The 57,671-nt window shown below is 59.7% G+C and carries 35 protein-coding genes and 1 pseudogene (1 of these 36 only partly in view); 22 read left to right on the top strand and 14 right to left on the bottom strand.

Annotated features, from left to right (window positions below):
- The first annotated feature begins 56 nt into the window (after positions 1-56).
- The 11 genes from alg8 to CWE01_RS17525 all read left to right on the top strand — a co-directional run bounded on the left by alg8 (position 57) and on the right by CWE01_RS17525 (position 15,135).
- Positions 57-1,538 carry a mannuronan synthase gene (gene alg8, locus CWE01_RS17575; protein ID WP_100941808.1) on the top strand — a complete coding sequence of 494 codons (1,482 nt, stop codon included), beginning with the start codon at positions 57-59 and terminating at the stop codon, positions 1,536-1,538.
- 36 nt (positions 1,539-1,574) lie between these two features.
- Positions 1,575-2,753: an alginate biosynthesis protein Alg44 gene (locus CWE01_RS17570; protein ID WP_100941807.1), complete on the top strand. Its 1,179-nt coding sequence runs from the start codon at positions 1,575-1,577 to the stop codon at positions 2,751-2,753.
- 9 nt (positions 2,754-2,762) lie between these two features.
- Positions 2,763-4,172 (top strand): alginate biosynthesis TPR repeat lipoprotein AlgK, encoded by a 1,410-nt coding sequence (algK, locus tag CWE01_RS17565; RefSeq protein WP_100941806.1) that lies wholly within the window; start codon positions 2,763-2,765, stop codon positions 4,170-4,172.
- Positions 4,169-5,653 (top strand): alginate export family protein, encoded by a 1,485-nt coding sequence (locus CWE01_RS17560; RefSeq protein WP_100941805.1) that lies wholly within the window; start codon positions 4,169-4,171, stop codon positions 5,651-5,653. The genes algK and CWE01_RS17560 overlap by 4 nt, the downstream gene beginning before the upstream one ends.
- Entirely contained in the window at positions 5,653-7,269 is a 1,617-nt protein-coding gene (algG, locus tag CWE01_RS17555) for a mannuronan 5-epimerase AlgG (RefSeq protein ID WP_256346812.1), read from the top strand. The genes CWE01_RS17560 and algG overlap by 1 nt, the downstream gene beginning before the upstream one ends.
- Positions 7,270-7,280: 11 nt before the next feature.
- Positions 7,281-8,714, top strand: a complete 1,434-nt coding sequence (locus tag CWE01_RS17550) for an alginate O-acetyltransferase (protein WP_100941804.1) — start codon at positions 7,281-7,283, stop codon at positions 8,712-8,714.
- Positions 8,715-8,725: 11 nt separating this feature from the next.
- Positions 8,726-9,835, top strand: coding sequence for a mannuronate-specific alginate lyase (locus tag CWE01_RS17545; protein ID WP_371917145.1), 1,110 nt, complete (start codon positions 8,726-8,728; stop codon positions 9,833-9,835).
- Positions 9,836-10,040: 205 nt separating this feature from the next.
- Positions 10,041-11,591 carry an MBOAT family protein gene (locus tag CWE01_RS17540; protein WP_100941802.1) on the top strand — a complete coding sequence of 517 codons (1,551 nt, stop codon included), beginning with the start codon at positions 10,041-10,043 and terminating at the stop codon, positions 11,589-11,591.
- A gap of 11 nt (positions 11,592-11,602) precedes the next feature.
- Positions 11,603-12,781: an alginate O-acetyltransferase gene (locus tag CWE01_RS17535; RefSeq protein WP_100941801.1), complete on the top strand. Its 1,179-nt coding sequence runs from the start codon at positions 11,603-11,605 to the stop codon at positions 12,779-12,781.
- A 14-nt stretch (positions 12,782-12,795) separates the two neighbouring features.
- Positions 12,796-13,464: an alginate O-acetyltransferase AlgF gene (locus CWE01_RS17530; protein WP_100941800.1), complete on the top strand. Its 669-nt coding sequence runs from the start codon at positions 12,796-12,798 to the stop codon at positions 13,462-13,464.
- 225 nt (positions 13,465-13,689) lie between these two features.
- A complete protein-coding gene (locus tag CWE01_RS17525) occupies positions 13,690-15,135 on the top strand; it encodes a mannose-1-phosphate guanylyltransferase/mannose-6-phosphate isomerase (protein WP_100941799.1) in 1,446 nt (481 codons plus the stop codon).
- A gap of 89 nt (positions 15,136-15,224) precedes the next feature.
- On the opposite strand, the gene CWE01_RS17520 is transcribed toward CWE01_RS17525, so the two are convergent.
- Together CWE01_RS17520 and CWE01_RS17515 are read right to left on the bottom strand one after the other, a co-directional pair.
- Positions 15,225-18,071 (bottom strand): RHS repeat-associated core domain-containing protein, encoded by a 2,847-nt coding sequence (locus CWE01_RS17520; protein WP_256579375.1) that lies wholly within the window; start codon positions 18,069-18,071, stop codon positions 15,225-15,227.
- A 167-nt stretch (positions 18,072-18,238) separates the two neighbouring features.
- Entirely contained in the window at positions 18,239-21,034 is a 2,796-nt protein-coding gene (locus CWE01_RS17515; protein WP_256579374.1) for an RHS repeat-associated core domain-containing protein, read from the bottom strand.
- Positions 21,035-21,204: 170 nt separating this feature from the next.
- On the opposite strand from CWE01_RS17515, the gene CWE01_RS17510 reads away from it, so the two are divergent.
- The gene (locus tag CWE01_RS17510; protein WP_100941798.1) at positions 21,205-22,077 is read left to right on the top strand and encodes a hypothetical protein; all 873 of its coding nucleotides are present in this window, start codon (positions 21,205-21,207) and stop codon (positions 22,075-22,077) included.
- Positions 22,078-22,112: 35 nt separating this feature from the next.
- Here CWE01_RS17510 and CWE01_RS17505 read toward each other — a convergent pair whose 3' ends face one another.
- On the bottom strand, positions 22,113-22,916 hold the full coding sequence (locus tag CWE01_RS17505; RefSeq protein WP_100941797.1) for a metallophosphoesterase: 804 nt from the start codon (positions 22,914-22,916) through the stop codon (positions 22,113-22,115).
- Between the two features lie 733 nt (positions 22,917-23,649).
- On the opposite strand from CWE01_RS17505, the gene CWE01_RS17500 reads away from it, so the two are divergent.
- Positions 23,650-23,970, top strand: a complete 321-nt coding sequence (locus CWE01_RS17500) for a DUF6124 family protein (protein ID WP_100941796.1) — start codon at positions 23,650-23,652, stop codon at positions 23,968-23,970.
- A 191-nt stretch (positions 23,971-24,161) separates the two neighbouring features.
- Here the strand turns inward: CWE01_RS17500 and CWE01_RS17495 are convergent, their stop codons facing one another.
- On the bottom strand, positions 24,162-27,074 hold the full coding sequence (locus tag CWE01_RS17495) for an RHS repeat-associated core domain-containing protein (protein ID WP_256579373.1): 2,913 nt from the start codon (positions 27,072-27,074) through the stop codon (positions 24,162-24,164).
- Positions 27,075-27,728: 654 nt separating this feature from the next.
- On the opposite strand from CWE01_RS17495, the gene CWE01_RS17490 reads away from it, so the two are divergent.
- Entirely contained in the window at positions 27,729-28,049 is a 321-nt protein-coding gene (locus CWE01_RS17490; protein WP_100941795.1) for a DUF6124 family protein, read from the top strand.
- A gap of 105 nt (positions 28,050-28,154) precedes the next feature.
- Here the strand turns inward: CWE01_RS17490 and CWE01_RS17485 are convergent, their stop codons facing one another.
- The 5 genes and pseudogenes from CWE01_RS17485 to CWE01_RS17460 all read right to left on the bottom strand — a co-directional run.
- Positions 28,155-30,905, bottom strand: coding sequence for an RHS repeat domain-containing protein (locus CWE01_RS17485; protein ID WP_256579372.1), 2,751 nt, complete (start codon positions 30,903-30,905; stop codon positions 28,155-28,157).
- Positions 30,886-35,664, bottom strand: a complete 4,779-nt coding sequence (locus CWE01_RS33325; RefSeq protein ID WP_157815242.1) for a neuraminidase-like domain-containing protein — start codon at positions 35,662-35,664, stop codon at positions 30,886-30,888. Before CWE01_RS33325 ends, CWE01_RS17485 begins: the two co-directional genes overlap by 20 nt.
- Before the next feature lie 35 nt (positions 35,665-35,699).
- Positions 35,700-40,517, bottom strand: coding sequence for a Tc toxin subunit A (locus CWE01_RS17465; RefSeq protein ID WP_157815241.1), 4,818 nt, complete (start codon positions 40,515-40,517; stop codon positions 35,700-35,702).
- A gap of 83 nt (positions 40,518-40,600) precedes the next feature.
- On the bottom strand, positions 40,601-41,593 hold the full coding sequence (locus CWE01_RS33890; RefSeq protein WP_371917146.1) for an Ig-like domain-containing protein: 993 nt from the start codon (positions 41,591-41,593) through the stop codon (positions 40,601-40,603).
- Between the two features lie 42 nt (positions 41,594-41,635).
- Positions 41,636-45,940 (bottom strand): annotated as a pseudogene (locus tag CWE01_RS17460) (SpvB/TcaC N-terminal domain-containing protein); the annotation flags it as partial.
- Positions 45,941-46,331: 391 nt separating this feature from the next.
- Between CWE01_RS17460 and CWE01_RS17455 the strand changes: the two are divergent.
- The 6 genes from CWE01_RS17455 to CWE01_RS17430 all read left to right on the top strand — a co-directional run bounded on the left by CWE01_RS17455 (position 46,332) and on the right by CWE01_RS17430 (position 50,377).
- Complete coding sequence (locus CWE01_RS17455; RefSeq protein WP_100941790.1) at positions 46,332-46,733, top strand: thioredoxin domain-containing protein; 402 nt, start codon at positions 46,332-46,334, stop codon at positions 46,731-46,733.
- 9 nt (positions 46,734-46,742) lie between these two features.
- Positions 46,743-47,567 (top strand): SDR family oxidoreductase, encoded by an 825-nt coding sequence (locus CWE01_RS17450; protein WP_100941789.1) that lies wholly within the window; start codon positions 46,743-46,745, stop codon positions 47,565-47,567.
- Positions 47,568-47,799: 232 nt separating this feature from the next.
- Complete coding sequence (locus CWE01_RS17445) at positions 47,800-48,768, top strand: hypothetical protein (protein WP_100941788.1); 969 nt, start codon at positions 47,800-47,802, stop codon at positions 48,766-48,768.
- Positions 48,768-49,133 (top strand): hypothetical protein, encoded by a 366-nt coding sequence (locus CWE01_RS17440; RefSeq protein WP_100941787.1) that lies wholly within the window; start codon positions 48,768-48,770, stop codon positions 49,131-49,133. Before CWE01_RS17445 ends, CWE01_RS17440 begins: the two co-directional genes overlap by 1 nt.
- A gap of 153 nt (positions 49,134-49,286) precedes the next feature.
- Positions 49,287-49,691, top strand: a complete 405-nt coding sequence (locus tag CWE01_RS17435) for an antitoxin Xre-like helix-turn-helix domain-containing protein (protein WP_100941786.1) — start codon at positions 49,287-49,289, stop codon at positions 49,689-49,691.
- The gene (locus CWE01_RS17430; RefSeq protein ID WP_100941785.1) at positions 49,685-50,377 is read left to right on the top strand and encodes an RES family NAD+ phosphorylase; all 693 of its coding nucleotides are present in this window, start codon (positions 49,685-49,687) and stop codon (positions 50,375-50,377) included. The genes CWE01_RS17435 and CWE01_RS17430 overlap by 7 nt, the downstream gene beginning before the upstream one ends.
- Before the next feature lie 141 nt (positions 50,378-50,518).
- Here CWE01_RS17430 and CWE01_RS17425 read toward each other — a convergent pair whose 3' ends face one another.
- The 5 genes from CWE01_RS17425 to CWE01_RS17405 form a co-directional block, all read right to left on the bottom strand.
- Positions 50,519-50,854 (bottom strand): DUF6124 family protein, encoded by a 336-nt coding sequence (locus CWE01_RS17425; protein WP_100941784.1) that lies wholly within the window; start codon positions 50,852-50,854, stop codon positions 50,519-50,521.
- A 341-nt stretch (positions 50,855-51,195) separates the two neighbouring features.
- Positions 51,196-52,056 (bottom strand): HlyD family secretion protein, encoded by an 861-nt coding sequence (locus CWE01_RS17420; RefSeq protein WP_100941783.1) that lies wholly within the window; start codon positions 52,054-52,056, stop codon positions 51,196-51,198.
- Between the two features lie 10 nt (positions 52,057-52,066).
- On the bottom strand, positions 52,067-52,267 hold the full coding sequence (locus tag CWE01_RS17415; protein ID WP_040064387.1) for a DUF1656 domain-containing protein: 201 nt from the start codon (positions 52,265-52,267) through the stop codon (positions 52,067-52,069).
- On the bottom strand, positions 52,257-54,443 hold the full coding sequence (locus tag CWE01_RS17410; RefSeq protein ID WP_100941782.1) for an FUSC family protein: 2,187 nt from the start codon (positions 54,441-54,443) through the stop codon (positions 52,257-52,259). The genes CWE01_RS17415 and CWE01_RS17410 overlap by 11 nt, the downstream gene beginning before the upstream one ends.
- A gap of 10 nt (positions 54,444-54,453) precedes the next feature.
- Positions 54,454-55,965 (bottom strand): efflux transporter outer membrane subunit, encoded by a 1,512-nt coding sequence (locus tag CWE01_RS17405; protein WP_100941781.1) that lies wholly within the window; start codon positions 55,963-55,965, stop codon positions 54,454-54,456.
- A 327-nt stretch (positions 55,966-56,292) separates the two neighbouring features.
- Here CWE01_RS17405 and CWE01_RS17400 point away from each other — a divergent pair, with 327 nt between their 5' ends.
- Complete coding sequence (locus CWE01_RS17400; RefSeq protein ID WP_100941780.1) at positions 56,293-57,249, top strand: LysR family transcriptional regulator; 957 nt, start codon at positions 56,293-56,295, stop codon at positions 57,247-57,249.
- A 183-nt stretch (positions 57,250-57,432) separates the two neighbouring features.
- On the top strand, positions 57,433-57,671 hold the 5' end (the start) of the coding sequence (locus tag CWE01_RS17390; RefSeq protein WP_100941778.1) for a D-glycerate dehydrogenase. 736 nt of this gene lie beyond the right edge of the window; 239 of the gene's 975 nt are visible here — the first part of the coding sequence; its start codon is at positions 57,433-57,435; the stop codon falls past the right edge of the window.

The raw sequence follows: 57,671 nt of genomic DNA, 5'->3' as shown, positions 1-57,671 counted from the left end.
CTTAACACCATCGGACCAGCCGACAGGCTCGCCCGAGACAGAGACGGATGCAGATTATGCACAGGCTAAAACACGGCCTTCTTCAGGCCGCCGGTTGGCTGTTCTACTTGAGTTTGCTGATGGGCCTGGCCTTGTTGCTGCCCACCTCGACCTTCGACGCCGACTCCAAGGACTTCATCTTCCTGATCGGCGCCGTGGGCATCTGGCGCTACTCCATGGGCGCCACCCATTTCGTGCGCGGGATGATTTTCCTCTACATCGTCTACCCGCACCTGCGCCGCAAAGTGCGCAAGCTGGGCAAGGCCGCGGACCCGTCGCAGGTGTTCCTGATGGTCACCAGCTTTCGCATCGACGCGCTGACCACCGCCCAGGTCTACAGCTCGGTGATCCGCGAAGCCATCGACTGCGGCTTCCCCACCACCGTGGTCTGCTCCCTGGTGGAAATGTCCGATGAACTGCTGGTCAAGAGTCTCTGGGCGAAAATGAATCCGCCCGATCGGGTCAAGCTCGACTTCGTGCGCATCGCCGGTACCGGCAAGCGCGACGGCCTGGCCTTCGGTTTCCGCGCCATCTCCCGCCACCTGCCGGACGACCGCGCGGTAGTCGCAGTGATCGACGGCGACACCGTGCTCAGCGAAGGCGTGGTGCGCAAGACCGTGCCCTGGTTCCAGCTGTTCGGCAATGTCGGCGGCCTGACCACCAACGAGTTCTGCGAAGTGCGCGGCGGCTACATCATGAGCGAATGGCACAAGCTGCGCTTCGCCCAGCGTCACATCAACATGTGCTCCATGGCCCTGTCCAAGCGCGTGCTGACCATGACCGGACGCATGTCGGTGTTCCGCGCCAGCGTGGTCACCGACCCGGCCTTTATCGCCGACGTCGAAAACGACTCGCTGCAACACTGGCGCCTGGGCCGTTTCAAGTTCCTCACCGGCGACGACAAGTCCAGCTGGTTCAGCCTGATGCGCCTGGGCTACGACACCTTCTACGTACCCGACGCGGCAATCCACACCGTGGAACACCCGCCGGAAAAGAGCTTTATCAAATCCAGCCGCAAGCTGATGTACCGCTGGTACGGCAACAACCTGCGGCAGAACTCCCGGGCCCTGGGCCTGGGGATCCGCCGCCTCGGCCTGTTCACCAGCGTGGTGCTGTTCGACCAGCGCGTGTCGATGTGGACCTCGCTGCTGGGGCTGACCGTGGCCCTGATCGCCAGCTTCAAGTACGGCATCGCCTTCATCCTCGCCTACCTGCTGTGGATCGGCCTGACCCGACTGATTCTGACCCTGCTGCTGGCCTGTTCCGGGCACAGCATCGGCCCGGCCTACCCGGTGATTCTCTATTACAACCAGATCGTCGGCGCCCTGATGAAGATCTACGTGTTCTTCCGCCTCGACCGCCAATCCTGGACCCGCCAGGACACCAAACTGAGCCGCGACCTCGCCAGCTTCCAAGGCTGGTTCAACACCTGGTCGTCCCGAACCATGACCTTCTCCGCCGGCAGCATTTTCGTCGCCGTGCTGATGACGATGGTTTGACCCGACCCGCCTGAATTAGCGAATGGAGCTATACCCATGAATTCCCAAGTCAATGCCAACGTCGTCCACGAATCCGAAGCCCAGCGCCAGCATGCGCGGGTGAAAATCCCGGCCAAGCTGCGCTTCCTCGGCAGCGAGAGCCAGCCCCTGGAAGTCCGGGTCCATGACCTGTCCGCCGGCGGCCTGAGCTTCAATGTCCCGCCGCAACAGGCCCTGGGCCTGAAGCTCGGCGAGGTGTACAAGGGCCGCCTGCAATTCGTCATCGACAACCTCGGCCTGGCCATGGACGTCGAACTGCAGGTGCGCTCCTACGACCGCCAGAACGGCCGGGTCGGTTGCCAGTTCCAGAACCTGGAGCAGCAGGACATCGGCACCCTGCGCCACCTGATCACCTCGCACCTGTCCGGTGACATCGTCAACATGGGCGACGTGCTCGCCACCCTGCAGCGCGACAACTTCACCAAGGCGCGCAAGAAAAAGGACGACGGCAGCGGCATGAGCCCGTTCGGTCGCCTGCGCGCCGTGACCTTCACCCTTGGTGTCTTCGTGGTGGGCCTCGCGGCCTTCGGCTTTGTCCTGAAATCGGTCTACGGCCTGTATTTCGTCAGCCATGCCCAGGCCGGCCTGGTCAGCGTACCGGGCATGAGCATCACCATGCCCCGCGACGGCACCGTGCAAAGCCTGATCAAGGAAGACGGCGTCGCCGCCAAGGGCGCGCCGCTGGCGACCTTCAGCACCAGCATGCTCGACGTGCTCAAGGGCCATCTGGACGACAACCAGTTGGAGCCGGCCAAGGTCGAGGAACTGTTCGGCAAGCAGATGACCGGCACCCTGACCTCGCCTTGCGATTGCACGGTGGCCCAGCAACTGGTCGCCAACGGCCAATACGCCAGCAAGGGCGATGTGATCTTCCAGCTGGTGCCTAAAGGGAGCGAAGCGAATGTCGAGGCGCGCTTCTCCTATCGCCAGTTCGGCGACGTGCGTCCAGGCACCCGGGTGAACTTCCAGATCGCCGGCGAAGACCAGATGCGCCAGGGCAGGATCGTCAGCAGCACCAGCCTGAAAAGCACCGACCTGTCCTCCGATATCCGCGTCCTGATCAAGCCGGACGAAAGCCTCGACAGCACCCTCGCCGGCCGTCCGGTGGAGGTCAGCAGCGACCGCGGGCCAAGCATGAACTGGCTGATCGACAAAGCCGTGGCCGCCGGTCTTTAAGCGGAGGACATGCCTGTGACGACCTTACGCACCCTGCCCCTACCGCTGGCACTGGCCATGGCGATCGGCCTCGCCGGTTGTGCCGGCCTGCCCGACCAGCGCCTGGCCAATGAAGCGCTCAAGCGCGGCGACACCGCCCTGGCCGAACAGAATTACCGCAAGCTGGCGGACCTGGGCTACAGCGACGCACAGGTCGGCCTGGCCGATATCCAGGTGGAAAGCCGCGACCCGGCCCAGCTCAAGCTGGCGGAAGCGACCTACCGCGCCGCCGCCGACACCTCGCCCCGGGCCCAGGCCCGTCTGGGCCGCCTGCTGGTGGCCAAGCCCGGTGCCAGCGAAGCCGAGCACCGCGAAGCCGAAGGCCTGCTGAAAAAGGCCTTCGCCAACGGGGAAGGCAACACCCTGATTGCCCTGGCGATGCTCTACCTGCAATTCCCGCAGAGCTTCCCCGAGGTCAACGCCCAGCAACAGATCAGCCAATGGCGCAGCGCCGGCTACCCGGAAGCGGGCCTGGCGCAAGTGCTGCTCTATCGGACCCAGGACACCTACGACCAGCATCTGGACGAGGTGGAAAAGATCTGCAGGACCGCGCTCAACAGCAGCGACATCTGCTACGTCGAGCTGGCCACCGTGTACCAGAAACGCGCCCAGCCGGACCAACAGGCCGCCTTGCTCAAGCAACTGCAGGCCGCCTACCGCCGTGGCACCGTCGGTGACCAACGGGTCGACAGCGTAGCCCGTGTGCTCAGCGATGCAAGCCTCGGCCAGCCGGATGAAAAGACCGCGCAGGCACTGCTGGAACAGATCGCCCCCGGCTACCCGGCGTCCTGGGTCAGCCTGGCGCAATTGCTCTACGACTTCCCCGCCCTGGGCGACGTCAAGCAGATGATGGAATACCTGGACAACGGCCGCGCCGCCGACCAGCCCCGCGCCGAACTGCTGCTGGGCAAGCTCTACTACGAAGGCAAATGGGTGCCGGCCGACGCCAAGCAGGCCGAGGCGCATTTCCAGAAAGCCGTCGGCAAGGAAGTCGCCGCCGATTACTACCTGGGGCAGATCTATCGCCGTGGCTACCTCGGCCAGGTCTACTCGCAAAAGGCCCTCGACCATCTGCTCAAGGCCGCCCGCAACGGCCAGAACAGCGCCGACTTCGCCATCGCCCAACTGTTTTCCCAGGGCCGTGGCACCCGACCCGATCCGCTCAACGCCTACGTCTTCAGCCAACTGGCCAAAGCCCAGGACACCCCCTTGGCCAATGACCTGGCCCAACAACTCGACGCCCAATTGCCGCCGGCCCAGCGCGCCGATGCCCAGCGCCTGCTGCAACAAGAGCAGCGCCTGCGCGGGACCCTGAGCCGCAATCCGCTGGACCTGCAACAAGTCCTGCAGGAAGGCGACCGCGAGGAAAAAACCTTATGACTCTCAATCCTTTCGTCAAGGCCGGTATCGGCCTGAGCGTCGCCCTGCTCTGGTCCTGCCCGAGCCTGGCGGCGATGACCGAGACCAAGAACTTCGGCCTCGAAGTGAAAATCACCGGCCAATCCGAAGACGACCGCGACCTCGGCACCCTCAAGGGCGGCGACGTCAACGGTATCGGCCTGGACCTGCGTCCGTGGGCCTACGGCGAGCGCGGCAACTGGAGCGCCTACGCCATGGGCCAGGCCGTGACCGCCAGCGACATCATTGAAACCGACACCTTGCAACAGGCCGATGCCAGCCAGGAAACCTCGAGCAACGACGCCCGCAAGCCGGAAAAAAGCTACCTGGCCCTGCGCGAATTCTGGGTCGGCTACAAGGGCCTGACGCCTTATCCGGGCGAGATGCTCAAACTCGGTCGCCAGCGCCTGCGCAATGACGACGGGCAATGGCGCGACACCAATATCGAGGCACTGAACTGGAGCTTCGACACCACCCTGTTGCGGGCCAACCTGGGCGCCGCCGAGCGTTTCAGCGAATACCGCACCGACCTCACCGAACTGGCGCCCCAGGACAAGGACCGCCTGCATGTCTACGGCGACGTCGCCTACCAGTGGACACCCGGCCAGTGGCTCGGCGTACGCGCCCACCACACCCATGACGACGGCAAGCTCGACTACCCGACACCCGGCGTCGTCGCCGACCCGCTGGACAAAAAGGCCAACGGCGACCTGACCTGGCTCGGCCTGGAAGCCGACAGCGATGCCTACAATTTCAAAAACACCAACACCGTCAACTACTGGGCCAGCCTGACCGGCATGAGCGGCCACCGCGACAGCGTCAACCCGCTCAATGCCGACGGCAGCCGCCCCGTGGACGCCAGCCAGGGCAGCCATATCAACGGCTGGGCCACCGACCTCGGCGTGCGCCTGCGCCTCGACCCGAACTGGCAGGTCGGTGCCGCCTATGCCCGCGCCAGCGGCGACTACGAACAGAACGGCCTGGAAAGCAATCGCTCGAACTTCACCGGCACCCGCTCGCGGACCCACCGTTTCGGCGAAGCCTTCCGTGGCGAAATGAACAACCTGCAGACCGCCACCCTGTTCGGCTCCTGGCAGCTGCGCGAAGACTACGACGCGAGCCTCATCTACCACAAGTTCTGGCGCGTCGACGGGCAAAAGGACGTCGGCAGCAACGGCATCAACGCCGTGCAGAACAACTACGACGACGCCACCGGCGCCCTGCTCTCCAGCGCCTCGCTGCCGTTGCAGGACGGCAAGAAAGACCTGGGCCAGGAAGTCGACCTGGTGGTGACCAAGTACTTCAAGCAAGGCCTGCTGCCGGCAGCGCTGAGCCAGTCCATCGACGAACCTTCGGCGCTGGTGCGTTTTCGCGGCGGCGTGTTCAAGCCCGGCGATGCCTACGGCAAGAGCGTCGATTCCTATATGCACCGCGCGTTTGTCGACGTGATCTGGCGCTTCTGATGCAGACCGCCAAGGGAGTGACCGAGATGAACCACAGCGCCCTGCAAGGCTCGCTCAGCGTATTGGCCGGCGCCCTGCTGCTGGCCAGTAGCGCGGCCTTTGCCAGCGTCGATGCGCCGCCGGTTAAAACCGAGCACGCACCGATCCTGGCCAAGGAACTGCAACAGGCCAAGACCTACACCGTCAGCAGCGCGCCGACCGCGCCGCTGCACCTGGAAAAACCCAAGCTGCCGGACCTGCGCGGCTACACCGCCGAGGCCGTCGCGGCGAAGATCGTGCGCGGCAAACCGGGCAAGATCAGCGTCCGCCAGATGATGCAGGAAGACGCCCTCAAGGACTTTATCGGCGGTGACAACAAGATGGCCGAATGGGTGGTCCGCCAACATGGCATTCCCCAGGCGATCTTCATCGACGACGGCTATATCAACCTCAAGGACCTGAGCAAAAAGCTGCCCAAGCAATACATCAGCGAAACCTCGCCGGGGGTGTTCCTGGCCAGGTTGCCGATCGTGGTCGGGCGCAAGGGCATCCTTGAAGTCGACAAGCAGACCCAGGAACTGCGCCTGTCCCAGGAAGGCGGCGCGTTCCTGATCAACGACGGCCAGCTGTTTATCCGTGACACCAGGGTCACCGGCTGGCGCGAAGCCGACAACAGCCCGGCGACCTTCCGTTCGCCCCAGGAATTCCGGCCTTTCCTGCTGGCCTGGGGTGGCACCGAGACCTATATCGTCAACAGCAAGATGGCCAGCTTCGGCTACGCCAACAGCAAGTCCTACGGCGTGAGTATTTCCCAGTACACGCCGAACATGGCCAAGGTGCTCAAGCGGCCCGAGCCGACCGGCTGGATCATCGGCTCCGAGTTCTCGGACATGTGGTACGGCTTCTACTGCTACGAGACCCGTGACTTCGTGCTCAAGGGCAACACCTACCGCGACAACATCGTCTACGGCATCGACCCCCACGACCGTTCCCACGGGCTGATCATCGCCGACAACACCGTCCACGGGACCAGGAAGAAACACGGCATCATCATTTCCCGGGAAGTGAACGACAGCTTCATCTTCAACAACCGCAGCTACGACAACCACCTCTCGGGCCTGGTGATCGACCGTAACAGCGTCAACAACCTGATCGCCTACAACCAGATCTACACGAACCACACCGACGGCATCACCCTCTACGAGAGTGCCGACAACCTGATCTACGCCAACAAGGTCATCGGCAACAAGCGCCACGGCATCCGCATCCGCAACAGCGTGAATATCCGCCTGTACGAAAACGTCGCCATGGCCAACGGCCTGACCGGGGTCTACGGCCACATCAAGGACCTGAGCGACACCGATCGCGACATCAAGCTCGACCCGTTCGATGCCGAGGTTTCACTGATCGTGGTCGGTGGCGAACTGGCCGGCAACGGCAGCGGCCCGCTGTCCATCGACTCGCCGTTGAGTGTCGAGCTGTACCGGGTGTCGATGCTCGCCCCGACGAAAACCAGCGGCATCAGCTTCACCGGGATTCTCGGCGAGCGCCAGGATGAAATTCTCGACCTGCTGGTGCGCCAGCAGAAAGCCGTGCTGATCGACCCCGTCGAACGCCAGACACCCCTGCGGGATTGAGGACGACCTTTATGAACCCACATCTGATCAAACTGCTCGGCCTGTCCGGCCTTGCCGCGGCGATCTTCGCCGCCAGCGGCAGCCTCAAGGCCGAGGAAGTCCAGGCGCCGAGCTTTACCGCCGAGCCCTGCTGCAGCCTGTGCCCGGCGGCCCATGACGCGAAGAACTACGTCAGCCGCTACCAGCAGAACTTCACCACCCTGGTCCAGGCCCAGGGCGACTGGCTGTTCCGCACCCAGGAAGACCTGCGCACCGAGTTCGACACCAGCCCCGCCGGTTACCGGCGCCTGCAACAACTGCACGATGCCTTCAAGAGCAAGGGCGTGGAGTTGGTGGTGGTCTATCAGCCGACCCGTGGCCTGGTGGATCGCAACAAACTGTTCCCGGCCGAGCGCGCCAGGTTCGACTATGAAAAAGCCCTGGGCAACTACCAGGCGATGCTCGGGCGCTTCGCCAAGATGGGCTACCACGTACCGGACCTGTCGCCGCTGACCAACGAGCAACAGGCCCACGATTTCTACTTCCGTGGCGACCAGCACTGGACCCCGTACGGCGCCGAGCGTACCGCGAAGATCGTCGCCGAGACGGTGAAAAAGATGCCGGGCTTTGCCGACATTCCCCACCGTGAATTCGAGACCAAGGTCTCCGGGCGCATGGGCAAGACCGGCACCCTGCACAACATGGCCGGCCAGCTCTGCGGCACCAGCTACGCGATCCAGTACATGGAACAGTTCAGCACCGAGCCCAAGGGCGAAGCCGCGGACGGCGACCTGTTCGGCGATGCCGGCAACCCGCAGATCACCCTGGTGGGCACCAGCCACAGTGGCAAGAACTACAACTTCGCCGGTTTCCTGCAACAGTACATCGGCGCCGACATCCTCAACGTCGCCTTCCCCGGCGGTGGCCTGGAAGGCTCGATGCTGCAGTACCTGGGCAGCGAGGCGTTCCAGAAGACCCCGCCGAAAGTGCTGATCTGGGAGTTCTCGCCGCTGTATCGCCTCGACCAGGAAACCATCTACCGGCAGATGATGTCCGTACTCGACAACGGTTGCGAAGGTAAAAGCGCTGATATGAGCGCCAGCACCACGGTCAAACCGGGCAAAAACGAACTGCTGGTCAACAGCAACAACCGCGACCTGCGCAACAGCGGACACCAGGTCGACATCCGCTTCGCCGACACCTCGGTGAAAACCCTGCACGCCACCCTCTGGTACATGAACGGTCGCCACGAGGACATCAAGATCGAGAAACCGCAAACCTCCGACACCGACGGACGTTTCGCCTTTGAGCTGCGCACCGACGAAGACTGGGCCAACCAGAACCTGCTGGCCGTCGAAGTCCAGGGCCCGGAAGCGGGCACCGCGCCGCAGCAAGTCGAGGCGAAGATCTGCAAACGCAACGTATTCCCCAGCGCCGAGCCCCATGTGGCACAGGCCGGGTTATGAGGAGCCTACCGATGAAACTGCGCACACTGCTTGCCCCTTCGCTGCTCGGCCTGGCGATCATTGCCAGTTCGGCCCAGGCCGCCGCGCCACTGCGTCCGCCCCAGGGTTACCTGGCCGCCATCGACAAGATCAAGACCGGCGACAACAGCGACGGCTGCGACACCATGCCCCCGCCCTACACCGGTTCGTTGCAGTTCCGCAGCAAATACGAGGGTTCCGACAAGGCCCGCTCGACGCTGAATGTGCAGTCGGAAAAATCCTTTCGCGACACCACCTCCGACATAACCAAGATGGAACGCGGCACCAGCAAGCGGGTGATGCAGTTCATGCGTGACGGTCGTCCGGAACAGCTGAGCTGCACCCTGAACTGGCTGACCGCCTGGGCCCAGGCCGATGCGCTGATGTCCAAGGACTTCAACCACACCGGCAAGTCCATGCGCAAATGGGCGTTGGGCAGCATGGCCTCGGCCTATATCCGCCTGAAGTTCTCCGACTCCCATCCGCTGGCGACCCACCAGAAGGAAGCGCAACTGATCGAGGCCTGGTTCAGCAAGATGGCCGACCAGGTGATCAGCGACTGGGACAACCTGCCACTGGAAAAAACCAACAACCACTCGTACTGGGCGGCCTGGTCGGTGATGGCGACCGCGATCGCCACCGACCGTCGCGACCTGTTCGACTGGTCGGTGAAGGAATACAAGATCGGCGCCAACCAGGTCGATGCGCAGGGGTTCCTGCCCAATGAACTGAAGCGTCAGCAACGGGCCTTGGCCTATCACAACTACGCGTTGCCGCCGCTGGCGATGATTGCCAGTTTTGCCTTGGCCAATGGTGTGGACCTGCGTCAGGAAAACAACGGTGCGCTGAAACGTCTGGGTGACCGGGTGCTGGCCGGCGTGAAAGATCCGCAGGAATTCCAGGCCAAGAACGGCAAGGAACAGGACATGACCGACCTCAAGGTCGATTCGAAATTCGCCTGGCTGGAACCCTACTGCAGCCTCTACACCTGCGCGCCGGACGTGCTTGAACACAAACATGCGATGCAACCGTTCAAGACCTTCCGCCTGGGCGGCGACCTGACCAAGGTCTATGACCCGACGCACGAGAAGGGCAACCACTAGCAACAGGCACACCGCCCTTTTGTAGGAGCCGGCTTGCTGGCGATAGCGGCCGAACAGGCGATGCAAGGCTCACGGGCCCCATCGCCAGCAAGCCGGCTCCTACAGGGATCGCGGTGGATTCGGATGTCATGTACCCCCCTGATTTCCATGGGGGGTTTGGGGGGGCTTCGGCCCTTGACCGTTGATGAAACAAGGAGAGCTCGGGATGGTCTTTTCATCCAACGTATTCCTGTTCCTGTTCCTGCCGATCTTTCTCGGCCTGTACTACTTGAGCGGGCAACGCTATCGCAACCTGCTGTTGCTGATCGCCAGCTACGTGTTCTACGCCTGGTGGCGGGTCGACTTCCTGGCGCTGTTCGCCGGCGTCACCCTGTGGAACTACTGGATCGGCCTCAAGGTCGGTGCCGCCGGCGTGCGCAGCAAACCGGCACAACGCTGGCTGCTGCTGGGCGTGGCCGTCGACCTGGGCATCCTCGGCTACTTCAAGTACGCCAACTTCGGCGTCGACAGCCTCAACGCGATCATGACCTCGTTCGGTCTCGAACCCTTCATCCTGACCCACGTGCTGCTGCCGATCGGCATCTCGTTCTACATCTTCGAGTCCATCAGCTACATCATCGACGTCTACCGCGGCGACACCCCGGCGACCCGCAACCTGATCGACTTCGCGGCCTTCGTGGCGATCTTCCCGCACCTGATCGCCGGCCCCGTGCTGCGTTTCCGCGACCTCGCCGAGCAGTTCAACAACCGCACCCACACCCTCGACAAATTCTCCGAGGGCGCCACGCGGTTCATGCAGGGTTTTATCAAGAAAGTCTTTATCGCCGACACCCTGGCGGTGGTCGCCGACCATTGCTTCGCCCTGCAACACCCGACTACGGGCGACGCCTGGCTCGGCGCCCTGGCCTACACCGCGCAGCTGTACTTCGACTTCTCCGGCTACAGCGACATGGCCATCGGCCTGGGCCTGATGATGGGCTTCCGCTTCATGGAGAACTTCAAGCAGCCCTATATCAGCCAGTCGATCACCGAGTTCTGGCGGCGCTGGCACATCAGCCTGTCGACCTGGCTGCGGGATTACCTCTACATCACCCTGGGCGGCAACCGCAAAGGCACGCTGACCACCTACCGCAACCTGTTCCTGACCATGCTGCTCGGCGGCCTGTGGCACGGCGCCAACCTCACCTACATCGTCTGGGGTGCCTGGCACGGCCTGTGGCTGGCGATTGAAAAAGCCCTGGGCATCGACACCTCGCCACGGCGTTTCAACCCGATCCGCTGGGCCCTGACCTTCCTGCTGGTGATCATGGGCTGGGTGATCTTCCGTTCCGAAAACCTCCACGTCGCCGCCCGTATGTACGGCGCCATGTTCAGCTTCGGCGAGTGGTCGCTGTCGGAACTCAACCGCGCCAGCCTCACCGGCCTGCAAGTCGCGACCCTGGTACTGGCCTACGCGACCCTGGCGTTCTTCGGCCTGCGGGACTTCTACAGCAACCCGCCCGCCACGAAAGCCAAACCCGCAGACGGCCCGGCCACCGCGCAACCCGGCCTGATCAAGGCCGTCCCCGGTGAAGCCGCCGGCAGCATTCACGAACCCGGCTACAGCGTCGGCACAAAGGCCCAGGTGCAACCGGCCTACTGGGTCGCCGACTGGCCGCGCTACCTGATGCGCACCCTGGTGCTGCTGCTGTTTATCGCCTCGATTCTCAAACTCTCGGCGCAAAGCTTCTCGCCGTTCCTTTACTTCCAGTTCTGAGGGAGCCGACCATGACCCGCTCATTACGCATCCTCTACATCGCCCTGTTCCTCGCCACCTTGCTGGCGCTGGGGTTGTGGTCGCTGCGCAGCTTTATCGGCTTCAGCACCAACGCCGACGCCACCCTGCTCGACGGGCGCTGGACCAAGGCCGTGGAAACCCGCTACGACGGCGAATTCCCGATCAAGCGCCTGGGCACCAACCTCTGGGCCGCGCTGGACTTCAAGCTGTTCAACGAAGGCCGTCCCGGCGTGGTGCTGGGCCGCGACCAGTGGCTCTACAGCGACGAGGAATTCAACCCCATCGCCGGCGAGCAGCAGAACCTGCAAGGCAACTACGCCCTGGTCGAAGGTGTGCGCCAGGCCCTCAAGGCCAAGGGCGTGAAGCTGGTGATGGCGATCGTTCCGGCCAAGGTCCGCCTGTACCCGGAACACCTGGGCGATGTCCGTCCGGCGAGCATCCACGCCAACCTCTACCAGGACTTCCACGCCCGGGTCGCCGCCGACCGGATCCTCGCCCCCGACCTGCTCGGTCCGTTGCAACAGGCCAAGGACCAAGGCCGGCAAGTGTTCCTGCGCACCGACACCCACTGGACCCCGGACGGCGCGCAAATCGCCGCGACCCAACTGGCCGACGCCATCGGCAAGCATGCCCCGCTCAGTGGCGAGCCGCAGCGCTTTGTCACCGAAGCCGAGAAGACCGAACAGCACAAGGGCGACCTGACCCTGTTCCTGCCGCTGGACCCGCTGTTCAGCAACCTGATGCCGCCCCAGGAGCCCCTGGAAAAACGCACCACCCGCGCGGTTGACGAGCAGCCGGCCGGCGGCGACGCACTGTTTGCCGACAACGAAGTCCCGGTGGCGCTGATCGGCACCAGCTACAGCGCCAACCCGAACTGGAACTTCGTCGGCGCACTGAAGCAGGCCCTGCACCGCGACGTGGTGAATTACGCCGAAGACGGCCACGGCCCGATCCTGCCGATGCTCGCCTACCTGGAAAGCGACGCCTTCAAGAACAGCCCACCGCAGCTGCTGATCTGGGAATTCCCGGAACGCTACCTGCCGGTCAACAACGAAATCGGCGATGCCGACCCGCAGTGGGTCGCGCAATTGAAAGCCGCAGGTCTGCACCAGCAGAACCTGGTCCTGAACACACCTAAATCCGAGTCGCCTGCACAGGCGCAAAACTGAAAGAGGTACTTACCATGACCTTCAACGTCACTCGTAAAAACGTCCAACAACGCACGGTCAAAACCCTGGCCCTGGCCGCCGGCCTGAGCCTGCTGTCCCTGCCGGTCTGGGCCGGCGGCGATGCCGCGCTGTACGGCCCGGTCGCGCCGAAAGGTTCGAGCTTCGTGCGTATCTACAACGCCAGCAACCAGGAAGTCAGCGCCACCGTCGGCGCCACCGCGATCAATGAAGTCGCGCCGCTGGCCAGCAGTGATTTCAGCTTTATGCCCGGCGGCGACTACAGCGCCAAGGTCGGCAGCCAGGCCCTGCCGCTGAAACTGGCCGCCGACCACTATTACACCCTGGTCAACAACGCCAGCGGCCAGCCGCAACTGATCGAAGAGCCGCCGTTCAAGAACAAGCAGAAATCCTTGGTGCGGGTGCAGAACCTGAGTGACAAGGCCCTGACCCTGAAAACCGCTGACGGCAAGACCGACGTGGTCCAGGCTGTGGCCGCCAAGGGCCGTGGCGAACGCGAGATCAACCCGGTGAAAGTCAGCTTTGCGCTGTACGACGGCACCACCAAGGTCAGCGATCTCAAGCCGGTGGCCCTGGAGCGCGGTGAAGCGGCGGTGCTCTACGTCACCGGCAACGGCAGCAACCTGTCGCCGGTGTGGGTCAAGCGCCCGGTTTCGACCCGCTGATCGATTCACCAGGGATGCAGGTCATTTATACATCTATCAAACCGGGTGAATTACCTGTGGCGAGGGGGCTTGCCCCCGTTGGGCTGCGAAGCAGCCCTGAAACCATACACCTTGGTGTATCAGGCAAACCTCGCTCTCAGGGTTTGCGACTGCTGCGCAGTCGAACGGGGGCAAGCCCCCTCGCCACATAGCTCTAACCCATAGATCGCTTAAAGGAGTAACACCATGATTCCAGTAATCCTCTCAGGTGGTAGCGGCTCACGTCTTTGGCCGCTTTCGCGCAAGCAGTTTCCCAAGCAGTTCCTCGCCCTCACCGGCAAGGAAACGCTGTTCCAGCAAACCCTGGAACGCCTGGTGTTCGACGGCATGGAAAGCCCCATCGTGGTCTGCAACCTGGACCACCGTTTTATCGTCAACGAACAACTGAGCAACCGCCAGCTCACCACCCAGCGCATCCTGATGGAGCCCTTCGGTCGCAACACCGCCCCGGCCGTGGCCCTGACCGCCATGCTGCTGGTCAACGAAGGCCGCGACGAGCTGATGCTCGTCCTCCCCGCCGACCACGTGCTCGAAGACCAGAAAGCCCTGCAACGCGCCCTGGCCCTGGCCACGGTAGCCGCCGAGCGCGGTGAAATGGTGCTGTTCGGCGTCCCGGCGACCAAGCCGGAAACCGGCTACGGCTACATCAAGTCGAGCAACGACGCGCTGCTGCCGGAGGGGGTCAGCCGGGTCTCGCAGTTCGTCGAGAAGCCCGATGAAAAACGCGCCATCGAGTTCGTCGAGGCCGGCGGTTACTTCTGGAACAGCGGCATGTTCCTGTTCCGCGCCAGCCGCTTCCTCGAAGAGCTGAAAAAACACGACCCGGACATCTACGACACCTGCCTGCTGACCCTGGAGCGCAGCACCCAGGACGGCGACGGCGTGATCCTCGACGAAGCCACCTTCGCCCAGTGCCCGGACAACTCCATCGACTACGCGGTGATGGAAAAAACCCAACGCGCCTGCGTGGTGCCATTGAGCGCCGGCTGGAGCGACGTGGGTTGCTGGTCGTCGTTGTGGGACGTGCATGAAAAGGACGAAAACGGCAACGTCAGCAAGGGCGACGTGGTGATCCAGGACAGCCGCAACTGCATGATCCACGGCAACGGCAAACTGGTCTCGGTGATCGGCCTGGAAGACATCGTCGTCGTCGAAACCAAGGACGCCATGATGATCGCCCACAAGGACAAGGTTCAGGGCGTGAAACAGATGGTCAACACCCTCAACGCCCAGGGCCGCAGCGAAACCCAGAACCACTGCGAGGTCTACCGGCCCTGGGGCTCCTATGACTCGGTGGACATGGGTGGGCGTTTCCAGGTCAAGCACATCTCGGTCAAGCCGGGGGCCTGCCTGTCGTTGCAGATGCACCACCACCGCGCCGAACACTGGATCGTGGTCAGCGGCACGGCCGAAGTGACCTGCGACGAGAAGGTGTTCCTGCTGTGCGAGAACCAGTCGACCTACATCCCGATTGCTTCGGTGCACCGCCTGCGTAATCCGGGGAAGATTCCGCTGGAGATTATCGAGGTGCAGTCCGGTAGTTATCTGGGTGAAGACGATATCGAGCGGTTTGAAGATGTGTATGGGCGTTCGACGGCGGCTGAGCAGGAGGTGAAAACCGTCGCCCAGTAATTAACAGGGTTCCACTCACCCCCGCCTCGCTGGCTGCGTCCCCCCTATCCGCAGTGGGTGGGGCGGGGGTGTTTTTTGAAGTACCTCGTCTATCGATAGTGATAAACACTATTAAAAGCGGTACTAAGTTCCATAGCTGCCACTGCAAGGCTGTCGGCATTACGAGCAGCGATATGAGCACGCAAGCCTGGAGTTATGTTATGAAAGAGCATAGAAATCTGTTCATCCCAGATAATATTCTCCGCATCACCTATTGCTTGCGCTTCCCACTCTTTGACGGCGGCTATAAAATTTACCGACGTATTTTCTAGATGATACGACTGCACGTTGCCATGCCTCACAATATCGGAAGCATACTGTCTGCCAGAAGCAGTATTGCTTAGCAAATAATAAAAATCTTGAGTACCAGGGCCTACACCCACAAACCGATCAACACGAGAAAGGTGGCTCACCTCATGAATTAAAGTTTCGACTTTGCGTTTCTTCGGCTCATGTATAAACCTATTACCAATAAATACATGCCCCTCAAAATCAGATTTATAGACATAAGCCCTAATTCTCGCATCCCCACCTCCGCCCCTGACAAACTTCCCCCTCCCGAGTCCACTATTGTGATACTGCCGCAAAAAATTCTCTGTACGCGCCCATGAATCGACAATGACTGAGTGCTCTTGAGTATGGTCGGGCCCAAAGATATCTCGCAAAACAGGCTCACTTAAATCCGGACGATTCTGTTGCATCCATTGGGCCTCCTGCAATACAAGCGGCGACTCGAACAGTGCATCTGCTACAGCTTCTCTCTCTAAAGGGAGAAATGCATCCAGGCCATGTGCAATGACACGCTGATTAACTCTTGCAGCACCGAACCCAATATCTTGGCCTCTGAGTATTGCCGGAGGTGGATTGGCTCTGAAATAGTTAAGCTTTTGATCCTCATCTCCCCACAACCCATTTTTATCCATTCGACTAATAGGGCCGCTCTGAACAAAGGCATACACATTCAACCCATCCACGCCCCCTGCGGGATCCGGGTTGATCCAACGTTGCAACCAGGGGGCGTAATACCTGAACCCATAATAATAAAGCCCCGTCGCGTCCCGCTCTTTCCCCGAGTAGCGCACCGTCTTGTAGCTCGCCTCCACTTCACTTCGCCCGGCAAACCAAGCCGTACTGCCATAGGGGTGATAGGTCTCCTGGCTGATCACCTCGCCCTCACTATCCAGCTCCAGGCTGCTGGAGCCCAGATGGTCGGTCAGGTTGTAGCGATATTGGTTATTTGCGATGCCGGAAGGTGGTGCCGTTTCCCAATGCAGCACCTGCATGGCGCTGCGACCGGCCTGGGCACAGATCACCTGCAACACTTCGCCAGTGCCTTCACGGGTGCGGATTTCCAGGCCCGGCAAGTAGCGGACTTCCGATATCAGTGAACGGGCGTTGGTCTGGGCAGACCTGACTTTGCGTTGCCGCATGCCATCACCGTCGTACAGGTACAGTTCGCGATCATCATCAGCACTTTCACGCTCAACCGGTCGTACCTCTCGCAACTGATTGCGTAGATCCCAACTCATCGCCTGTCCCGGTTGCAGATCCAGCAAATTGCCATTGCCATCAAAAGCCGCAGCGATCTCCTCTTCGGTGGGAGGCCGACCATTCTGCTCGGACAGGCAGCGATTGCTGTAGCGCGCCGCTGTCAGCTTGCGGCTGTGGTTTTGCGGACCGACATGAACCAGTTCCAGCAAATTGCCACCGGCGTCATAGCGGTAGGTTTGATGATAATTGGCGACGGCACCCGGATCGTCGAAACGATTGAATTCCGGTCCTCGACTCGCGGCGCCCGCTTCCCAGCCGGTCGCCTCAATCAGTTGGTAGAGACTGTCGTAGTCATAGTGCTTGGCCGGCTCAACCCGCTGGTTGGCGAAATAACGAATCGGCAAGGCAGCGTCTTCAATGCTCAGCACATTGCCCACCGGATCGTAGTCGTAACGCAGATCTTGCAGCGCGTCACTTCCACGTCGAGCCTGGAGCCGGGTCAGACGACCGTCTTCAGGGCGATAGGTCAGCGTACTGACCACACTGTTACCGGCGGTTTCCTGTTCAACCTGACCGTAGGCGCTGTAGCGGATGGCACTGACCAGAGTTTGCGGGGCCGGCCGACCAGTGAGTTGCAGATGAGTAGCTAACAATTGACCGTCGAAGGTGTAGTCGAACAGTTGCCGATTACCCTTGGCATCAACCTGTTCCAGCACATCGCCCAGCGGATTGAAACGTGACGAGGTGGTCGCGGCCAGTTCCGAGGACTCCAGAAGCGCATCTCGCTCCGCTAGCCCTGGCGGCCAATCCGGTGTTTCCAGCACATGCACGAATCGCTGAGTTTGCTCAAGGACCCCACCCGTCAAGGCATAGTTATCCACAGTCAATGTGCCTGCCGGATCATCATGTCGAATCAACTGCCCGCATTGGTTATGAGCGGCGAAATCGGCGCTGCCATCAGCATGCTCATAACGTTCGGTACAACGCGGCGCCTCGCCTTCGCCCTGCTCGAAAATGGCTAGCGGTCGCAGCAGATCGTCGTACTCGACCCGCCGTTCACTGCCCCGGCTATCCCAGGTTTGCACGAGTTGATCCCCGTCGCCGAACAAGCTGACTCGCCTACCCGCATCGACACTGATCGAACCCAGCACTTTCCCGGATAGTGAATAAGCATTGGTGAGATTGGCAGGGGTTTTATCAACCTCCGCACTGAGCGCCCAAAGCCGCGGGTCCCATTGCTCGGTCAAGCGCCCCATCGCGTCATAGGCGCTGCGGTTGATCCGCTCTTCAGGCTCCACCGTCTCGATGGAACGGCAATAAGCAACCACCCGCACCGCCAGCCCACGGGGATCAACAACTGCCAGCGTTGGTGTGTGACTGTGAATGCCACCCGTCAATCTAGACATGGCTCTGGCTCTCGGAGGATACGTAAGCCTAGTAACTACCCAATCCACGCTTATCGACTACTGTCATAAATGACAGGGCCGACAAATGGTTACCCCCACTGGCTGCGTCCCCTATCCACGGCGAGCAGGGACGAGGATGTGTTTTTGTCCGTGCGCTTCTACCCGTTCTAGAAAATCCCAGCCCGTTGCGTCTGTCGTAAACTCAACGTTGTTGCAGTCAGGTCCACGTATTCCACTGATCGTCCATGAGAAATAATGCGATTCACAAGCACAGCATCAGATGCTCGATATTTCAAAGGCACGTCAAAAGCAGTATCAAGATAGAAAATATTATTATTCTCCGGACTTTGAACAAGATTCAAACCTGATGTATTGATTTCGAAGACATGAGTCATCTTATCCAGAGCGTTACCATAAGTTCGCTTTCCAAAAATTCTTTCAGATATAGCTTCCAGTGATTTGCTGGACGGTGAAAGATCTGTGAAATAGTGCCGCGCTTGCTTCCCAGGCAGCCCCTCCCCTCTGATGGTTTTCCGTGATGGTTGTAAAGAGGATTCTGCACGAATCGCAGCATAGGATAATTTATTAGTGTAATGATAATAAATATTATGTCCTGCTAGCGGAGAAGACAGCATACTTTTTTCACCTGGAAACGCCTCGGCTATCTTGGGTCGCTTCGGCGCACCGGTAATTTGGGGAGTCGAAACGCTTGTAAAGGTGGCCCTCTGAGTACCAGAGGGTCCAGGGACCGCACGTGCTGTTAAGGTGTTTGTCGTCGTTGATTTAGCCGTAGGCGCTGAACGTTTGACGACACGCGTTGAATCATTAGAGGCTGGAACAATGTGACCCCGCAATGACTCTACGGGTGTACGGACTTGATCGGGAACGCTTCGTACAGCCGGTAACGGATTCTTCGGGACGTGGGCAATGCGACGTCGAGGTTGTGAGGAGCTTTGTTGTTCTTCCGCGACAAGCCCAGTTCTATCGACAAACACCATAGGATTATTAAGTACCATCCTATAAGCATTCAGTCCATCCACCTCTTCGGCCGGATCCGGGTTTATCCAACGCTGTAACCAGGGCGCGTAATACCTGAACCCATAGTAATAAAGCCCCGTCGCATCCCGTTCCTTGCCCGAGTAACGCACGGTCTTGTAACCGGCCTCCACTTCACTGCGTCCGGCAAACCAGGCTGTGCCGCCGTAGGGGTAATAAGCTTCCTGGCTGATGACCTCAGCTTCACTATCCAACTCCAGGCTGCTGGAACCCAGGTGGTCGGTCAGGTTGTAGCGATATTGATCGTTGGTAATACCGGAAGGCGGTGCGGTTTCCCAGTGCAGAACCTGCATGGCGCTGCGTCCGGCTTGGACGCAGATCACTTGCAGCACTTCGCCAGTGCCTTCACGGGTACGGATTTCCAGGCCCGGCAAGTAGCGGACTTCGGATATCAGTGAGCGGGCATTGGTTTGGGTAGTGCGGACCTTGCGCCGCCGCATCCCATCGCCGCCATACAGGTACAGCTCGCGATCATCGTCAGCACTTTCACGCTCAACCGGTCGTACCTCGCGCAACTGATTGCGTAGATCCCAACTCATCGCCTGTCCCGGTTGCAGATCCAGCAAGTTGCCATTGCCATCAAAAGCGGCAGCGATTTCCTCTTCGGTGGGAGGCCGGCCATTCTGCTCAGGCAGGCAGCGATTGCTGTAGCGCGCCGCCGTCAGTTTGCGGCTGTGGCTTTGCGGACCGACATGGACCAGTTCCAGCAAGTTGCCACCGGCGTCATAGTGGTAAGTCTGATGGTAGTTGGCGACGGCACCCGGGTCGTCGAAGCGATTGAATTCCGGTCCTCGGCCAGCGCTGCCCGCCTCCCAGCCGGTCGCCTCGGTCAACTGGTAGAGGCTGTCGTAGGTATAACGTTTGACCGGCTCCACCCGCTGATTGGCGAAATAGCGGATCGGCAACGCGGCGTCTTCGATGCTCAGCACATTGCCCACCGGATCGTAGTCGTAACGCAGATCTTGCAGCGCGTCACTTCCACGTCGAGCCTGGAGCCGGGTCAGACGACCGTCTTCAGGGCGATAGGTCAGTGTGCTGACCACGCCGTTACCAGCGGTTTCCTGTTCAACCTGGACGTAGGCGCTGTAGGCAATGGCACTGACCAGGGTTTGAGGTGTGACCTGCCCGCTCAGTTGAAGATGGCTCGCCAATAGCTGGCCATCAACGGTGTAGTCGAACAGTTGCCGATTGCCCTTGGCGTCGGTCTGTTCCAGCACATCGCCCAGCGGGTTGAAACGTGACGCGGTGGTCGCGGCCAGTTCCGAGGGCTCCAGAAGCACATCCCGCTCCGACAGCCCTTGCGGCCAATCCGGTGGTTCCAGGCCACGCAGGAATCGCTGGTTCTGCTCAAGGGCCCCACCCGTCAAGGCGTAGTCATCCACCGTCAACGTGCCCGCCGGATCATCGTGTCGGATCAACTGTCCGCATTGATTGTGAGAGGCGAATTCAGCGCCGCCATCCGCGTATTCATAGCGCTCGGTACAGCGCAGCAGTTCGCCTTCGCCCTGCTCGAAAATGGCCAGCGGTCGCAGCAGATCGTCATACTCAACCCGCCGCTCAGTGTCCCGGCTGTCCCAGGTCTGGATCAACTGATCCCCATCGCCGAACAAGCTGATCCGCTTGCCCGCATCGACGCTGATCGAACCCAGCACCTTGCCTGACAGCGAATAACGATTGACGAGGTTGGCTGGGGTTTCGTGATCCTTCGTACTGAGCGCCCAAAGCCTGGGATCCCATTGCTCGATCAAGCGCCCCATCGCGTCATAGGCGTTGCGGTTGATCCGCTCTTGAGCCTCCGCCGTTTCGACGGAGCGACAATAAGCGACCGAACGAACCGCCAGCCCACGCGGGTCAATCACCGCCAGCGTCGGTGTATGAGTGTGAATACCACCCGTCAATCTCGACATGACCCAGGCCCATCGTAGGATGCGTCAATCCAGTAACTGCCTGATCCACGCCACCGACTACTGTCAGAAATGACAGTACCGACAAGTGGTAGATGCCCAATCTTTCGTGCTAGCGTGCCGATTATTCAATTTCAGCCCACAGCGGTTTGCCCACAGGGAAGGAAGGCTTTATGACGTTGGCAGTCGGCAGCGTGCAGCAGAGGCAGTGGGATGACGACAACGATGCCCTGGCGAAGTTGTGCCGCGACCTGCCGCCCCTGCGGGTACGGGCCAAGGCGGTGCACGCTCGCGCCCTGACGCTGACGGCGCTGCTGAAGGGATCGGGCGCGGTGGAACTGGCTCAGCTTGTGCTCGACGTGACGGCGCTGGATCAGATCGTCTCGCGCTGCCAAACGAATCTCCAGGACGCCGAAACCAAGCTGCGGCATCTGCGGACCGTGCCGATCCGCCAGATCGAGCCGGTGACCCGCATTGCCCTCCTCGCCCTTCAGCCAGCGATTGCGGCCTGCCTGGCCGATGGCCTGACGGTGACCGCCTGCGACACGCGCGCGACGACGGCTGAAGCCACCTATCTGGCGGCCCGCACCCTGAGGGCTACCTATCCCAATCTGGGCCTGACGGTACCGGTGATCAACGATGCCAGAGGGCCGACCCACAAGCTCAGCGGCCCCGAACTCGTCAAGCTGAACACCAAGCTTCAGGGACGAGAAGTGACCGCCTGGGTCCTCGGCCGCCTGCCGGCAACGCGCGCCCATCGAACAGGCGAGCAGATGCTCGTCCCCCAGACCTTGACGTACTTTCCCTATCAGCCCAGCGCCGAGGTCTTCCATGACTGGGTGTGGGAGACCAAGGCCGGCCATGGCCAGACGGCGTCGGCCATGAATGAGACCCTGAACAAAATCTTCACGGGCGGCTCGCTGCTCGGCACCCCTTTCGTCACGACGGCGAGCGGACCAAACTGGGTGGTCACTCATCCCAACGTTGTTCTGAACATCATCCTGGATAGCGCCAAGAAGGTGCTGATCACCTTTTACAAAACATAAACCGCATTGCCTCGCGGTGAATGGCATCCGCTTGCTCAGATCTCGACGAGCTTGTCCCATGTGAACAACGGATTTTCAGGCGCCCTCAAACGTTGATAGCTATATCCACGCGGATTGCAGATCACACGTGTTCCCTCTGCGAAATAATCGAATGCAGTATGGGTGTGACCATGGACCCACAGCGCAACCGGCGCACGCACGAGGGAAGGCAGATCGCTCACATAACCCGCCGAGGCTCGATCCGTCGCGAACTTTTCCGCCAGGCTTGGCCTGAGCGGCGCATGGTGCGTGACCACAATCGTCTTGCCATCGAAGGGCTTTACCAGCTCGTCTTCCAGCCACGCCCGCGCTTGCTTGTGGAGCGCCAGCGAGTCGCGGGGAGTAAACGAACGTAGCGGGGCTTCGAGCTCGGGCGATAAGACCTGGATCACGCCCTGGTAGTCGAGTATGACCCGCTCGGCCTCTGCAATGGACTCACGCAGCGCCGCATCGCCAGCACCGAACAACGAGAAGTCTGTCCACAACGTGGTACCGAGCACGCGCCATTGGCCATTTCGCTCAGTGAAGGTTGTGTTGTTCAGGAAATGCACGTTGGGCAAGCTGCGTGCGGCGGCTTGCATCGCGCTTTCGAGTGCAGCGAATTCACCACCGTAATACTCGTGGTTGCCCGGCACATAAATAATCGGCACCTGTGAACCGAAGTTCTCCGCCGCCCAACGCAGGCCTTTCGCATGGTTATGGATATCACCGGCCAGCACGACGAGATCGGCCTCCACGTACGGGATGGCCAGCGGTTCGTCGTACTCAAGGTGCAGGTCGGACAGAACGCGAATCTTCACGACGCGGATCTCCTCAATGCGGTTCCCGGTGTATCTGAGTATGAACGCCACTGATCAAAGCGACATGACTCAGGTGATGCCTGGAATACCTGGTTCTAGTAATCACCTGATCCACGCTGCCGGCTACTGTCAGAAATGACAGGGCCGATAAGTGGTATTGAGCTGCCCACGGTCCAATATCAGCCAGTTAGGAAAATGGGATATTGAAAACGCTACGCCACTTGTAGGAGCGGCCGGTCGACGCTCGATTGCCCGCGAAGCTTTTAGCGGTCTCACGGGCCTCTTCGCTGACAAGCCAGGCTCCTACAGGGACCGTGTTTGCCTTAGCGGACAGGTTTTGTGCTCATAACCGGAAGCCTTCCGAAAATGAGTTCGGATCTGAGCCGACAGGGTATCCGCGAAGACTATTCCCTTTCACTTGACTGAAATTTCCTAGAAAATCCCAACCCGTTGCTTCTGCCCATTTCGATGACTAGTCTGCATACCATCACCGCAAACTCGGTGATACGGACGTGCAAGTCCGGACTGGTGAATGAGCAATGACACCTGACCAAAATCTCAGAGACTTGTCTCCGAGATGCCGCGTTATGGTGGCTGTGCGTGGGAGATCTTCGGATCTGCCGGGATTTTGCTCCGATAACCACCGGTCTTGCACACCTGCGTACAGCTGCCACCCTACTTCGCGTGCAAGCGAAGCGTGGTGGCTCCCCATAACGGTTAACGGAGTCTCACCATGTTCAAGATCACCCCCAATCCGCCTATCACGGAAGACCTCGCCTCCCCAGCCTTCCGGCTCGCCGCCGAGCGTGCCTTCGCTCACTACGAATTACCCGCGACTCGTACCTCACCCCGGAAACGGCAATCACGCAACACCGAAGAAACCCTGCTCCATATCTACGAAATTCTCCAAAGCGCCTCGGCGACCGCCTACGAATCGGCGGACAATCTCCAGGGCTCGCAGCGCAAACTCGCCTTGGGTGCCGTGCACCTGATCGATATGGCGCAACAGGAGATGGATGGGCTGTTCGATGAACCACAAGCAGTGACCATCTGATGGTGTGAAACCGCTCCCCGCGCACAATCGTGCGGGGGCGGCGTATCCATATTCATGCCCTCTATTCGAGGCGAATTCAAAAAATCAATTCGCCCCAGAAATGCCGATTTTATTTCCAATTTACTGTCTAAATCCGCTAAAAACTCACGTAGATCTTAATAGACTTACCCTATATTTCCGTCCCACAAGCCCTATTGCTTTCTCATTGAAAAAGCAATGAAACTCCCAACTTTCCTTTGGGGGCTCCCTCGCGCCTGTGCATCCATTAACGCGACTTTCGGACTGAGGACACCAAGCGCACTTGAGTCACCACCATCCAAATTTATCGAGCGTCCAGGTGTGGTATTCAAACGGTCGAGTCTATTTGTTACTTCGGCCCACTCCGCGAGAGTGAATCCCGGAGAACTATCGCCTCGTCCAACACCCAGACCAATCACAAGCCGAGTACGAGCATCCTTGCCTCCCGATTCAGCAGGCAAACTAATAGCCGATCTGTTATTTGGTCTGTTTGCGTGCACCAAATATCCTGGTATATTCTTCTCTTCAGAGAATTGAAATTTTGGATCATCTAGCTTATCTGAAGTAAATGCTACCGACCCACCTTCAGCCAATACAGGTCCTGTATGAATAAATGAACTATCATCCATTGTCAGCTGCACATAATCATCTTTATATTGGTCCGGCAAAGCCACTGACCTTTTGAGCTCCCCACCCACTGAAATAGGCCCGATCGACGCCCAAGCAGGTGCATTCTCGTCGGCTCGCCGACCTGCATTATAGAATCCTGAATTAATGTAAGCCGTAAACTCTGAATGCGGACTCCCAATCGCAGCGTTCAAACTATCGGCTGTGCTTGACTTTAATGAAATAGGCCCATCCCCTCCTACGATCTTGCCTTCATACCTTGAGTCTATGGACAAATAAAAAAGTGAGCGCGCCCCTACAAAATCGCGAGCAAGGGAAATCCCTATTCGCTCAAATACTTCCGCACCTCCCATCATCACCACACCAATGATACCGGGAGCAAGCGTAATTATATCTCGCGTATCACGCTCCTGAACAACACTCTCAATTGCAAACTTCCAAAGCGCCCGTGCCCGTTGAGGGTCCATCCCATCAGGATCAATATTGGCAATAGGATTATTGTTCAGCATTCGATAAAAGTTCAGCCCATTGACAGATCCACCTGGATCCGGATTTATCCACCGGCATAACCAAGGTGCATAATACCTGAATCCATAATAATAAAGTCCTGTCGTATCCCGTTCCTTGCCCGAGTAACGCACTGTCTTGTAACTCGCTTCCACTTCACTTCGCCCGGCAAACCAGGCCGTACTACCGTAGGGATGATAGGTTTCCTGGGTGATCACCTGCGCCTCGCTGTCCAGTTCCAGGCTGCTGGAGCCCAGGTGATTGGTCAGGTTGTAGCGATATTGATCGTTGGTAATACCGGAAGGCGGTGCCGTTTCCCAGTGCAACACCTGCATGGCACTGCGTCCGGCCTGGACACCGATTACCTGCAACACTTCGCCAGTGCCTGCATGGGTGCGGATTTCCAGGCCTGGTAGATAACGCACTTCCGAGATCAGAGCACGGGCCTTGGTCTGGGTAGAACGGATTTTGCGTCGCCGCAGGCCATCGCCGCCGTACAGGTAGAGCTCAAGATCATCGTCGGCCCCTTCACGCTCAACCGGTCGCACCTCGCGCAACTGATTGCGTAGATCCCAGTTCATCGCCTGCCCCGGTTGCAGGTCCCGCAAATTGCCATTGTTGTCAAAAGCGGCGGCAATCTCGTCTTCGCTGGGCGGCCGATCATTCTGTTCAAGCAGACAGCGATTGCTGTGGCGAGCGGCCGTCAGTTTGCGGCTGTGACTTTGTGGGCCGACATGGATCAGTTCCAGCAAGTTGCCACTGGCGTCATAACGGTAGGTCTGATGGTAGTTGGCGACTGCGCTCGGATTGTCAAAGCGATTGAACTCAGGTCCTCGACTGGCGCTGCCGGTTTCCCAGCCGGTCGCATCAATCAGTTGGTAGAGGCTGTCGTAGATATACCGATTAATCGGCTCCACTCGCTGGTTGGCGAAATAACGGGTCGGTAGCGCCGCCTCTTCGATGCTCAGCACATTACCTACCGGGTCATAGTCGTAGTACAGATCTTGCAGAGGGTCATGATTGCCATACAGGGCCTGAAGATGAAGTAAACGACCGTCTTCCGGTCGATACCTCAGTGTGCTGACCACACCGTTGCCGGCGGTTTCCTGTTCAACCTGGCCGTAGGCGTTGTAGCGGATGAGACTGACCAGGGTTTGAGTCGTTGGCTGATCGCTGAGTTGCAGATAGCTCGCGAACAGTTGACCGTCCAAGGTGTGATCGAACCGTTGCCGATTACCCTTGGCATCGGTCTGCACCAGCACATCACCCAGCGGATTGAAGCGCGTCGACGTGGTTGCCGCCTGCTCCGAGGACTCCAGAAGTACATCTCGCGCCGGCAGTTCTTGCGGCCAATCAGGCATTTCCAGCGAACGCAGAAATCGTTGGGTCTGCTCAAGCACTCCACCTGTCAAGGCGTACTCGTCCAGTATCAAAGTGCCCGCTGTATCGTCGTGTCGAATCAATTGCCCGCATTGGTTGTGAACGATGAAATCGGCGCTGAAATCAGCGTATCCATAACGTTCGACGCATCGCGCTACATCATCTTCACCCTGCTCGAAAACTGCCAGCTGCCGTAGCAGGTCGTCGTACTCAACCCTCCGCTCACTGCCCCGGCTATCCCACGCTTGAACAATCTGATCCCCATCGCCGAACAAGCTGACTCGCCTACCCGCATCGCCGCTGATCGAACTCAATACCTTCCCGGACAGTGAGTAACGATTGACCAGGTTGGCTGGGGTTTCATCATCTTCTGCACTGAGCGCCCAAAGCCTGGGATCCCATTGTTCGATCAGTCGTCCCATGGCGTCATAGGTACTGCGGTTGATCCGCTCTTCAGGCTCCGCTGTCTCGACGGAACGGCAATAAGCAACTGAACGCACCGTGAGTCCGCGGGGGTCAATAACCGTCAGCGTCGGTGTGTGAGTGTGAATGCCACCCGTCAGTCTCGACATGGCTCAGGCCTTCGCAGGGTAGGTCAATCCAGTAACTACCCAATCCACAGCGCCGGCTACTGTCAGAAATAACAGTGCCGACAAGCGGTATTGAGCTGACCACGACCAATGTCAGTCAGTTAAGAAAATGGGATATTGAAAACGCTACGCAACTTGTAGGAGCAGGGATTGCCCGCGAAGCTTTTAGCGATCTCACGGGCCTCTTCGCTGGCAAGCCAGGCTCCTACAGGGACTGTGTTTGCCTTGGCTGACAGGTATTGTGCTCATAACCGGGAGCCTTCCGAAAATGAATTCGGATCTGAGCCGGCAGGGTATCCGCGAAGACTATTCCCTTTCACTTGACTGAAATTTCCTAGAAAATCCCAACCCGTTGCTTCTGCCCATTTCGATGACTAGTCTGCATCCATCACCGCAAATTCGGTGATACGGACGTGCAAGTCCGGACTGGTGAATGAAACAACGACGCCTGATCAAAGTTTCAGAGGACGTGTCTCTGAGATTCGATGTCATGGTGGCTGTGCGTGGGAGATCTTCGGGATCTGCCGGGACTTTGTTTCCTTAACCACCGGTCTTGCACACCTGCGTACAGCTGCCACCCTACTTCGCGTGCAAGCGAAGCGTGGTAGCTCCCAATCACGGTTAAGGAATCTCACCATGTTCAAGATCACCCCCAATCCGCCTGTCGCGGAAGACCTCGCCTCCCCAGCATTTCGGCTCGCCGCCGAGCGTGCCTTCGCTCACTACGAGCTACCCGCGACTCGTACCCCGCCCCGGAAACGGCAATCACGCAGCACAGAAGAAACCCTGCTCCATATCTACGAAGTCCTCCAAAGCGCCTCGGCGACCGCCTACGAATCGGCGGACAATCTCCAGGGCGCGCAGCGCAAACTCGCCTTGGGGGCCGTGCATCTGATCGATATGGCGCAACAGGAAATGGATGGGCTACTCGACGAGCAACACATGGCAACCGCCTGATGAATTGAGTGTGTAACTTGCTCCCGCACAGTTGTGCGGGAGCGAACACTGGCCAAAAACGCCCGATTTTAGTCTGAGCCATTACATTTCAAACTCTCACTCAGATTAAGTACGATAAATTCGCTCATGTCGTCTATTGAAGACTGGACGACAATGGACCGCGTGAACTTCTGCGATTCCAGGACGATAGACTTCGATCGCTTGGAAGACTTCCTCAGTGTAAGAGCTGACTCCAGGCGGAACATAGATAATGTCGTATTGTTGAGTGGGTAAAGACGCTGCCCCCTCATCGGCAAAGGTCAGTCGGTACCGTTCGGTGCTCTCGACGTGTGTAATAGTCTCTATAGGATCAGGCAGGCTTCCTTGCGCTACACCCTTGCTATGTTCAAGGAGTCGGCGAGCAACACCTGATGACGTATCCTCACCATGCAATCCGTAGTAGTGCAACTTTTTACCTTCGGGAATATTAATCGGCTCCTTAAATTTTTTCATATGATTTGAGAATCCCCCGTGGGAAATCAGAATGGCCTCTGTTGCCCCTTTCATCAGGGACTTTATGATCACTCCGTTGTGATTGAAAATCGTGCCGGATCGGGTTTCCAGAAAGTGCGATGCTACTTCGTGCGCTATCCCGGCAAACGGCTCATGCCACTGTTCCCCAGCGACCCTGGCAATCAGCTCATCTGCGCCAACAAGCTCCGCGTCCAAAGATTGGCCCTTGAATTCATCGTCCTCACTGGCTAATTGTGTTCCGGACGCGATCTCCGTAAATCTCAACTCCAGAGGGAGCAGGTCAATCGTTCCGGCGACCATGTTCGTTGCAATTTCAAAGGCCTCATCCGCGTTTCGGGGTGGCCTCAAACCCAAAATATCGGTTTGCGTCGATGGATTTCCTCCCACAAACCCATACAAATTCAGCCCATCGATATCCCCAGCAGGATCCGGATTAATCCACCGCTGCACCCACGGCGCGTAATACCTGAAACCATAGTAGTAAAGCCCAGTCGCATCCCGTTCCTGGCCCGAATAACGGACCGTCTTGTAACTGGCCTCCACCTCACTTCGGCCGGCAAACCAGGCCGTACCGCCGTAGGGATGATAGGTTTCATGGCTGATCACTTCAGCCTCGCTATCCAGCTCCAGGCTGCTGGAGCCCAGATGGTCGGTCAGGTTGTAGCGATATTGATCGTTGGTGATTCCGGAAGGCGGGGTGGTCTCCCAGTGCAGCACCTGCATGGCGCTGCGTCCGGCCTGACAACAGAGCACCTGCAACACTTCCCCGGGGCCTTCACGGGTGCGGATTTCCAGGCCCGGCAAGTAGCGCACTTCCGATATCAGTGAACGGGCGTTGGTCTGGGTGGAACGGACCTTGCGCCGCCGCATCCCATCGCCACCGTATAGATACAATTCAAGATCATCGTCAGAGCTCTCACGCTCTACCGGTCGTACCTCGCGCAATTGATTACGCAAATCCCAACTCATTGCCTGTCCCGGTTGCAGCTCCAGCAGATTGCCGTTGCCGTCAAAAGCGGCGGCAATTTCATCTTCGGTCGGAGGGCGATCATTTTGTTCAGGCAGGCAGCGATTGCTATAGCGCGCCGCTGTCAGCTTGCGGCTGTGGTTTTGCGGGCCGACATGGACCAACTCCAGTAAGTTGCCACCAGCGTCATAGCGATAAGTTTGGTGGTAGTTGGCAACTGCACCCGGATCGTCAAAGCGATTGAAACCCGGTCCTCGACTGGCGGTGCCCGCTTCCCAGCCGGTCGCGTCGATCAGTTGGTAGAGACTGTCGTAGTCATAGTGCTTGATCGGCTCAACCCGCTGGTTGGCGAAATAACGAATCGGCAAGGCGGCGTCTTCAATGCTCAGCACATTGCCCACCGGATCGTACTCGTAACGCAGGTCTTGCAGCGCCGCTTCAGTTCCGTGTCGAGCCTGAAGCCGAATCAGACGCCCGCTTTCAGGACGATAGGTCAGTGTGCTGACCACGCCATTGCCGGCCGTTTCCTGCTCAACCTGGCCGTAGGCGCTATAGGCAATGGCGCTGACCAGGGTCTGCGGGGTTGCCTGACCACTGAGTTGCAGGTGACTGGCCAACAATTGACCGTCGAAGGTGTAGTCGAACAATTGCCGATTGCCCTTGGCATCGGTCTGTTCCAGCACATCGCCCAGAGGGTTGAAGCGCGTCGCGCTGGTTGCCGCTTGCGCCACGGGCTCCAGCAGCGCATCCCGCTCCAGCAGCCCTTGCGGCCAATCCGGTAATTCCAGCGAGCTCAGAAAGCGCTGGGTCTGCTCAAGCACTCCGCCCGTCAGCGCGTAGTCATCCACGGTCAACGTGCCCGCCGGATCATCGTGCCGGATCAACTGCCCACATTGATTGTGAGCGGCGAAATCGGCGCTGGCATCGGCGTATTCATAACGCTCGGTGTATCGCGCGGCGTCACCTTCGCCCTGTTCGAAAATGGCCAGTGGCCGCAGCAAATCGTCGTACTCGACCCGCCGCGCAGTACCTCGACTGTCCCAGGTTTGAACAAGCTGATCCCCATCGCCGAACAAGCTGATTCGCCTACCCGCATCGACGCTGATCGAACTCAATACCTTCCCGGACAGTGAGTAACGATTGATCAGGTTGGCTGGGGTTTCATCATCTTCTGCACTCAGCGCCCAAAGCCTGGGATCCCATTGCTCGGTCAAGCGCCCCATCGCGTCATAGGCACTGCGGTTGATCCGCTCTTCAGGCTCCGTCGCCTCGACGGAACGGCAATAAGCAACCACCCGCACCGCCAGCCCACGGGGATCCACCACCGCCAGCGTCGGTGTGTGAGTGTGAATATGCTCAGCCCCTGTCCTGCTCATAACCCTCCTCCTGCAGTAACAGCGGCGTTGAAAGCACGGTCCGCACCGACTCTTGTTGCTCCACATACACAACCAACGGCTCGACCTGGGCAGCAAACGCTTTACCGCCATCCACCGCCAGGTAACGCACCTGCAGAATGATGTCGGTCAACGAGTCGAAGACCGCTTGTTGATGCGCCGAGGGGTGCCGGGGAAAACTCAGCGCCCAGCTCGACACGGCGCCCGTTCCTTCGAAAGGCAGGTAGCGCTCATCGTCGAAGTTCAGGGTGAACAGGCCGTAATCATCCAGGCCACTGGACAAGCCGACCTGCTGGCTGAGCCTTGGATTGAACACGATGTACCTTGGATCGAGTTCGATATCGTTGTCGGCAGCCAATTCCCCGGCCTCGCTGTAGAGGCTCGCCACACCGCCCAACGAGGGTTTCAACAAGGTGCTGCTGCGCGTTTGCACAAGGGTGGCATGGATGTCCTGGTACGGCCCCTGCACCACCGGGAACGACAGGCTCACACCCACCACCTGGCGCAGGTAATGACCGGGATAATCCTTGTCGAACAGCGAGCTGTTCAGCTGGAACGCTATCTCACCATGGTCCCTGAGCTGGTCCAATACCGCATCCCAACCGATGGCCCTGGGTGTAGCACCCTCGCGCATGGCATCGGGATCGTAATCCTTGAGCAAGTCTCTCAAGGAAATCGTCTTGGTCAGTTCCAGGCGGCGTTCATGGCGGTTGAGGAATGCCGTCTCCATGCGCAGCAAACCCAGTTTCAAGGCTTCGCCAGCATTCAGACCGTGACGATTGTCGGCCCAGGCATCATGGGGAATAAAGCGCGTGTCATGATCGCCAAGCTCATATTGCCAACCGGCTTCGGTGGCCAGGCACATCGACAACACGGCGTCATAGGCCTGGAAGTACAGCGTCGACATCTGGCTGAGCAACCACTGGTACAGCCCCGGGCCGGTGGAACGGTGCTTGAGGAAGTCATAGTAGATCTCGGCCTGTTCGCGGGCTTTTTCGGCTTGCCTCAAACCGGTGTCGGCGGAAGCGATAACAATGCGCTGAGCGTCTATCTGTTTGTCGATCACTTCGATTTCAGCCTTGGCCTGCTCGATCATGAAGTCCCATTCTTCACGGCGGCGGCGGTACTGGTCTTTCAAAGCCGTAATCTCAGCGTAATTGACAAAGCCTTTTGCAGTGATGTCGAGAGCCGATACCAGCGCGAAGGCAAGAGCCGCGGGTTTACGTATGCCAAAGGACATCCCCCCTTCATTTGGAGTCGCCGCATCCATGATATGCCCGGCAGCCGTTGCCGCGGACATGCCCATGGAGAGGCTGGTCGCCATCAGGCGAGCAGTCATGGCGCCCTTCTCGTCGGCGGAAACGTCTTCTTTACGCAACCGTTCGTAATAACCCTGACGAGAAAGCACCATCGCCTTGCTGGCCGTCAAGGCATCCTTGCTGCTGCGGGCTTGTTCAATGGCCCGCTCCTGCAAGGTCACGCCAAAATCGGAGAGTTCCTGCACATGGGATTGCAACAGCTCTTCCTGTTGGCTGCGGTCACGCAGTTCCATATAGGTGCGCACCTGTTCGCCAAAGCGGATCAAGGTGTCAACGGCGTTCTGCACACGGGGCAGCATGGCGCGGAAACGGTAAGGCGGGATGATCGCCAGGGACCCCAGACGCCGAGCGCCGCCGCCCTCGCCGGCCAACTGCGCGCGCAGCAGGTCGAACGGATTGACCGGCGCCTCGTACAGCGCCAGCAGCAAGGGTTTGCCATCCAGGGTGAGGTTGTTGCGCAGGTTGCCCAGGCGTAAGTCGAGGTTGTCCCACAGGTCGAGCAGTTGCGTGTTCACCGGCAAGCGGAACCAGGGTGCGTCGATCAAACGCAACCAGGGGTCACCCTGGATATGCTGGGGAATATCCTCGGCGAACAGCGTCTGGATCGACGATTCGAAGGCGCTGAACAAAGCGCTGTCATAGGCCGCCGCATCCACCAGCGGCATAGGCTCCCAGCGGCTGATGCTGCGGCCCTTGGACAAGGGGCCGAGCAAGGACAAGGCGCGGACATACAGAAGCTTGGCTTCGTTGAGCGCATCGCGGGTCAGTTGCCGGTAGAGCATGTCGCCGCGGGCAATCAGGTTTTTCACGTAGTCGGTAAAGATCGCCTTGCGATAGTGCGAAGGCACGCTATAGGCAATCGCATCCGGGTCACGCAAGCCGCCCAGGCCGAAAAACTGCTCGGCGGGACTATCAGGCTGGGCCAGGGGCCTGACACACCAATAGGGATAGTCCACGGAAGGCGCGGGAGAGAGCGGCTGAATACGCGCCAGTGGATTGAAAATGGCGTGATACCAGGTTTCCGCGCCCAGGTAATCGAACTCGCTGTGCAAGCGCCGTGCGACCAGGTGCGGGGCATGGAAAAACAATTCCCAGAAGTAACGACCGTTGGCACCGTTGAAATCCAGGGGAGTCGGTTGCGAAGTACCGGGAACGGGGGGTTCCTCCGTATGCTGGGTCTCCCAACTCAGGGCCGCGCCCACGGAGAAGGCCGCCTTGGCGACCAACTCAGCGGCGAACAAGCTGTTCAGCCGAACGTAACGCAGGTTGTTCAACGCCAGAGCCTGCAGATCAAGAAACTGCGCGCCCGCCGAGGTGGTCGTGACTTTGGGGACGTCACGGAGCATTGGGCTGAGCCTCACCAGAAATCTATTCCAACCTATTCCCGGATCGACACTTTTCGTCACACCAAAAGCAAATGCATAGGACGTACTGGTTGCGCCGGTCCAGCTTTTTGTACGCAGAGGGGTTTTAGCAGCACCATTTAACGTGAGCACCGATGAGCCCAAATTTTCCTCATGATAGTCATCGACACTCTCATCATCTTCATCCTCATAAGCGTACCAGACGCCAAATTTTCTCGAGAGCGGACCAAAAACCTCAGAGAACACATTTGATTTATTAATAAATTTCAACGTTGTTTGGCTTTCTTCGTTCCCCTCCCACCATACAGGCTCAACCCTCGACTCAACCTCAAAAGAAGCCCCTCCCTGAACCGCTTCAGGTGAGAAAGATGGAAACGATTCCAGGCTCAGCGCCGGAAGAGGAATCTTGTAACGCATTCTTATCATGGGCCAACCATGAGTAGGGTTGGTCCAACTCCCTCCGACTTGCGTACCCAGGGTATTTTTGTCTATTGACCCAATCCTTTCCCCACCAAAACTAACAAAATGATCGTGATTCTTTCTTTCCTGAAAAAACAGTACAAGATTAGCAAGCTCACACACCGCAAAAAATTGTCCACCCTCAAAAATAATATTGAAACAAACCTCAACGCGGTACCTTGTAACCCACAAACCAAGCAACTCAATAGTATACCGATCCTCAAGAAACAACTTCATATCCAGTCGCCCGATACGCACAGTCTGGCAAGCGCCCTGCACCTCAAGCTTGCCTCCAATCAGTTGCTGCTGAGAGTTTTTATTCATGTGCAAAGTTGCACTAAATTCCAGATAGGCATTTAACGCATCCGGATACTCTCCTGAAGCCGGAATATAATTATTGGCATTATCATGATCCCACACCACCGATTCGACGGCCCAGTCAACGTTCGTAGAACCGCTATCGATACCCACATAAGGAAACTGCAAGCGTGTTCGGTCACTCCCAAACATCGAGCCCGCCACGCGAGACAGCTCATCACGCTCGGCCACATTCAATATAATCTCACTGAACGACTCATTATAAACGCACAGATCCGAATTCGCGCCCAGTTTAAAGGCTACGATTAACCGAGGGGCCGAGGCGATACGAAGGTCCATGGCCACCGAAAACGCCCCACCGTTGATATAGAATTCCGCCGTCGACTTGTCTGCCAAGTTGTTAATTGCGGTGAGCCCCGTATACAGCACCGTTGCCGGAGACCATTGATCGTTAAGTTGCTTATAAGCCATCTTTATTAAATACAAGTACTTTCCGGTTTTACTGCCATCATCGCTGACCTCCGGCTGGCCGACTTCGACCCAGACCAGGTGCAGTCGGTCGCGAATCACCACGGGGCGAACCTGGGTAACACCGGCCTCAATAGCGACATCGATGGTTTTCCATTCACTCCAGGACGAGGGCGAAACGTGGGTACTGGAATCATTCAGGTCAATCGCCGCCTTACGCCAATAGAGCGCAAAAGGTTCGACATTTTGCCGACCGACAAAATAATAATTGGCCTGTCTGAAGTCCGTGCCGTCGATATAACCCGAGATCATCTTCAGGTTACTCACCAACTCAAACTGACTGAGGTAGTTTTTTAGCGCGGTCTGCACGCTGTCCTCAGTCAGGCGACTTTGCCCCAGATCATTCTCCAATGCCTTGAACTGGCTGCTCTTACCCAGGCGCAAGGCCGGGTCGATGTAGTTTTCCGGGTAGTCTTCGATCATCTGGTAGCCGGCCCAGATGCTGTACTGACTCATGCTCTCGCGCCACAGGCGCAGTTCCTCGGCACTGAACCCATAGGGGTAACCAGGCTCCATGCCGTTGTAGATGGCGTGAATATATTGTTGGAGGCTGGCGATGCCCTGGGCGACGCGGCTGGTTTCCACCTGCCCACTGACCTGGTTGTCGATCAGCAGGTATTCGTAGAGGTCCTCGGGGGTGGTCAGACGTAAGGGTGCCGCCGTACTCGATGAAGGCACGATCTGCCCCAGGTAATAGGCGACCAGGGCGTCACGGCGTTGTTCTTCAAGCTCGCTGATAATTCCACTTTTCATTATAAATACCTCGGGTTCCAGAGCTCACGTGCTATTCACGAATAAGTAGCAGGTGTCGAAAAACTGGTAGCCTGCACCAGCACATATCCATCAGCACTGACCACCTCATCCACGATACATTGCCAAACTGGGCCACTGTCGCCGGGGTTGGGGCCTGGACTGAAACTGCTATAAACTGCAGCTCGGACCTCTTGTGCATTAGTGTGCGTCGTAATGATAGGGCTACTGTCGCTCCACGGTTTATCCGGGCACCTCGCCGTGATGCTCAGCGGCGCATCTATTATCGGCTTGTAATTACCACTTACCGACCCATAAAAAATCATCAAAGCCCTCGAGAGAGCCGACAACTTTACGGCATTACGAACCAGGACCAAACCCACTTTATATTCATATTCTCTCGACACCCCCATGCCCTCAATCCTTAACTTAAGGAGATCCCTCACAGGCTCATTCACCGGCGTCACCCTCACTTCGAAGTCATGCCCCTCGCTTGATGACTCAATCACTTTTTCGGCATCTGGAATGACCACTTTCAAAATATTCAGGTCTATCCCTGAATTCCTCAGCGAAAACTCCACACCTTCAACCGGCTGCCCCGAATCATCAACAGCCTTGACATTAAGTGTGTAACCCGACCCTCTAGATAACAACTTATGCTCAACGCCAAAAGGCCCAAAAAGCTCCGCCACAAAATAAAATACGGGGTAAGCAAAAACCGAAAACTCGACAGCATCATCTTGTCCTGCCACTCTGGCGGTTACGGTGTGGGACCCTGCTGAAAATTTCGAAGTAAAACTCGCCATTCCATCTTTATCGGAAAGAGTCGGCAGCCAAATACCATCGTTGACCCTCCACTCTACAGAGATACCTCGCCCCTCCTCTTCCCCCACCTGGAGCCAGACAAAAAACTTGATACCATTCGGATTGCCCACCATATACTGACTGTCCAATGGTTCATGCCTGATAATCCTGGCTTTAGGATAAATCGTCGTGACGGCACTCGACTTGCTCTGGATCGGTGCAGACGCACTGACCGTAACGGTGACCGTCCCCGTTACAACAGATTTGAATCGTGACCGAGCAATCCCGTCGCCATCGGTTTCACTGGTCAGTTCAAGCAAGCCGTCGGCATCCGCCGCCCAAGTCACCACCGTTCCAACCGGTACCGGATCGCCATTGAGTTCAACCAGCCGACAACTGAGGCCCACCTCGATATTCTCGACCACCGTGCTATCAAACCGAACATATTGAAAATACGGTGTGCTGATAAATACCACGACTGGAAACGTCCACTGACTGTCGTCTCCGTATCGTGCAATTACCGTTGCTTCGCCCAATGGCCCGCTGCGCAGACTCGAATGGCTGATGCCCTCGTGGTTGGTCATCGTCTGGTAGCGCTGGAATTCGCCCAGGGTCGTTCCCCAGTCCACCAGACGATCAATACCCAGGTTGGTAAAGTTATCCACCAAGGTGACGCTGAAATTGATGGCTTCGAGTTTGTTGGACAAGGCTTCGGAACGGTCATAGGTCGGTGCTGAAAAGTGCAACGAGGCTTCATCACAACCAATGGTCACCACCGGTGCAAGCACCTTGTCGCCCAGTCCATACTCGGCCACCACATGGACTATCCCCATAGTGTCGCCGCTCGCCAGCGTGACGCTGCTCTCGCCGTTCTTGTCGGTGACGGTCGAAAGCTGCTCCAACTCCCCGAGCTTATTGGTACTCCAGTTAATGGTGACGTCTTCGAACGGCTCATCCATGAAGTCGCGCAGGGTGATGTTGTAAGTCGCGATTTCGCCGGGTTTGTTGGCCACCAGATAGTCCGGTGTCACCGTGATCACGCTGCTGTGGCTTTGCCCGACTTCACCGGCCGGTGTTCCCGGCACGGGTTCGGTGAGGCTGGCCAATGCCAGCTCCGCGGCATACCGAAAGTCCGCCACGTCACTGGTCGGTGTCAGGGAGCCCAGCGCCAACAACGCTTCGGCATCCAGATCGATATGCCGCGCCAAGCGGCAGGTGCGCACCAGCAGATCCAGTTCGGCGAGGGTAAAGATCACCCCCTCCTCCGGGTTCAGATGCGAGGCCACCACCAGCACCTGGCGCACGCCCCAGTCGAGAAAACCGGCCAACCTGTTCGCCGCGCTGTCGCGGATCAGCCGTTTGTCACCTTCCAACGCCTTGTCCCACAGGGTGTTGATCAGTTGCAGATAGTCCAGCAACCGCTCTTCCGGTTGTGCGCTCAGGCGTACCGTCGAGGCATATTGGGAGAAAAAGTACAGGGTCTGCAGCGACAACCCGACATCGTCAAGGCCGAACCACTGCGGCTGTTGCACACACTGATCGACAAATGCCGGGCTCAGGTCCAGGTGCGTGGTGACGGCGGCTCGCTTGACCAGGCTGTCAAGCACCAGCAGGACTTCGTCGCCAATGGCCAACTGCAAGGGGGCACTGCTGTTACCCGTTTGCCCATAAACCCGCAGCACCTCTATCAACAGCTGATAGCGATTGCCCTCGGCCCAGAACAGCAGCACCTTGACCAGATCGACGGAACAGTCCAGATAGCCGGCCAGCCCTTCCATCAGCAAGGCTTCCTGGGCGCCGCGAGCACGCATGATCATATTGCAGATCTGGGCGTGCTGGCCTTCGATCGGCAGATCGAATCGTTCCAACACCTCCGCCACAGTGCCGCTCAAGGCCGCTTCATAGTTCTCTTCGGTTTCCCCTTCCAGGTATTTGGCCAGGCCCCTGGCCGCCCGAATGGTTTCTCCCGCCTCGATAAACTCTTTCAGTTCCTCGAACCAATCGATGGCGACCGAGGAGAACACCTCTTGGCCTCGCTCATCGATATTCACGACCACGCGGCTTTGCGGCGCACCGACTTCGGCAAAGCTGCTGTCGCTGATCAGTGCCGCCGCCAGGCGCGAGTGCATCTGCTTGAGCAGGTTGAGCTCGGCCTCGCTGGCCACCGGTTTGGTCAGGGCCGGCAGCACGATCCGACAGACCTGGCCGACCGTCCATTTGTGCTCGTCCAGCCAGGCACTGGCGTCGACCAGGGCATGGATCACGCTCAAGGTGTCGGTGTTACCCGAAGTCTGGTAGGAGGCGATATGGGTCGGCCCGGCCAGTTTCGCGACCAATTGGCTGCCGCCGTTGTCCAGCAGTTCGAGCAATGCCAGGGCCTCGATGGTGGTCAACCCCAGATAATGGGGCAGCCGGACCAACCGGTAGAACGCCGACACTACCGCCGTGTTCCAGCGCAAGGGCTCACCGGCGTAGGCCTGTTCGATGACCTTGGCGGTAAAACGGTACATCTCGAAGGTCATGCCCAGGGCAGCGCACAAATGATCGATTTTCTGGCGTTCGGCCTCATTGCCGGGGGTAATCTCGAAGACCTCCCCATCCAGGATCAGCGGGCCGGGAAACAGCGCCTGGCTGTTGAACACCAGGTCAAACTGCGTCGACTGCTTGCCCCGGGCGTGCACGGCCAGCCCCCGGAGCAAGGCGGCAAAGTCGTCCGCGCTGACCTTGTAGCGTGTGCGCAAACTCTGGAACAGGCCAAGGGCGCGCAGCGTATCGGTAGTGATCCGATAGTCCGACGTTTTCCCTTCGGCGCCAATCGAGGCCACCAGCAGGCGATCAACCTGATCGAACGGCAGCTTGAGCCAGCGTGCCAGGCGAATCATGCGGTTGAGACGATCGAAGCGATCATGGGACCAATTGACGATCTGGTGACTGGGACCACTTCCATCGTCCCCCGTCGTTTCAATGGCCATGGCCGGGCTGATACCCGCGTTGACGTACACCGAACCGAACACCGCGCCATCCACCGGTACATCATCTGACGCGATGAAATTGGCCGACGAATAGGGCGCATAGGCCCCCACGGACAACAGCGATTCGAGTTCATCGGTTTTCAGCCCGGTGTGCAGGCAGAAGGCTTGGGTATCGAGCAACCTGAACACATCGCCCTCGCCAAAGTTGTCCCTGAAGAAACTCTCGGGATCGGCGCTGGCTGTTTCGAGCAGATGGGTTCTGGGGTTGATACGGGCCAAGGCCAGGTTTAGCTCGGGGTCGGGTTCCAGCTCGGGGTCGAATTCAGGGAAATACGGCGCCTCCAGCAAAATCCCCTGCTGCACCGGGCCGAAGCCGGTGTCCTGCACCAGAGCGATATCCGACAGCAGCGAATGCACGCCGGGTTCCTTGAAATAGGGATAGGCCCGATCGGTGCAGCGGATAACGTCGCCGGGCAGGCGCTCCTTGCGCTGCAAGGTGTAATTGATCTGTTGCTGATAGCGCTCATACGGCAAGGTCGTGGGGTAACGAACCTCCAGCAGCACATCATCCAGCGAACGTTCGTCGCCGAAGCTTTCCAGATAGCGGTACGCCGAGGTTTCCAGTATTTCGTTGACCAACACCAGGGTCGGTTCGACACGCTCGAGGGCACTGTGATCCAGCAACAGGTCCGCCAGGTCCGGACGTCGATCCTCCAACAGAATACGGCCGCCCTGCCCATCCCTCGTCCTGCCGCTCTGCTCGATCTTCTGTACTTCGCGGTAGAGATCGGCCAGGTAGGCGATGGGCGAGGTCGTGGCTTCAATCGCATCCGTCGGGCAATGGTTGGCCCAGTCCGGCCGGAACAGGTCGTTGTAGGTCGGGGCATCCACCAGCCCGCGAATGCCGGAACCGGGCTCGAAGGCACGGTGTATCGCCGTGGTCAGGCGCTGCTCGCGAAACTGCCGTGCCGTGACGACGCTGATGGCCCTGGCTTGCTCATGCAAGGCCCGCGCTTCGGTGATGTGCAAGGTTTTGTCGGTGCTCATCAACTGCTCGAGCGACCCCTTGGCGATCTCCAATACCGAGTCGTAATGCTCCAGCAGCTGGCTGCGACTGCGCGCGTTCTTGTTCAACAACTGCAACAGTGAACTGGGGTTTTCGTTCATTGCCCGTCTCCGGTTGAGGACTTTTCACCTGTTGAGGTGTCCTTACCCGCTGAGGTCTCCTTACCCTCGCTGATACTGAAAGTTGAGCGGCTCTCGTCACCTCCAATACCGACAAACCTTGCAAGCTGTGGCTGTCCTATAGGGACACCGTCGCCGAAGGTCGCCGTAATGGAGTAGTCGCCCTCAAGCTCTGAAGTGATATGGGTGCTGGTGGTTGCACCCTCCTCTCCAAAATGACATCTAAGAGGATCAATGGTGAGGCCGGGCACCTCGGGGAAAAGTATGAAGCCGGTCGGCCCCACCCTCGTCACGGGGTTGCCGTAGACATCACGAAACGTCACGGTCGCACGGTGCGCATCCACACCATTGGCCAACCGGGTTCCCTCGATCGGTTCCAGTGTGCAGGTGCCAGGGCTATACCCCCGGGGAAGGAATGTCGCGTCGACCTGCGCCGGTGAAAGTGCGCCCGCGACGCTGGCGCTGATGCGGTGCGTCTTCGCCACGGTGCTGCCGATAATCAAAACGCACCGGCCGGTACTTCCCGAGGTCTGGCAAGAAGTCGCGTTAAAAACAACGTCATCGACCGGGTCAAACGTTACCCGGGTGCCCTGAGGAGCCGGGGAGCCATCGCTCAGACGTACCGTCGCCACGACCATGTTGTTTTTTTCCGTATCGCTGACGAGCCCATGGTCAGGGGCCATCTCCAACACCAGTTGAGCTGAACCGAATTCGACGGTCTTCGGAACCCCCTCCACAATGCCATCAATCCGCGTGGCGCTGACCCTCTTGGTACCGGGCACGGTCGAGGTGATGCGGGTTTCGAACACCCCCTGCGGATTGGTGCGGCCGGAGGGCGGATTGCGGGAGGCGTCCGGGATATCGAGAAACAGCACCGTAACGCCCTCGACCGGACGGTTATTAGCATCCTTGACGGTGACGGTTGCCGTATGGGCATCCGAGCCATTGGCCGTTTTCACACCAGCGCTCACAGTCAAGGTAGCGACCACCGGAAGCGTTGGGGACTCCTCCTCCACCTCCTCCCAAGTGTCGTTTTCGTCCTCGGCGATCCCGTACCACCCCAGGTACCGCTGGCGGCGCTTGTAGCCCATGGCGGTGAGGGTCAGGGTCGGGCGCCCGAGCGGATCGTAGAATTGCTGGTCGCAATACCCGAAGACGCGAAAGGACTCGTCCTTGATATAGCGGTAGCCGTCGGCGAAGTAAGGTCGGTAGACCCGTACCGCCAGGCCCTTGTTGTTGTATTCGACCCGCTCGCTGACCCGCCAGCGCTCGGCGGCCGGGGCGGTGACAGGCTGGTCGCCGTCCAGCACCAGGGTGCCGTCGGCCGCGATCTGGTAGGCGTCCCCGGGTTCGACTTTCTGTTTGGTCTGCAAGATCCGGCCGAAGCCGTCCCAGCACTGGACCCCGATACGGATTTTTCGCCCGGGATTGTCCGGGGGCTGTGGATAGCGGTCGGCCTGCAGGACCGCCGCGTTGACCGGCTCACGCTGCTGCATCCAACTGAAGGCATCGCGAAAACACGCGCTGGCCGCTCCTTGCAACGCCGCGTCCGGATCGGCGATGGCCTCGGCGGGTAAGCGGGCAACGGGCTGATACTCGTCCAGCGGGTCGAAACCGAGCGCGACACCGGCCTCGGTGCCATGGAAGCTGCTGGCCGACAGCTCGCCAAAACCGTCATAGCGGGCCTCCTGGATATTCTGGTTCGGATCGACGATGCGACGCGGCAACAGGAACCGATAGTCCGTATCGGCCACGCGGGTGACACAACCATCGGCCGTGGTGACACTGAGCGGCAGGCAGTAATACGGGTCGAACTCGATGTCCGTCGGCCCCTGGCTTTCGGTGGGCCGGGCACTGATCAGCCGATAGAAACCGTCCAGCCCGGCGTAGGTCATAAAACCCTTGCGGGTCGACCACAATACCCTGTCCGACTCCGTCGGCAGCATGGCATCAATGGGCCGATAACCGAGCCCGGGCAGTTTGCCCGCCAGCTCCTCGGGACTGAGCACAGACGCGTAGGCCTGCAGCGCCACCTCATCCAGCTCGGCGGACTCCAGGAAGTCAGCCAGCGCCTCGAAGCTGGCCTGCCCCGCCGGCAAGGTCAGGCCGGCCTCTTGATAACGCTGCACGGAAAACTGCGTCAGCACCCGCTGGTAGTCACCCGTTGCCGGCGCATTGAGACGGTCGAGCATCGCCTCATGGGAAATATCCTCCGGCCCCAGCACCGCCTTCGACAGCACCAGCGCGTTGCCCCGGGACAGGTAGGGCAAGCCCAGACGGCAGCCTTGGGGATCATCCAGGTGAATAAACTGGGCACGGCTTTCATTCAGGTAGTAAAAGCGCTGCGCGTCATCGTGGGCGGCACGCCACCAGGTTTGTTCATGGGCCTCGCTGAAGGGCGGCTCGTCGCCGACGCTCTTGCGCCGGGCATAGTCGACCGTGACCTCATGGATCAGCCCGCCATAGGGATCCCAGGCCAGGCTGATATGGTGCTGGCACAGCGGATCGTCAGGTTGACGCTCGTAGGTATAAGCGATCGACTCCAGTTCCAGCGGCTGCATCCGGCAGTACGGCTGGTACTCGTCGCGCCGTTGCAACAGACGCACGGCATACCGCGATTGCTGCACCGAGTAAGGCAGGGCCTGCAACAGGTCGTCGGCGTCGAGACCGAACACCTCGACCCGCAGCGGCATGCCGGCCAGGGCGTAGGCCATGTCGTGCCTGGTCTCGTCATCGGCGTCGCTGATGATGTGGTCGGTCGAGTCGCCTTGCGGTGCCAGCAGCAAGGCCGCGCCCAGGGGCCGCGCCGCGCTGTCCGAGCGGTCATAGTCCAGGCCTGGCAGGTCGGGCGCGCGCCCGGTATGGAACCAGCTCTTGCGCAGCACCGGAGCGGTATAACCGGCCAGCCGCTGTTCGTCGCCGGTGACTTCGCTGTCGGTTTGCAGCACCAGGCCAAAGCCGCGGAACTCACGCTCCTGGCCATCGTAAAAACCCTGGCAGTACTCAAAGCGCTGGGTCAGCCGATTGCCGGTGATCTCATCGAGCTGGATCTGCAGGGCGGCCACGGGCATTGGAAACGGCACATAGCTGACAGCCTCCAGGTTCGCCGCCAGCAACGCCTGTTTTTCATCCAGCCATTCCTGGGCCGAGCTGCGGTAGATCACCTCCCCCACCGCGCCCATATTGTTGTTGGTGCTGTGCAGCAGATACGGCTTGGCCTGGACAAAATCGACACGCCAATGCTGGGGTTTCATATGCGGGAGGGTGATCACCAGGCTGGAACAACCGAGCCCTTGCAGGTCGGCGGTACTGACCTGGCACAGCCGGTCATAACGCACGCCCGGCGGCCAGGGCTGGATCAGTGGCGTGCTCTCAAACCCCATGCCGGTGCGGTTCATGAAGATCTCGGCATGATTGCTGGTGAGGTAGATCAGGTCCGCCGCGCCGGAGCCGTCGAGGTCGGCGAGCAGGACCCGCGAGGCGTCGAAGGACTCATAGCTATAGGGCAAGGTTGCCAGGCGAAAGCCCGGGTCGAAACGGCCGTGACCGCGGTTGGGCCAGCAGACGATTTCGTTGTGGCGAATGCGCACCAGGTGCTGCTGGCCGCTGCCCAATACATCGCTGAACGCCACCAGTTCGGTCGGCGCCGGGCTCACCAGGGGCAGGCGATCATCGGGGGCGGCTTCGATGAAATGCGCCACATCCTTGCCCGACGCAAACCCCTCTCGCCGACGGTTGGCATACAGGCGCACGCTGCGTGGACCGATCAGGGCCAGGTCGGACAGGCCACCGCCCATCACGTCGGCCAGTTGGCTCTGCGGGTGGAAGAACTCCACGGGAAAGGCGTCAAAGGTGACGAAGTTCGACCAGCTGCGATCCGGGTTGAGGGTGAAAAAACCGCTGACGCCGGGTTGCGCCACCACCCAGTCCAGGCGGCCATCACCGGTGAGGTCCATCAGCGACTGGCGCACCGGTTTGCGGCTGTCCATCACCGGGATGGCGTCCAGTCGGCGCCACGCGTCGTAGACCACCTCATCGGCGGTTTCCGCCGGATACGCCCTTAACGGCTCGCGGTAGTACCAGGCCTTGTCACTGCGATAGAGCACACCCGGAATGCCCTCGCCATACAGGTCGACCAGTTGGTACTGCTGGCCGTCGTTCAGGCCGGGCATGGCATCGAATTCTTGATACTCACTGTCCTCGGGTTCAAACGCCGAGTAGGTGAACTCAACGGGTGGACGCGACTGGATTTGCCCTTGATCGTCATAGCCTTGCTGGTACGCGGCGGACAGCAGGTTGTAGCCCAGCTCGGTGGTCTGGTATTCCAACAGCAAGCGTTGCACCAGCACTGGTTCGCTGCCCAGTTCGGGAAACTGGTGGAACATCAGCACCTGCCGGCACAGGCGCAGGTTGCCCAGCAGGAAACCATAACCGTAGGTCACGAAAGGGTCGCTGCGCACCGGCCACACGCCCGTCGGCTCGTAGGCGGGAATGTCCTCCCGCCCGGTGTCGCGCTCGCCGTAGTCGAAGATCAGATCGAAGTGCCACTGCACCTGCTCCAACTGCCCCGGTATCCAGTGGTAGAGGTGTGCGTTCGCCTCGGCATTGCCATAACGCACCCGGCTCAGGTAGCACTGGGCGCGAAAGTCACGCGGCGTATCATCGGGCATCCCGGCATGGTCTTCGCCGGCGTACTCATAGAGGAGATGTTCGCCGTGGGCGTTCATGCTTTCGTCCAGCAGCCACTCGCCAACGCGCAGGTGATCTTCCAGGTCGGTACTGCGCGAGGAGCTGTTGAAGCCGTAGAGGTGCAGGCTGCCGTCGGTCCCGTGAACCAGCCAGAACCCCGGGTAGTCGTCCGCCGAACGCCAGTGCTCGATCCGCTCGAACGCCCCTTCGATACGGGGAAAATAACGCGCCACCTGGTAGTCGATGCCCAGCTCCAGGCCTCGATAGCGATTCACGAGCCGGCGAATGATCGAGCCGTCGGCACCACGCTCGGCCATCCACACGGTGCCGTCGGGGCCGAGCATGACATCGTCATCGGTGTAGTCCGGAACGCCCTTGCTGGTGCGCCGCGCCACGCAGCCCAACGACAGTACCCAGCCGATGCCGAACAGGCTGTTGCCGACACTGCTGCCATAACCGAGGGCCAGGGGCGGGGCAAAACCGCGTCCGGGCGAGATCGGCAGCGGCAGGTCAAAGGAGGCCTTGCCGGTGGAGCCGACCTCACCCCAACCTTTGCCGATGCTTTGAATGGCACCGCCGCCCTTGGGCAGCGAAGGAGGCGTGATACTGAAGTTGTCTTGTTGATCCATCGCCTGGCTCCGAGCGGGTCTGCTGGGAGCTAATGTGGGCGCAATCCAAGGGCCTCATCTACTGTCAGAACTGACAGTTTTTTAGTGATTAACGAAATAGGCAAACGTCCAACAGGGCATATAAAGACCGCCTCCAGGCGATAAGCTGGACGGGTTACTCACTATTACCGACCAAGTTCAAGAGAAAAACGACTATCGCATTAGACAGTCGCGCTTCGACTCCAGCCCTCAACCCCTTGAATTTACAGCAGAACGTCTGAAGTGACGGCGCTCCAATCATTCCAACCAGCAGTGATGGCACTTTGACACCCGTCATTTTTGACAGGTTACATTGGATCACATTTGCAGTTGAATACTCGCCAACGTCGAAACAGGCCGGCAGGGTATCAGCATGAAAGGGACGAACACGGTTATCGAGATCAAGACTCGACAAGCGTTCAGGGCGGAGCTGGGCAGCCTGGAGGTACCGTTGATACGGCCCCGATCCGCCGTGGTGCTGGTCTATAAACGTAACTGTCCGCCGTGCGAAAGGCTCAAGCCCTTGCTTGAAGCCCTGGCCGCGGGACCTTATCGGGATCGGGTGGCGTTCTATCAGATCAGTTATCCGATCTTCAAACTGTTTCAGCCGGAGATCAGGATAGAGTTCGTCCCGGCCTTGTTTTTCCTCGATGGCCATGGCGCCCAGACGCGCATGTATGGCACGCAAAAAGACGAGCTGAAGAAGGGCCTCGACTCGCTCATTTTTGTCTCGAACGGGGTATTCTCGGAGGTCTTCGACTCCCCAGCCCACTAAGGAAGTGCCATGCCCGTTGCCCTGATTACCGGATGTTCCAGCGGCATCGGCCGCGCGTTGGCGGATGTGTTCAAGCACGCGGGTTATGAGGTCTGGGCTTCGGCGCGCCGGGCCGAGGATGTGGCGGCCCTGGCCGCGGCCGGGTTCACCGCCGTGCAGCTGGACGTCAATGATGGCGATGCCCTGCGGCTGCTGGGCGAACGGCTCAACACCGAGTGCGGCGGCCTTGATGTGCTGATCAACAATGCCGGCTACGGCGCCATGGGACCGCTGCTCGATGGCGGGGTCGAGGCGATGCGTCGGCAATTCGAAACCAATGTGTTCTCCATTGTCGGGGTGACCCGGGCGATGCTTGCGGTGTTGCGCCGCAGCCGAGGGCTGGTGGTGAATATCGGCAGCGTTTCCGGTGTATTGGTGACACCGTTTGCCGGAGCTTATTGCGCGTCCAAGGCGGCGGTGCATGCCTTGAGCGATGCCTTGCGCATGGAGCTGGCGCCGTTCGGGATCCGGGTGATGGAGGTGCAGCCCGGGGCCATCGATACGAGCTTTGCCAAGAATGCCGGGCATGAGGCTGAACAGTTGATTGGCGAGCAATCGCCCTGGTGGCCGCTGCGTGAGGGGATTCGCGCGCGGGCCAATGCCTCGCAGAACAATCCGACCCCGGCCGCCAACGTGGCCGCCGACTTGCTCAAGGCCGTGCAACAGGCCCGGCCTCCACGCCTGCTGCGCCTGGGCAATGGCAGTCGGGCATTGCCGTTGATGGCCTGGTTGCTGCCCAAGGGTTTGCTGGAAAAGGTGTTGATGAAGCGCTTTGGTTTGAGTCGTTCCTTGTAAACGGCTTTTGCACGTGACGATAGCGGCGAGTTAAACGGCAAGACGGCATCTGCAAGTTTGGTGACTTGTTCACAAGCCGTCTTATTTTCAAGCTCGTATTAAATCAATTAGACTGTAGGACATTTCCTATAATCAACTAAGACCTGTAGCAAATACCGAAATCGCCCTTCTTTTCGGTATTTATCTGCCCTTATATCTGATGCCATTTTTCACACATATAAGGATGTGAAGCATGGCACACGGATTCATCAATGAAAAAACCACCCATTACCCCAGCTTAAAGAGCCAGCTGTTGATGCAGCGCGGCTCACATGCACTGACCAAATTCGACACGTTCAATAGTCACCTGCGTCGCTCGATGGTGACCCCTGGGCAACTGGTGATCGTGCCCGACGACAGCACGGCGTCCTGCACCTTCGAAGAAGCCTGGCTGATGACCCGGGCACGGGAAATCGATCTGGCCTTGAGCCTCGACCCCAAGGCCGGTGTCGAGGTTCTGAACAACTATGATTTGTTACAGGGCTTGCTGGGCTATAGCTCGATTGGCATCGGCAGCACCACGGCGGCCTGGGGACGGCATTTGACTGGGGTCGAGGAAACCTTGAAGGACATCGAAAAACTGCATCAGCAGCATTTAAAAGGCGGTAGCTCGGCCAGGAGCGAGTTTATCGTCAAGCGCCAAGCCCTGTTCCAGAAGCTGGACACTCAACTCCAGGGCGTGGGCCATTACGGCACCAGCCTGCGACACAACGAGTCGATCAAGAAAATGCTCGGCATTTCCACCCAACGCTACCTGCATCGCCAGGCCATCGACGGCTATGCGCAGCGGATCAACAAGCTTGCCAGCACCTCGCGCTTTCTAAGCAAAGGCGGCTATGTGGGCATGGCCCTGGACGTTGGGGCCGCGGGATTGGCGATTCAGGAGGCGTGTTCGACGGGACGGGAGGAACAATGCAAAAAGGCGCGGTATGTGGAGGGTGGTAAAGCGGCGGGAGGGATTACGGGATCTTACTTCGGAGGGTGGCTTGGAGCCGAAGCGGGTGGAGTTATGTGTGCCGTTGGCTTGGGTGTGATCTCTGGCGGATGGGGCGCATTGAGCTGCGGAATTATCGGCGGTGCCGCAGGTGGATATGTTGGCGGAAAGATCGCCGGAGAATGGGGTGAGCGTGGCGGGCATCTGATTTATGGGGGGATAGACTGATGGCAACGTTAAAGATAGCGGCTGTTTTTCTATTCCTGTTTCTGATGTGCTTTGGTTTCGGACTATTGATCTATGTTGCGAAAACCAAGCTGGATCTTATTGAGGTCTACCTCAAGGATAATGCAGTCATGATCGGGAAGCGCCGATGGTGGGGCGGGAACTCCTACAACGACCGAATTGCCAGGACACTGGCTATCGGCTCGCTTTTAGTACTTTCGAAACTGTACATACGGCGTGGATGGCTTATCGAGCAAGAGTTGGCCCCCATCCCAATCGTCCTCAAACGCTGGATCATGGCTCCCTATTACTTGGGAATGCTGTTTTTGTCGATCTGTATCATTATTTGGGCCTGGGAACAATTTTAGTGATTTCTCCCTTCCTCATAGGGTGTGGGTGGCTCCCCGAAAGGGCCACGGGCAGGAGCCACAGCACCGCCAATCTTGGAAACGCATGAATTTGACCCACAGACTCAATATTGATATTTTTGAATCTACAGATCAACTTTAGAGGGCAAGGTCATGATAACCACCTCACCCGCCCAAGGGCTGACCAAAGCCCATGGCGTGACCGGTCTGAGAGCTGCTGTGGGCGTACTCGAAAAATGGCAGGCCTCGAGTGACCAGGCCTGTCGTATCTTGCGTATTTCCCGCAGCACCTACACCCGTGCCAAACAGCGTGATCCCGAGTGGTCCGTTGGCCTGGATGCCGACCAGATGCAACGGATCAGCTTCGTTTTGAACATCCACGCGGCCTTGCGCGGCATCTTCGATAATCCCGAGAACGTCTATGGCTTTCCGGCGATGGCGAACGATAACGAGTTTTTCAACGGACGTGCCCCGCTGGACATCATGTCCCAGGGCGACATGATCTCGCTGTACGAAACGTTTCGGCGGATTGACGCCCTGCGGGGCGCGCAATGGTGACACCCCACGATTTGCCCGTGTTGTCCGGTGAGCGCTTGCAGGCCTACCGCTTGGTCAATTCCAAGTTCCCGCCGATTGCGCTGTTCGATGACGTCGCGGACGCGGATGAATTTGAAGTGCTTTACCAGATTCAGGCCCTCACCAACCCGCGCCTGCAGAACGAGCTGGGTCGACTGGAACTGATCTCACGTGATGAGATCCCCTTCGGCATTCCCGGATGCGCCTACGCGACGGCGCCCTTCACTCACGTCAATCCGGCGGGGTCGCGGTTCAGCGATGGCAGCTTTGGCGTGCTGTACCTGGCCGATACGATGGAAACGGCACTGGCCGAGGTGCGACATCACCAGAACCACTACTGGTCGAAGGTGCGGGGCCTCAACTACGAACGTTTTGTTTTCCGGGGACTTGCCTGCCAGTTCACTGACGCGGCGATGAAAGATGCCGTCTCCATCCCACTGACAGACCCTATTTACGATCCGGATGATTACACCCATTCCCACGCATTGGGGAAGGCGATCAAGAGTGACCGATGCCCAGGACTGCGCTACCGATCCGTGCGTAATCCTGGCAACCATTGCTGGGCGCTGATGACCCCGCGCCCGCTCTCATCGATCATTCAAACCGCTCATTACGAAATGATCTGGAACGGCAAAATCACTGGCGTCAACCAGATCACCGGTGCCTGATCGTAATGGTGCAAGAAGCGGGTGTTTGTGAAGCCCCTCAAGATCGCGAAGAGGCCGGCGAGCCTTGCGCCGGTTTTGCGGACGCCATCGCCAGCAAGCCGGCTCCTACAAAATGTGTGTTTCAGGCCTGACTAATCGCTGTCAGTTCGTGACCGCCCCAGCCGGCTCATCCAACACCGAATCCACCCACCGCTGAGCCAACTCGATCAAGTGCACCACCCCCATTGCCACCTGTCGGTTGGAACCGCTCTGGTTGTCGGCATGCTCATAGGCCGTGGCCGCTGCCGATTGCAGGACGGCGTAGGCGTTGACGAGCGCGTCTTCGCGGCTTTTGGAAGGCGGCATCGGGTAAGCGCAGGGGGACTTCGGACGCTGATGCGGCCCCAGATCGTAGTGTGCGAAAGCACGGTCGGCGGCTTGGGGGTCGATGGTTTCGACGCTGGATGTTGCAGATGATTCGGGAGTGATTTTGAGCATGGTAGAGAAAGCTCCAAGTGCATGTCTGAGAGCCTAGTTACACATCGAGCTGCTAAACCCGGTCACTGAATGGGCAGTGACGAAATCAAGCCTAGTCGCGCAATCAGGCACAAACAAGCGCCCGGGATTTTCTAGGAAGTTTCACTCAAGGGAAAGCGAGTTGTCTTGCTCGCCTGTGATGGGGAGGCCTGTCGCCGAATTCTTTAGCGCTCTGCAGGGCCCCTTCGCGGGCAAGCCCTGCTCCTACAGTAAGCTGTCGTTCACCGATCTTGTGTACGACACAACCCTGTAGGAGCAGGCGGTTCGGCGTCCCGACTTGCCCGCGAAGCTCTTGGCGATCGTCACGCCCCCGCCGGCTTGACGATCACCGTGCAGGTAATCCCCGCCGCCAACAGCACCCCGTCCGGCACCTGGTCGATATGAATCCGCACCGGCACCCGCTGGGCCAGACGCACCCAGTTGAACGTCGGGTTCACATCCGCGATCAGTTCACGGCTCTCAGGGTTGTCACGGTCATAGATACCCCGCGAGATACTCTCCACATGCCCCTTGAGCACCTGGCCGCTCATCAGTTGCATATCCGCCGGATCACCCACCTGGAGATGCGGCAACTTGGTCTCTTCGAAGAAGCCATACACCCAGAACGAGTTCATATCGACCACCGCCATCTTCGCCTCGCCGATCCGCGCGTAGTCGCCACGGTGCACGTTGAGGTTGGTGACGTAGCCGTCCACCGCCGCCCGCACTTCAGTGCGGGACAGGTTCAACTGCGCCGCCTCCAGCTGCGCCTGGGCCTGCTGGTAGTCGGCCAGGGCCGCGTCGGCGGTGTTGCTGGCGTCGTCGCGGCTTTCCTTGGAGATCACCAGGTTGTCCAGGTCGGCGCGGCGATGGGCGTTGAGCTTGCGCATCTCCCAGGTGGCCTTGCGCGAATCCACCAGCGACTGCGCCTGCTTGACCGCAATCCGGTAGTGCTCGGGGTCGATGCGCATCAGCAGGTCGCCCTTTTTCACCACCTGGTTATCCCGGACCGGCACGTCCACCACTTCGCCGGTGACGTCCGCCGCGACGTTGATGATGTCGGCACGCACCCGGCCATCGCGGGTCCAGGGGGTTTCCATGTACTGGACCCACAGGACCCGGCCGATCCAGATCGCCAGGGCCAGGACCAGCAAGGTGGCAATCAGGCTGAAAAGCTTTTTCATCAGGTCGTTCTCAACGGTAGACAGTGAGCGCCAAGGCGCCGAACAAACAGCAGAACAGGCTCAGGCGCAACAGCGCCGGGTGCCAGAAAAAACGGTACAGGTCATGGCTGGCGATAAAGCGGTCCAGCGCCCAGCCGAGCCCGGCCGCGATCAGGAACATCAGGGTCATGGTCGGCATATAGACGCCGTGGAAAGCGATTTCACGGGGCATGGGAGTTTCCTTGTGCACGGCCCAGCTCGGCCAGCGGGGATTGCGGGTCCAGCAACGAGGTGCGGATAAAGTGCAGATAGCTCTGCACCCGGCGCAGGGCCGAGGTGTCGAAGTGCCGGGCAAAGGGTTCGTCGGTGGCCTGGACCCGGCTGATGGCGTGGTCCACCGCCACCAGCCCACGCTCCAGATTGCTCGCGTTGGGCTGGATAAACAGGCGCATCAGCGCCCGCCCCATGACCCGGATCGATTGGCGCCACGGCTGGGATTCGGCATAGGCCGGGTGCACCGGCAAAATCGCCTGTTCCTTGCGCAGCTCGATAATCGCGTGGCCGACTTCCAGCACCACGAACATCCAGCGCAACAGTTGGCTCTGCACTTTCGGCTGCCGGGCCGCCAGGCCATAGGCCTGGTGCAGCAGGTCGCGGGTGCCGCTTTCGAAGGTCGAACCGAGGCCCTTGAGCTTGCCGCTGATGGCGAACACCACCTGTTCGCGCAGGTCCTGCTCCAGCCTGCGCCACAGCCAGCGGCTGTTGGGCGGCAGGATGATCGCCCCCGCCGCCGCGCAGACCAGCATGCCAATGACCATGCCGATGTAGTCGTTGATAAAGGCATAGGGGTTGTAGACCGTCAGGTTGTCCGGCACCGAGCCGATGCTGAAAAAGATCAGCAGGCCCAGGCCGACGCCCGCATAAGCCGGGCGCGAGGCGAGGAAGGCGCCGAACACGATCACCGGCGCGAGCGTCAGGCACAGCAACGCAAAGCCGTCGATGTAGGGGAAGACGAAGAACATCTCGACAAAGCCGATCAGCGCCCCGAGCAAGGTTCCGCAGGCCATCTGGAACGCCATGCGCTTGGGATTCGGCGTGGCCGCCGCCAGGCCGACCGTGGCCGCGGCGACCAGGGTCATGGTCGCCCCGCTCGGCCAGGCGGTTGCCACCCAGTAGCTGCCGAGCACGATCAGCACGAACGCGGCGCGAATCCCCGAGGCCGAGGCCGCCAGCCAGTTGGTTTTCGGCACATAGGGCTCGTCCCACTGTTCGCGTTCGTGGTGGTGATCGGCCAGGGACGCGTGGGTCAGGGCGTAGCTGTGCAGTTCTTCGACGAAGCGATAGAGCAATTCGTAGGCGGTGTGGAAATCCAGCAGATCGGCTTCGCTCGGAGCGCTTTGCAGGAAACTCGCCCGCAGGCTGCGCACCTGCTCCGGCAGCCCCAGTTTGTAGTCGGCCAGGCGGGTCGCCAGGCGCTGGGCATCGGCGTCGGTCAGGGCGCGTCCGGCAAAGTCGTCGAGCAGTTCACCCAGCCCCGGAAAGCCCGGTTCGATGGCCGCCAACACCTGCGTCCGACCCCGGCTGCGCAGGCGTTCGAGCAGTTGATGCAGGGCGTTGAAGCGGGTGGTCAGGGTCATGAACTCGCTGTTCAGGCGGTTGAGCCGGCCATTGCGGCGACGCATGTGCGGGTCTTCGAACACCGTGACACTGCGCAGGCCCTCAAGCCCCACCGCCTGGGCGATAAAACCGATATTGGCGCTTTCAAACGCCGCGCTGGCATGGGGACCGCGCAGGCCGCTGCTGACAAATCCGGCAAACACGCCGAAGCGTTGGTAGAGCGCATTGCGCATGGCCGCACTGGAGGTTTGCGGCAGGATCGCGGCGCTGACGAAGGTCGAGCAGAGAATGCCCAGGGAGATTTCCAGCACCCGCCACACCGCGGCCATAAAGGCGCCTTCCGGATGGGCCAGGGCCGGCAGGCCGACCATCGCGGCGGTGTAGCCGGCGAGGACAAAACCGTAGGCGCGAAAGTTGCGGTTGCGCGCCGCGCCCGCCGAACAGAGGCCGACCCAGATCGCCAGCGCGCCGAGGAACAGTTCGGTGTACTGGGCGAACAGGGCGATCAGCGCGACCATCACCGCCGATCCGGCCAGGGTGCCGAGAAAGCGGTAGAAACTCTTGGCGAACACGTGGCCGCTCTGCGGCTGCATGACGATAAACACGGTGATCATCGCGGTACGCGGCTGCGGCAATTCCAGGCGCATGGCCAGCCACAGTGTCAGGAACGCGGCGGCCAGGACCTTGAAGATATAGATCCAGGTCACGCCGTCGCTACGGGCCCAGTCAAAGAAGCCGCGACGCCATTCCAGGGAGTACAGCCAACGCACCGGGGCGGGCAAGGGAGTCATGACGCGGTTCTCAGTGATCGAAGGCGGCCAGCACGGCCGGAGGTTTGTTCGCCACGGTGCGTTTCTCGGCCGGCACGTCGTTGCCCGCGCCCAGCCCGCCACCCAGTTCGGTGACCAGTTCGGCATGGGCACTCAGGCGCGCGGCCTGGACCTGCTGTTCGACCTGCTGCTGGTGGAACAGCAGGGTCTGGGCGTTGAGCACATTGAGGTAGTCGGTCAGGCCACGTTGGTAGGCAACCATCGCAATGTCGTAGGTTTTCTGCGCCGAGGCCACGGACTGGGCGGCGAACACCTGCTGTTTGTCCAGGGACTCGCGGCGGATCAACTGGTCGGAAATGCCCTTGAGGGCGTTGACCAGGGTCTGGTTGTATTTCGCCACGGCGAGGTCATAACCCGCCGCCGCTTCGCCCAGTTCAGCGCGCAGGCGACCGCCGTCGAAGATCGGCAGGGACACCGCCGGGCCAACGCCGTAGTTGAATTTCTTGCCGGTGAGAAACGCCAGCATGCCGCCGCCGGTGGCCATGTAGCCGAGGTTGCCGACCAGGTCGATGTTGGGATAGAAGCCGGCGTGGGCGACATCGATGCCACGGGCCTGGGCCGCCACTTGCCAGCGACTGGCGACCACGTCCGGGCGCTGGCCGAGCAGTTGCGCGGGCAGTGCCGAGGGCAGTTTCAAGGCGGTGTGCAGGGACAGCGACGGACGTTGCAGACGCGCGCCCTCCCCCGGGCCGACGCCGGCCAGGGCTGCCAGTTGGTTGCGGCTCAGGGCGATCTCTTCGTCCAGCGCATCGATCTGGCGATGGGTTTCCGGCAGCGGCGTCTCGGCCTGGCTGACTTCGAAATGGGTGCCGATCCCGCCATTCAGGCGTTTCTGCGCCAGGTCGAGAATCTGCATCTGCTGCTTGAGGGTGGCCTCGACGATATCGCGCTCGGCGTACTGCAACGACAGCTGGATATAGCTGTGCACGATGTTGTTCTGCAATTCGAGCCGGGCCTGGCGGGCTTCGGCGACGCTCATATGGGCGAGGTCGACGGCCCGTTCGCTGGCATTGCTTTCGCGACCCCAGAGATCCAGGGAATAGCTCAGGCCCAGCCCGGCGTTATTGTCCCAGGTGGTGGTGCTGGCCAGTTCGCCGGGGCCATAGAACTGATCGTTGGCCCAGTTGTGCCGTTTGAGCGCGGCATCACCCTTGATCTGCACCGACTCGGCGGACTCGGCCAAGCCGGCCATGGCCCGGGCCTGGCGCACGCGGGCGGCGGCCATGGCCAGGCTCGGGCTGCCTTGCACGGCGCGGTCGATCCACTGGTCGAGCTGGCGGTCGCCATAGGCCTGCCACCATTGCGCCGCCGGCCAGTGCGCATCGTGTTCGGCGCTCTGGATCGCGGCATCGGTCAGCAGGGTGTTGGCGGCCAGGGTCTGGCCCTGTGGGGCAATACCTCCGGTTCCGATGCAGCCGCTGATGGTCAAGGATAAGGCCCAAACACTGAGAGTCTTCAGCTCTCTGCTGATGCGACGCGGCACTGCTGCAAATTCCTGGAGTGGGGGGAGAAGCGGTTTCCTGTGGGCACGGGGTTCGCCACGACACCGTCCTGTAGGAGCATGGCTTGCCAGCGAAGGGGCCCTTGAGGCCGCCAAAAGCTTCGCGGGCAAGCCCTGCTCCTACAGTTATGAGATGTTCTTGGGATCGGGGGGGGACACAGGTCGGCGCAATTCTAGAGGGCGGCCGGTAAGCCGATAAGAGGGGGTTTCTGTGAATCTTTGTTACCGTTAACGCGATAATCCCTTGGTCGAATGCCCTTCACACCGTTACTTCGTGTCACAATTTGCCGTCACTCCAGAGAGCACCCCATGGACACTTTGCAAAATATGCGCGCCTTCAGTTGCGTGGCCGAGGCCGGCAGTTTTACCGCCGCCGCCGTGCAACTGGACACCACGACGGCCAACGTCTCGCGCGCGGTCTCGGCTCTTGAGGCCCACCTGCAAACCCGCCTGCTCAACCGCACCACCCGGCGCATCGCCCTGACCGAGGCCGGCAAGCGTTATCTGCTGCGTTGCGCGCAGATCCTGGCCTATGTCGAGGAAGCCGAAGCCGAGGCCAGTGACGCCCATGCGCGCCCGGCCGGGCAGTTGAAAGTGCACTCGATGACCGGGGTCGGCCAGCATTTCGTGATCGATGCCATCGCCCGTTATCGCAAGACCCATCCGGACGTGACCTTCGACCTGACCCTGGCCAACCGCGTGCCGGACCTGCTCGACGAGGGCTACGACGTGTCCATCGTGCTGGCCAGCGAGTTGCCGGATTCGGGGTTTGTCTCGCAACGCCTGGGGATCACCTACAGCATCGTCTGTGCCTCGCCGGCCTATGTGAAAGCCAACGGCTGCGCGCAGCGGCCCAGCGACCTGCTCAACCATGCCTGTCTGCGCCTGGTGAGCCCGGTGATCGCCCTCGACCGCTGGGCCTTCGATGGCCCGGATGGCCAGGAAGCGGTGAACATTGCGACCTCGCCATTTCTGGTCAACTCCGCCGATGCGATGAAGGCGGCGATCACCAGCGGCATGGGGGTTGGCGTGTTGCCGGTGTATGCGGCGATCGAGGGGCTGCGTAATGGAAGCCTGGTGCGGATGATGCCCAGCTATCGGTCCCAGGAGCTGAATGTGTATGCGATCTATCCGTCGCGGCAGTATCTGGATGCGAAGATCAAGACCTGGGTCGAGCACTTGCGCAGTACATTGCCGGAAATCCTCGCGGGCCATCAGGCCGAGTTGGCGGCGTATGAGTTGAAAAACGTGCGTATCGCCAACTGAATGTTGTTGTAGGAGCGAGCTAGCTCGCGATGGGCGTCAACGATAACGCGGGGCATCTGATACCCCGCGGTGTCTGGACCACCATCGCGAGCAAGCTCGCTCCTACAAAGTCAGAATCCACCGCACAAATCCGGCGAAAAATGATAGCGTGCTTGGTATTCCCGTCGTTCGATGAGCCCTGCGATGAAAAAGACCGTACTCGCCTTCAGCCGCGTCACCCCCGCCATGATCGAGCAACTGCGCCAAGACTTCGAAGTCATCGTCCCGGATCCCAAGCTCGGTGATCTCAACGCCCAGTTTGACGAAGCCCTGCCCCACGCCCACGGCCTGATCGGTGTCGGTCGCAAGCTCGGGCGCGCCCAGTTGGAAAACGCCGCCAAGCTCGAAGTCGTCTCCAGTGTCTCGGTCGGCTACGACAACTA

Source organism: Pseudomonas sp. QS1027 (assembly GCF_002814235.1).
Lineage (GTDB): Bacteria > Pseudomonadota > Gammaproteobacteria > Pseudomonadales > Pseudomonadaceae > Aquipseudomonas.
Note: the sequence above shows the minus strand (reverse complement) of the source record. Positions and strands in the feature narration are given on the sequence as shown.

Bases quoted from the DNA above. Each gene is read 5' to 3' on its own strand.
- CWE01_RS17525 (WP_100941799.1), top strand. From the start codon at position 13,690: ATGATTCCAGTAATCCTCTCAGGTGGTAGCGGCTCACGTCTTTGGCCG.
- CWE01_RS17545 (WP_371917145.1), top strand. From the start codon at position 8,726: ATGAAACTGCGCACACTGCTTGCCCCTTCGCTGCTCGGCCTGGCGATC.
- CWE01_RS17440 (WP_100941787.1), top strand. From the start codon at position 48,768: ATGGCAACGTTAAAGATAGCGGCTGTTTTTCTATTCCTGTTTCTGATG.
- CWE01_RS17535 (WP_100941801.1), top strand. From the start codon at position 11,603: ATGACCCGCTCATTACGCATCCTCTACATCGCCCTGTTCCTCGCCACC.
- CWE01_RS17425 (WP_100941784.1), bottom strand. From the start codon at position 50,854: ATGCTCAAAATCACTCCCGAATCATCTGCAACATCCAGCGTCGAAACC.
- CWE01_RS17560 (WP_100941805.1), top strand. From the start codon at position 4,169: ATGACTCTCAATCCTTTCGTCAAGGCCGGTATCGGCCTGAGCGTCGCC.
- CWE01_RS17510 (WP_100941798.1), top strand. From the start codon at position 21,205: ATGACGTTGGCAGTCGGCAGCGTGCAGCAGAGGCAGTGGGATGACGAC.
- CWE01_RS33325 (WP_157815242.1), bottom strand. From the start codon at position 35,664: ATGAAAAGTGGAATTATCAGCGAGCTTGAAGAACAACGCCGTGACGCC.
- CWE01_RS17400 (WP_100941780.1), top strand. From the start codon at position 56,293: ATGGACACTTTGCAAAATATGCGCGCCTTCAGTTGCGTGGCCGAGGCC.
- CWE01_RS17445 (WP_100941788.1), top strand. From the start codon at position 47,800: ATGGCACACGGATTCATCAATGAAAAAACCACCCATTACCCCAGCTTA.
- CWE01_RS17570 (WP_100941807.1), top strand. From the start codon at position 1,575: ATGAATTCCCAAGTCAATGCCAACGTCGTCCACGAATCCGAAGCCCAG.
- CWE01_RS17540 (WP_100941802.1), top strand. From the start codon at position 10,041: ATGGTCTTTTCATCCAACGTATTCCTGTTCCTGTTCCTGCCGATCTTT.
- CWE01_RS17550 (WP_100941804.1), top strand. From the start codon at position 7,281: ATGAACCCACATCTGATCAAACTGCTCGGCCTGTCCGGCCTTGCCGCG.
- CWE01_RS17495 (WP_256579373.1), bottom strand. From the start codon at position 27,074: ATGTCGAGACTGACGGGTGGCATTCACACTCACACACCGACGCTGACG.
- CWE01_RS17420 (WP_100941783.1), bottom strand. From the start codon at position 52,056: ATGAAAAAGCTTTTCAGCCTGATTGCCACCTTGCTGGTCCTGGCCCTG.
- CWE01_RS17415 (WP_040064387.1), bottom strand. From the start codon at position 52,267: ATGCCCCGTGAAATCGCTTTCCACGGCGTCTATATGCCGACCATGACC.
- CWE01_RS17410 (WP_100941782.1), bottom strand. From the start codon at position 54,443: ATGACTCCCTTGCCCGCCCCGGTGCGTTGGCTGTACTCCCTGGAATGG.
- CWE01_RS17455 (WP_100941790.1), top strand. From the start codon at position 46,332: ATGAAAGGGACGAACACGGTTATCGAGATCAAGACTCGACAAGCGTTC.
- CWE01_RS17450 (WP_100941789.1), top strand. From the start codon at position 46,743: ATGCCCGTTGCCCTGATTACCGGATGTTCCAGCGGCATCGGCCGCGCG.
- CWE01_RS17500 (WP_100941796.1), top strand. From the start codon at position 23,650: ATGTTCAAGATCACCCCCAATCCGCCTATCACGGAAGACCTCGCCTCC.
- CWE01_RS17520 (WP_256579375.1), bottom strand. From the start codon at position 18,071: ATGTCTAGATTGACGGGTGGCATTCACAGTCACACACCAACGCTGGCA.
- alg8 (WP_100941808.1), top strand. From the start codon at position 57: ATGCACAGGCTAAAACACGGCCTTCTTCAGGCCGCCGGTTGGCTGTTC.
- algK (WP_100941806.1), top strand. From the start codon at position 2,763: ATGCCTGTGACGACCTTACGCACCCTGCCCCTACCGCTGGCACTGGCC.
- CWE01_RS17485 (WP_256579372.1), bottom strand. From the start codon at position 30,905: ATGAGCAGGACAGGGGCTGAGCATATTCACACTCACACACCGACGCTG.
- CWE01_RS17430 (WP_100941785.1), top strand. From the start codon at position 49,685: ATGGTGACACCCCACGATTTGCCCGTGTTGTCCGGTGAGCGCTTGCAG.
- CWE01_RS17530 (WP_100941800.1), top strand. From the start codon at position 12,796: ATGACCTTCAACGTCACTCGTAAAAACGTCCAACAACGCACGGTCAAA.
- CWE01_RS17435 (WP_100941786.1), top strand. From the start codon at position 49,287: ATGATAACCACCTCACCCGCCCAAGGGCTGACCAAAGCCCATGGCGTG.
- algG (WP_256346812.1), top strand. From the start codon at position 5,653: ATGCAGACCGCCAAGGGAGTGACCGAGATGAACCACAGCGCCCTGCAA.
- CWE01_RS17515 (WP_256579374.1), bottom strand. From the start codon at position 21,034: ATGTCGAGATTGACGGGTGGTATTCACACTCATACACCGACGCTGGCG.
- CWE01_RS17490 (WP_100941795.1), top strand. From the start codon at position 27,729: ATGTTCAAGATCACCCCCAATCCGCCTGTCGCGGAAGACCTCGCCTCC.